This is a genomic window from Streptomyces marinisediminis, from assembly GCF_026262575.1.
In the GTDB taxonomy this organism is placed as follows: domain Bacteria; phylum Actinomycetota; class Actinomycetes; order Streptomycetales; family Streptomycetaceae; genus Streptomyces; species Streptomyces marinisediminis.
In genome coordinates, this window is record NZ_JAPKFL010000035.1 from 1 (window position 1) to 46,909 (window position 46,909).

The 46,909-nt window shown below is 76.0% G+C and carries 36 protein-coding genes and 1 pseudogene; 16 read left to right on the top strand and 21 right to left on the bottom strand.

Going from position 1 to position 46,909, the window contains the following annotated elements:
• Positions 1-433 precede the first annotated feature (433 nt).
• The 5 genes and pseudogenes from OSB71_RS21895 (at position 434) to OSB71_RS21915 (ending at position 4,957) form a co-directional block, all read left to right on the top strand.
• Positions 434-637: a DUF397 domain-containing protein gene (locus OSB71_RS21895; protein ID WP_265950513.1), complete on the top strand. Its 204-nt coding sequence runs from the start codon at positions 434-436 to the stop codon at positions 635-637.
• A gap of 355 nt (positions 638-992) precedes the next feature.
• Positions 993-1,223 (top strand): annotated as a pseudogene (locus OSB71_RS21900) (SCO4848 family membrane protein); the annotation flags it as partial.
• Positions 1,224-1,352: 129 nt separating this feature from the next.
• A complete protein-coding gene (locus tag OSB71_RS21905) occupies positions 1,353-2,630 on the top strand; it encodes a metallophosphoesterase (RefSeq protein WP_265950546.1) in 1,278 nt (425 codons plus the stop codon).
• A 247-nt stretch (positions 2,631-2,877) separates the two neighbouring features.
• Positions 2,878-4,167, top strand: coding sequence for a D-alanyl-D-alanine carboxypeptidase family protein (locus tag OSB71_RS21910; RefSeq protein ID WP_265950515.1), 1,290 nt, complete (start codon positions 2,878-2,880; stop codon positions 4,165-4,167).
• 118 nt (positions 4,168-4,285) lie between these two features.
• Complete coding sequence (locus OSB71_RS21915; RefSeq protein WP_265950516.1) at positions 4,286-4,957, top strand: TerD family protein; 672 nt, start codon at positions 4,286-4,288, stop codon at positions 4,955-4,957.
• 96 nt (positions 4,958-5,053) lie between these two features.
• Here the strand turns inward: OSB71_RS21915 and OSB71_RS21920 are convergent, their stop codons facing one another.
• The 4 genes from OSB71_RS21920 to trpS all read right to left on the bottom strand — a co-directional run bounded on the left by OSB71_RS21920 (position 5,054) and on the right by trpS (position 9,526).
• Positions 5,054-6,190, bottom strand: a complete 1,137-nt coding sequence (locus tag OSB71_RS21920) for a phospholipase D-like domain-containing protein (RefSeq protein WP_265950547.1) — start codon at positions 6,188-6,190, stop codon at positions 5,054-5,056.
• A gap of 258 nt (positions 6,191-6,448) precedes the next feature.
• On the bottom strand, positions 6,449-7,435 hold the full coding sequence (locus OSB71_RS21925; protein ID WP_265950517.1) for a YihY/virulence factor BrkB family protein: 987 nt from the start codon (positions 7,433-7,435) through the stop codon (positions 6,449-6,451).
• 428 nt (positions 7,436-7,863) lie between these two features.
• Positions 7,864-8,454 carry a 2'-5' RNA ligase family protein gene (locus tag OSB71_RS21930; protein WP_265950518.1) on the bottom strand — a complete coding sequence of 197 codons (591 nt, stop codon included), beginning with the start codon at positions 8,452-8,454 and terminating at the stop codon, positions 7,864-7,866.
• 58 nt (positions 8,455-8,512) lie between these two features.
• A complete protein-coding gene (gene trpS / locus OSB71_RS21935) occupies positions 8,513-9,526 on the bottom strand; it encodes a tryptophan--tRNA ligase (protein ID WP_265950519.1) in 1,014 nt (337 codons plus the stop codon).
• 357 nt (positions 9,527-9,883) lie between these two features.
• On the opposite strand from trpS, the gene rocD reads away from it, so the two are divergent.
• Complete coding sequence (rocD, locus tag OSB71_RS21940) at positions 9,884-11,104, top strand: ornithine--oxo-acid transaminase (RefSeq protein ID WP_265950520.1); 1,221 nt, start codon at positions 9,884-9,886, stop codon at positions 11,102-11,104.
• Positions 11,105-11,229: 125 nt separating this feature from the next.
• On the opposite strand, the gene OSB71_RS21945 is transcribed toward rocD, so the two are convergent.
• From OSB71_RS21945 to OSB71_RS21970, 6 genes are all read right to left on the bottom strand, one after another.
• A complete protein-coding gene (locus OSB71_RS21945; protein WP_265950521.1) occupies positions 11,230-12,771 on the bottom strand; it encodes a GMC family oxidoreductase in 1,542 nt (513 codons plus the stop codon).
• Between the two features lie 159 nt (positions 12,772-12,930).
• Positions 12,931-14,448 carry an aldehyde dehydrogenase family protein gene (locus OSB71_RS21950; protein WP_265950522.1) on the bottom strand — a complete coding sequence of 506 codons (1,518 nt, stop codon included), beginning with the start codon at positions 14,446-14,448 and terminating at the stop codon, positions 12,931-12,933.
• Positions 14,449-14,676: 228 nt separating this feature from the next.
• A complete protein-coding gene (locus OSB71_RS21955) occupies positions 14,677-15,666 on the bottom strand; it encodes a malate dehydrogenase (protein WP_265950523.1) in 990 nt (329 codons plus the stop codon).
• Between the two features lie 266 nt (positions 15,667-15,932).
• Positions 15,933-16,973 (bottom strand): helix-turn-helix domain-containing protein, encoded by a 1,041-nt coding sequence (locus OSB71_RS21960; RefSeq protein ID WP_265950524.1) that lies wholly within the window; start codon positions 16,971-16,973, stop codon positions 15,933-15,935.
• A 298-nt stretch (positions 16,974-17,271) separates the two neighbouring features.
• Complete coding sequence (locus OSB71_RS21965; protein ID WP_416237310.1) at positions 17,272-17,673, bottom strand: DUF3017 domain-containing protein; 402 nt, start codon at positions 17,671-17,673, stop codon at positions 17,272-17,274.
• Between the two features lie 5 nt (positions 17,674-17,678).
• A complete protein-coding gene (locus OSB71_RS21970; protein ID WP_265950525.1) occupies positions 17,679-18,533 on the bottom strand; it encodes a bifunctional methylenetetrahydrofolate dehydrogenase/methenyltetrahydrofolate cyclohydrolase in 855 nt (284 codons plus the stop codon).
• Positions 18,534-18,794: 261 nt separating this feature from the next.
• On the opposite strand from OSB71_RS21970, the gene OSB71_RS21975 reads away from it, so the two are divergent.
• Both OSB71_RS21975 and OSB71_RS21980 read left to right on the top strand, forming a co-directional pair.
• Positions 18,795-19,397 carry a hypothetical protein gene (locus OSB71_RS21975; protein WP_265950526.1) on the top strand — a complete coding sequence of 201 codons (603 nt, stop codon included), beginning with the start codon at positions 18,795-18,797 and terminating at the stop codon, positions 19,395-19,397.
• A gap of 13 nt (positions 19,398-19,410) precedes the next feature.
• Entirely contained in the window at positions 19,411-19,968 is a 558-nt protein-coding gene (locus OSB71_RS21980; RefSeq protein ID WP_265950527.1) for a hypothetical protein, read from the top strand.
• A 78-nt stretch (positions 19,969-20,046) separates the two neighbouring features.
• Here OSB71_RS21980 and purH read toward each other — a convergent pair whose 3' ends face one another.
• Entirely contained in the window at positions 20,047-21,651 is a 1,605-nt protein-coding gene (gene purH / locus OSB71_RS21985; RefSeq protein WP_265950528.1) for a bifunctional phosphoribosylaminoimidazolecarboxamide formyltransferase/IMP cyclohydrolase, read from the bottom strand.
• Positions 21,648-22,289 carry a phosphoribosylglycinamide formyltransferase gene (purN, locus tag OSB71_RS21990; RefSeq protein ID WP_265950529.1) on the bottom strand — a complete coding sequence of 214 codons (642 nt, stop codon included), beginning with the start codon at positions 22,287-22,289 and terminating at the stop codon, positions 21,648-21,650. The genes purH and purN overlap by 4 nt, the downstream gene beginning before the upstream one ends.
• A gap of 241 nt (positions 22,290-22,530) precedes the next feature.
• Here purN and OSB71_RS21995 point away from each other — a divergent pair, with 241 nt between their 5' ends.
• Positions 22,531-23,439, top strand: coding sequence for a hypothetical protein (locus tag OSB71_RS21995; RefSeq protein WP_265950530.1), 909 nt, complete (start codon positions 22,531-22,533; stop codon positions 23,437-23,439).
• A gap of 288 nt (positions 23,440-23,727) precedes the next feature.
• Here the strand turns inward: OSB71_RS21995 and OSB71_RS22000 are convergent, their stop codons facing one another.
• On the bottom strand, positions 23,728-25,254 hold the full coding sequence (locus OSB71_RS22000) for a cell division protein PerM (RefSeq protein ID WP_265950531.1): 1,527 nt from the start codon (positions 25,252-25,254) through the stop codon (positions 23,728-23,730).
• 128 nt (positions 25,255-25,382) lie between these two features.
• Here OSB71_RS22000 and OSB71_RS22005 point away from each other — a divergent pair, with 128 nt between their 5' ends.
• Positions 25,383-27,149 carry a hypothetical protein gene (locus tag OSB71_RS22005; RefSeq protein ID WP_265950532.1) on the top strand — a complete coding sequence of 589 codons (1,767 nt, stop codon included), beginning with the start codon at positions 25,383-25,385 and terminating at the stop codon, positions 27,147-27,149.
• A 96-nt stretch (positions 27,150-27,245) separates the two neighbouring features.
• On the opposite strand, the gene sucD is transcribed toward OSB71_RS22005, so the two are convergent.
• The 5 genes from sucD to OSB71_RS22030 form a co-directional block, all read right to left on the bottom strand.
• On the bottom strand, positions 27,246-28,130 hold the full coding sequence (gene sucD / locus OSB71_RS22010) for a succinate--CoA ligase subunit alpha (protein ID WP_265950533.1): 885 nt from the start codon (positions 28,128-28,130) through the stop codon (positions 27,246-27,248).
• Positions 28,131-28,170: 40 nt separating this feature from the next.
• Entirely contained in the window at positions 28,171-29,343 is a 1,173-nt protein-coding gene (gene sucC, locus OSB71_RS22015) for an ADP-forming succinate--CoA ligase subunit beta (protein WP_265950534.1), read from the bottom strand.
• A gap of 229 nt (positions 29,344-29,572) precedes the next feature.
• Positions 29,573-30,838: a VWA domain-containing protein gene (locus tag OSB71_RS22020; RefSeq protein WP_265950535.1), complete on the bottom strand. Its 1,266-nt coding sequence runs from the start codon at positions 30,836-30,838 to the stop codon at positions 29,573-29,575.
• A complete protein-coding gene (locus OSB71_RS22025) occupies positions 30,835-33,297 on the bottom strand; it encodes a DUF5682 family protein (RefSeq protein ID WP_265950536.1) in 2,463 nt (820 codons plus the stop codon). Before OSB71_RS22025 ends, OSB71_RS22020 begins: the two co-directional genes overlap by 4 nt.
• Entirely contained in the window at positions 33,294-34,397 is a 1,104-nt protein-coding gene (locus tag OSB71_RS22030) for an ATP-binding protein (RefSeq protein WP_265950537.1), read from the bottom strand. Before OSB71_RS22030 ends, OSB71_RS22025 begins: the two co-directional genes overlap by 4 nt.
• Before the next feature lie 200 nt (positions 34,398-34,597).
• Here OSB71_RS22030 and OSB71_RS22035 point away from each other — a divergent pair, with 200 nt between their 5' ends.
• On the top strand, positions 34,598-35,950 hold the full coding sequence (locus tag OSB71_RS22035) for an SWIM zinc finger family protein (protein ID WP_265950538.1): 1,353 nt from the start codon (positions 34,598-34,600) through the stop codon (positions 35,948-35,950).
• A 230-nt stretch (positions 35,951-36,180) separates the two neighbouring features.
• Complete coding sequence (locus OSB71_RS22040; RefSeq protein WP_416237312.1) at positions 36,181-37,815, top strand: DUF5691 domain-containing protein; 1,635 nt, start codon at positions 36,181-36,183, stop codon at positions 37,813-37,815.
• A 449-nt stretch (positions 37,816-38,264) separates the two neighbouring features.
• On the opposite strand, the gene icmB is transcribed toward OSB71_RS22040, so the two are convergent.
• Positions 38,265-38,675, bottom strand: coding sequence for a coenzyme B12-dependent isobutyryl CoA mutase small subunit (gene icmB / locus OSB71_RS22045; protein ID WP_265950539.1), 411 nt, complete (start codon positions 38,673-38,675; stop codon positions 38,265-38,267).
• Positions 38,676-38,870: 195 nt separating this feature from the next.
• Between icmB and OSB71_RS22050 the strand changes: the two genes are divergently transcribed.
• Positions 38,871-39,653, top strand: a complete 783-nt coding sequence (locus OSB71_RS22050) for an esterase/lipase family protein (protein WP_265950540.1) — start codon at positions 38,871-38,873, stop codon at positions 39,651-39,653.
• 224 nt (positions 39,654-39,877) lie between these two features.
• Complete coding sequence (locus OSB71_RS22055; protein ID WP_416237311.1) at positions 39,878-41,590, top strand: peptidoglycan DD-metalloendopeptidase family protein; 1,713 nt, start codon at positions 39,878-39,880, stop codon at positions 41,588-41,590.
• Positions 41,591-41,819: 229 nt separating this feature from the next.
• Here OSB71_RS22055 and pcrA read toward each other — a convergent pair whose 3' ends face one another.
• Positions 41,820-44,330, bottom strand: a complete 2,511-nt coding sequence (gene pcrA, locus OSB71_RS22060) for a DNA helicase PcrA (protein WP_265950542.1) — start codon at positions 44,328-44,330, stop codon at positions 41,820-41,822.
• 66 nt (positions 44,331-44,396) lie between these two features.
• Here pcrA and OSB71_RS22065 point away from each other — a divergent pair, with 66 nt between their 5' ends.
• Positions 44,397-45,008, top strand: coding sequence for a DUF1707 SHOCT-like domain-containing protein (locus tag OSB71_RS22065; RefSeq protein WP_265950543.1), 612 nt, complete (start codon positions 44,397-44,399; stop codon positions 45,006-45,008).
• A 117-nt stretch (positions 45,009-45,125) separates the two neighbouring features.
• Here the strand turns inward: OSB71_RS22065 and OSB71_RS22070 are convergent, their stop codons facing one another.
• Positions 45,126-45,479 carry a hypothetical protein gene (locus OSB71_RS22070; protein ID WP_265950544.1) on the bottom strand — a complete coding sequence of 118 codons (354 nt, stop codon included), beginning with the start codon at positions 45,477-45,479 and terminating at the stop codon, positions 45,126-45,128.
• A 196-nt stretch (positions 45,480-45,675) separates the two neighbouring features.
• Here OSB71_RS22070 and OSB71_RS22075 point away from each other — a divergent pair, with 196 nt between their 5' ends.
• Positions 45,676-46,731, top strand: a complete 1,056-nt coding sequence (locus tag OSB71_RS22075) for a C40 family peptidase (RefSeq protein WP_265950545.1) — start codon at positions 45,676-45,678, stop codon at positions 46,729-46,731.
• Positions 46,732-46,909: the final 178 nt, after the last annotated feature.

Genomic DNA, 46,909 nt, shown 5'->3' on the forward strand with positions numbered 1-46,909 from the left:
CCACACCAGCCCACCCGCAACTGACCCACACCAGGCCCACCCGCACAGCGCAACAGCCCCAGCCGCACAGCGCACCAGTCCCAGCCCCAGCTGGCGGCCACCACGCTCGCTGGGGCTTCGCGGCGTCCCCGCACACACGGGAACACCGAAAATCTCCTCCACTCCCACGGTCCCGGCTCCACCGCACCACCGTGTTGCAGGTCCTCCCCTACGCTTCGGGAGTCCACGCCCTTATGGGCGGGGATCGCTGTCCATCCTGTGGGACGCAAACGGGGATGCGTTGCCTACCTCCAAGGCCACAACTCTGGAGAGCTGATCGACGCTCTTGGGAAGACCGCGGTGGTGCGCGTCGCTACGATCGCATGCGAGACGACGCGCTCAGCCCTGCCGCTTCGGCGGACTTCATCAGCGAACTGCACAAGGAGTGGACACCATGAGCAAGGCCGAGCTGTCCGCCGCCACCTGGCGCAAGTCCAGCTACAGCAACGGCGGGGACGCGAACTGCGTCGAGGTTGCCGACGGCTTCGTCGGCGTCATGCCCGTCCGCGACAGCAAAGACACGGCAAAGCCCGCCATCGTCCACAGCGCCGCAGCCTGGCAGGCCTTCGTGACGGGAGTCGCCTCCGGCGCCCTCTGACCCACACCCGCCCCACCCGCGACCGCGCAGCGCGCCAGCCCCAGCCGACCGCCACGGTCGCTGGGGCTTCGCCGTGCCCCCACACGCACGGAATCACCGAGAGCCTCCACCACGCCGACGGACCCGGACCACCACACCACCGCGGCGCGGTGAGACCCCGGCGTGGACCAGGTGCGGGGCCGGGGCCGGTTCGTGCCGCTCCGCCGTGCCGGAAGCCGAGCGGTCGCGGGAGGTGCTCGGGAGGGGGCCTGGCGCGAGGACGGGGCGGGCGTACCCGCGCCCCCGGGGCGCCGACGCCCACGACGCCGCGGGGGCGGTCGCGAGCCGGGCCCGGGGCCGCCCGCATACTTGGGCCATGAAGCTCTCCCGCCCCGTCTCCTGGTTCCTGCTCGCGTTCGGGGTGTGGTCGTGGTTCGTGTGGATCACCTTCGTGCGCAATCTCCGGCAGGACGCGAGCGGCCTGGCCTTCGACGACGCGGGCGACCCCACGGGCTACTTCTGGGTGCACCTCACGCTGGCCGTGGTCTCCTTCGCGCTGGGCACGGCGATCGGCGTCATCGGGCTGCGCGGGCTGCGGGCCCTGCGCGCGGGCGGCGCCCCGGCGGAGCGGGGCACCGCGCCCGAGCCGGGCACCGCGCCCGGGCCGGGCGGCACGGGCGGCGGGCGTGGGAGCCGGCAAGAATCCGACGGGAAGTAGGGGCGGGAAGCGGCAGTGGTGGTCCTCGTGTTCGTGGTCGTGATCGTGGGCGTGCTGGGCGGCGCGCACTACTACCTGTGGCGGCGGCTGGTGCGCGACGTGTCGGCGCCGCGCGGCGTGTACCGGCGGGTGGGCACGGCGCTGGCCGTGCTGCTGCCGCTGACGGCCGTCGTGGGGCAGGTGATCGGCCGGTCCGACGCGCCCTTCAACGTCCAGCGCGTCTTCGCCTGGCCGGGCTTCCTGTGGTTCGCGGTGCTGCTCTACCTGCTGCTGGCCCTCGTCGCGCTGGAGCCGTTGCGCCCGCTGGCCCGGCGGCTGCTGGAGCGGCGCGCCGCGCGGGCTCGCGCGGCCGAGCCGGCGGCCGTGCCGGAGCCCGCGCCCGAGCTGGTCACCGTGCCGGAGGGGGCGGACGGGCCGGGCACCGGCGAGCCGGGGCCGCCCGCGGCCGTGCCCGGCCCGCCGGAGGCGCCCTCGCGCCGCCTGTTCGTGGCCCGGGCCGCCGCCGTCACGGCCGGTGTGGTCGCGGCGGGCACCGTGGGCTACGGGACCTACAGCGTCCTGGGCATCGGGCCGCGGCTGAAGCGGGTGACCGTGCCCCTGGCCAAGCTGCCGCGCAGCGCGCACGGCTACCGCATCGCCGTCGTCAGCGACATCCACCTCGGGCCCATCCTGGGGCGCGACCACAGCCAGCGCATCGTGGACATCATCAACCGGGCGGGCGTCGACGCGGTGGCCGTCGTCGGTGACCTGGTGGACGGCTCCGTGGACGACCTCGGCACGCACGCCGAACCGCTCGCCCGGCTCAGCTCGCGCGACGGCGCCTACTTCGTCACCGGGAACCACGAGTACTTCTCCGGACACCGGGAGTGGGTCGAGCACGTGCGCGAGCTGGGGCTGCGCCCGCTGGAGAACGAGCGCGTCGAGCTGCCCGGCTTCGACCTCGCCGGCGTCAACGACGTCGCGGGCGAGGAGTACGGCGACGGCCCCGACTACGACGCCGCGCTCGGCGACCGCGACCCCGCCCGCGCCTCGGTGCTGCTCGCCCACCAGCCGGTGCTGATCCACGACTCCGTGGCCCACGGCGTGGACCTCCAGCTCTCCGGGCACACCCACGGCGGCCAGCTCTGGCCCGGCAACTACCTCGCGGGCCTGGCCAACCCGACGCTCGCCGGGCTGGAGCGCTACGAGGACACCCAGTTGTACGTCACGCGCGGCGCGGGCGCCTGGGGGCCGCCGGTCCGGGTGGGGGCCGAGCCCGACATCACGGTCGTGGAACTGGCGTCCCGCTCGGCCTGACCGCTCCGCACCGGACGCGCGCACCGGGGCGCCTACGGCGGGGTCCGTACGGCGGGGCGCGGCGGGGCGCGCACGGCGGGACGCCGGGACCGCGCCGGGCGGGGCGGCCGCCCCGGCGCCACCCGAACGGCGGGACGGCGGTCGCCGGTTCCCCGGCTGGGACGCCTGCTCCGCGCGGCCGTCGCGGGCGGTTCCGATGCCCTCCCCCGGGCTCCCCACCGTCCGGGGGAGGCGGTACGTTGCGAGGGTGGTCACCCTTCTTCGTACATTCGGCCGTTCGGCCGTCGCCGCGTCGGTGCTGCTGCCCGCCCTCGTGCTCGGTTCCGCCGCTCCCGCACCCGCCGACGAGAAGGACGGGGGGCGCGCGGAGCCGAAGCCGCCCGCGTCGATGTCGACCGTGGGCGGGAAGCGGCTCGGGCTGCCGGGCACGCAGGTGGAGCCCCGGCCGGGCGCGCCGAAGGTGCCCGGGGACGTGACGGCCCGCTCGTGGATCGTGGCCGACGCCGAGACCGGTGACGTGCTGGCCGCGCACAACGCCCACTGGGAGCTGCCGCCCGCGTCCACCCTCAAGATGCTCTTCGCCGACACCCTGCTGCCGAAGTTCGACGGCGAGGCGACCTACACCGTGCTGCCGAAGGACCTGGAGCCGATGGGCCCGGGCAGCAGCGCCGTCGGGGTGAAGGAGAACCACGACTACTCCGTCCACGAGCTGTGGAACGGCGTCTTCCTCGCCTCGGGCAACGACGCGGTGCACGCGCTGGCCGCCATGAACGGCGGTCTGGACAAGACGGTGCGCGAGATGAACGAGCGCGCCGAGGAGCTGGGCGCCGCCGACACCCACGTGGTGAGCCCGGACGGCTACGACGCCCAGGGGCAGACCTCCTCGGCCTACGACCTCACCCTGATCGCCCGCTCCGGGATGCAGAAGCCCGACTTCCGCGCGTACGCGGCCACCGCGCGGGCCAAGTTCCCCGGCGGCTACGCGGACGGGGACGGCGGCGAGGGGGACGGCGGGTCCGGGGAGGACGCGGAGCGCGAGCGCGAGTTCTACGAGATCCAGTCCACCAACCGGCTGCTGGTCGGCTCCCACGGGCTGGAGCCGTACGAGGGGCTGGCCGGGATCAAGAACGGCTCCACCACCGAGGCGGGCAACACCTTCACCGGCATCGCCGAGCGGGACGACCGCGCGCTGCTGGTGACGGTCATGCACCCGGACGAGAAGAAGCGGGCCAACGGGGTGTACGAGGAGGCCGCGGCGCTGCTGGACTGGGGTTTCGCGGCCGCCGAGCACGTCGAGCCGGTCGGCGAGCTGGTGCCGCCCGAGGGCGCCGTGCAGCCCGTGGGGCAGGCCCGGGACACCGCCACGGCCGGTCAGGCGGGCGGGCCCACGGCCGAGGACGTCGCCGTCGGCGGCGTCCCGTCGGCCGAGGGCGGCGACTCGGGCCTGCGCACGGCGGTCGGCCTGGCCGCCGGCACGGCCCTGCTGCTCGGCGCCGCGACGTGGCTGGCCCACCGCCGGTGGCCGAGCCGGCGGTGACGCGGCACTCGCCGGGCCCGGCGGTGACGCGGCACCGGGTGCCGGTTCGGTCACGGCGGCACTTTCCGGCGCGGCCAGCCGTTACCGTCATGGCGTACGCACGGCAAAGGAGGTCGACGTGACCGATGGCGGCACCACACCCGGTGACAAGGTGAGGCTGACCAAGGAATCCCCCCGGGTGTCCCTGGACAAGTCCGGCTCCGGTGGCCTGCTCACGGTGAACCTGAACTGGAACGCCCGCCCCGAGGGCGCGCCGGGCGGCGGCTCCGGCAAGCGCGGCTTCCTGGCCAAGATCCAGTCGGCGCTGCAACCGCAGAGCGGCATCGATCTGGACCTGGGCTGCCTGTGGGAGTTCACCGACGGCTCCAAGGGCGTCGTCCAGGCCCTGGGCAACGCCTTCACCGCCCGGGACGCCTCGGGCGCGACGGTGCTGTCGCTGGACGGGGACGACCGCTCCGGCGCCGCCGTCGCCGGGGAGAACCTCCGCATCGACCTGGACCGCGCCGACTCCCTGCGCCGCGTCCTGGTGTTCGCGCTGATCTACGAGGGCGTGCCCAACTGGGAGCAGGCGGACGCCGTGGTGACGCTCACCAACCCCGGCCAGCCCCCCATCGAGGTGCGGCTCGACGAGTCCGACCAGCAGGCGCGCATCTGCGCGATCGCGCTGATCGAGAACACCGGCCAGGGCATCTCCGTGCAGCGCGAGGTCCGGCACGTGCGCGGCGGCGCGCAGCGGGCGCTCGACGAGGCCTACCAGTGGGGCCTGGACTGGACGCCGGGCCGCAAGTAGCACCGGGCCCGTCGCCCGGGCGCCGGGGCCGCCACCCCGGCGGGCCCGGCGCCCGGGCGGGGGCGGCCCGCGTGGGTCGTCCCCGGGGGCGGCGGGCTACAGGAACCGGCGGATGGGGGCGACGAGGAGCTCGGCCAGGCGCTGCAGCCCCGGCCGGGAGCGCCACCGGCGCGGGGAGATGGCGACGGAGCGGGTCAGGTCCTCGTCGAAGTCGGCGTCCAGCCGCTCGGTGAACTCTTCGTCCAGGACGGCGAGCATGACCTCCTCGTCGTGGTCCAGCGAGCGGCGGTTGACGTTGGTGGAGCCGACGAGCGAGGCGATGCCGTCCACGGTGAGCACCTTGGCGTGCATCATCGTCGGCTGGTACTGGTAGATCCGCACCCCGCACGCCAGCAGCTCGTGGTAGTGCTGCTGGCCGGCGAGCTGGCACACCCGCTTGTCGGTGTGCTCGCCGGGCAGCAGGATCTCCACCGCGACCCCGCGCCGCGCCGCCGCGCACAGCAGCTCGACGAAGTAGGGGTCGGGGGCGAAGTAGGCCGTGGCCAGGCGCAGCCGCCGCTCCGCCGTCTGGATGACGATGCGCAGCAGGGTCTGCATGTCCTGCCAGCCGATGCTGGCCGAGCCGCGCACCACCTGGACGACGGCGTCGCCGTGCGGCTCCTGCCGGACGAAGCGGTCGCGGTCGTCGAAGAGGTCGGGGCGGCACTCCGCCCAGTTCTGCGCGAAGGCGGCGGCGATCCCGTCCACGGCCGGTCCGCGCACCTCCACGTGGGTGTCGCGCCACTCCCGCTCGTCGCGCGCGTCCCCGCACCACTCCTCGGCTATCCCCACGCCCCCGGTGAAGGCCACCTGCTCGTCCACCACGAGCACCTTGCGGTGGCAGCGGTGGTTCTGCTTGAACGGGGAGAGCCACAGCGGCCGGCGGAACCAGGCCACCCGCACCCCGGCGTCGTCCATCTCGTCCAGCAGGTGCTGCTCGATCAGGCGGCTGCCGAAGCCGTCCAGCAGCACCCGCACCCGCACCCCCGACCGGGCGCGCTCGCACAGCGCCTCGGCGAACTCCCGGGCGATGTCACCGCGCCAGTAGACGAACGTCATCATGTCGACGGTGTGCTGGGCGGCGCGGACGCGGTCGAGCATGGCCGGGAAGATCTGGTCGCCGTTGCGCAGCCGCACGAGCGCGTTGCCCTCGGTGGCCGGGGTGCCGATCAGACACTCCAGGCGACGGCGCAGGCGGTGCTTGGGCGAGGTCTGCGACGGGGCGGCCGTGGGGGCCGGGGTCCCGGGGGCCGTGCGGGCCGACTGGGGCGCCTGGGAGGTCGTCGTCGCGGTCTCGCGCGGGGTCCGGGGCTCCGGCACCGCGCCGCTCGCCGTCTCGCTCACGCGCCCTCCTTCGTCTCCGGCGCCTGCCGCACGCGCCCGACCGACGACCGTACACCGAACTGGCGTGCGGTTCACACGGCCCACCGCGTTCTCGCGCCACGCCGTCGTCTACCCCGTTGGCCGCGCCGTCTCACCCGGGTGCGCGTCGGCCCGCTCCCGCGCCCGGGCCGCCTGCCGCTCCGGGCTCGCGGCCTCCTCCCCGGCCTCCTCCGGCGCCTCGTCGGCCTCCGCCCCGTGCTCGTCCCCTTCCCCGCGCGCGGTGGCCGTCCAGGCCGCGCAGAACAGCAGCAGCTTGGCCATCAGGTTCATCCAGAGCAGCAGGGCGATGGGCACGCCGAACGCGCCGTACACGCTCTTGGCCGCGACGCCCTTGAGGTAGCTGCCGAGCAGCAGTTTCAGCAGTTCGAACCCGACGGCGCCGATGAGCCCGGCGTGCACCAGGGCCCGCCGGGGCGGACGCACGCCGGGCACCCGGGTGAGCAGGTAGCCCAGCAGCAGGAAGTCGACGCCCACCGCCGCCAGCACGGGCACCGCCTGCAACAGCCAGCCCCCGGGGCCGCCGCGCGGCACGCCCAGGAGGTCGGCCGTCCAGTCCACGGCGCCCACGGCGAAGGCCGACCCGGCGAGCGAGACGACGACCACGGCGCCCAGCCCGGCCAGCATCGCCAGGTCCTTCAGCTTGGTGACGACCGGGTTGTCCTCGTCCACCGGCAGCAGCCACAGCTCGCGCAGGCACTCGCGCAGCGCCTCGACCCACCTCAGCCCGGTGAACAGCAGCAGCGCACCGGCGATCACGCCGACGGTGCCGGCGTTGTCGACGAAGGACCGGACGCCCACCTGGCCGGCGATGCCCGGAAGCTGGCCCGCGAGCCAGTCCTGCGCGGTGTCGACCTGCGCTTCGGTGAGGTACGCGGCACCGACGGACGCACCGAGCGCGAGCATCGGGAAGAACGCGAGGAAGCTCATGAAGGTGATCGCGGCGGACAGCCGCGTCCAGTGCCGCGCCTCCAACCGCTCGTAGGCCCGCCACAGGTGCGTGCGCAGCAGCCGCACGACGAGCGGGCCGAGGTACGGCAACCGGGTCAGCCAGTCCATGCCGCCGCTCCTACCCGCCGACCAGCGCCGCAAGGGTCCCCCGAACGGCTCACCGCGGCCGCGCACACGCCCCGGCACGGGCCCTCCGGCGCGGCGGCGAGGACCGCCCGGAGGCGCGGCGGGACCGAACCGTGCCGGCGCGCGGGCACCCCGGCACGGCAGCACGGCACGGGGACCACCGCAGCGCGGCACGCGGGACCAGACGCCTCGGCGTGACGCCCCGGGAGACCCGGCGCGCCACAGCGCCACAGCACGGCTCAGCACCCCGACGCTCGACGCAACGGCACGGGCCCCGACGCCGGACGGCGGGCGGTACGCCGACACGGGACGGCGACGGCGCCCCACGAGGGCCCGGTGCGGCGCGACGCGGCGCGACGCGGCCCGGCGGGCGGGGTGGGAGGGGGCCCACAAGGCGGCGGCCCCAGCGGTCAGGACGCTGGGGCCGCCGGGCGCGACATGCCCGTCTGCTGGGGTACCGACGGCAACGGTGGTCTCCCGGTGAACCGGAACTCCCGCGCCAGCCGCCACACCCCGTCCGTCGTGCCCTGCTCGTACAGCGCGAAGCCGGTGATCAGCCAGGCCGCCTCGAAGTCGGCGAGCTCGCGCTGGGCGCGGTTCATCGCCTCCTCGTCGATGCCGTGGGCGATGGTGACGTGCGGGTGGTAGGGGAAGTTCAGCTCCCGGGCGAGCGGCCCCTCCGGCGCGCGGACCCGCTCCTGGAGGCCGTGGCAGGACGCCGCGCCCTCCGCCACGCGCACGAACACCACGGGCGAGAGCGGGCGGAAGGTGTCGGTGCCGGACAGCCGCATGGGGAAGGGCTGCCCCGCGGCGGCCACGGCCGCGAGGTGCTCCTCGATCGCCGGGCGGTCGGCCGCCGTCACCTCGGTCGGGGGGAGCAGGGTGACGTGGGTGGGGATGCTGTGGGCCGCGGTGTCCCCGAAGCCCGCGCGGCACTGCTGGAGCATGCTGCCGTACGGCTCCGGGACGGCGATCGACACGCCGACCGTGACGGTGCCCACGTCCTCTCCCTCCTGTCCCTGTGCCGGCCCGCCGGCCCGCGTCCGCCGTCCGGGGCCGTCAGTGCTTGGCGGGCAGGAAGCCCACCTTGTCATAGGCGCGGGCCAGCGTCTCGGCGGCGACGGTGCGGGCCTTCTCCGCGCCCTTGGCCAGCAGTGAGTCCAACGTCTCCGGGTCGCCCAGGTACTCCTGCGTCCGCTCGCGGAACGGCGTGACCCAGTCGGTCACGACGTCGGCGAGCTCCACCTTCAGCGCGCCGTAGCCCTTGCCCTCGTAGCGCCGCTCCAGCTCCGCGACGGGCGTGCCGGTGAGCGTGGCGTGGATGCTGAGCAGGTTGCTGACGCCCGGCTTGTTCACCGGGTCGTAGCGGATCTCGGTGCCGGTGTCCGTCACCGCGCTGCGGATCTTCTTGGCCGTCGCCTTCGGCTCGTCCAGCAGCGAGATCAGCCCCTTGGCCGAGGACGCCGACTTGCTCATCTTGACGGTCGGGTCCTGGAGGTCGTAGATCTTCGCCGTCTCCTTGAGGATGTACGGCTCGGGCACGGTGAACGTCTGCCCGTAGCGGCCGTTGAAGCGCTCGGCCAGGTCCCGGGTGAGTTCGATGTGCTGGCGCTGGTCCTCCCCGACGGGGACCTGGTTCGCGTGGTAGAGCAGGATGTCGGCGACCTGGAGCACCGGGTAGGTGAACAGGCCGACGGTGGTGCCCTCGGCGCCCTGCTTGGCCGACTTGTCCTTGAACTGGGTCATGCGCGACGCCTCGCCGAACCCCGTCAGGCAGTTCATCACCCAGCCGAGCTGCGCGTGCTCGGGCACGTGGCTCTGGACGAACAGGGTGCAGCGCTCCGGGTCGAGGCCGGCGGCCAGCAACTGGGCGGCGGCCAGGCGCGTGGCGGCGCGGAGCTGCACCGGGTCCTGCGAGATCGTGATGGCGTGCAGGTCGACGACCATGTAGAAGGCGTCGTGGCTCTCCTGGAGTTCCACCCACTGGCGGACCGCGCCCAGGTAGTTGCCGAGGTGGAAGGACCCGGCGGTGGGCTGGATACCGGAGAGCACACGGGGGCGATCGTTAGCCATGTCCGCCATTCTCGCAGAGCCCGCGGCTCGCGTGGTCCCACCCGCGTGCCCCCGCCCCACGGGCCCGGGGACGGATCGGCGGCAGCTCGAAGACGGCCCGGCGGCGGACCCGCGGCGGACCCCTGACCGGCCCGGCGGCGGCGGGGCGGGCTCCGGTGACGGCGGCCCGGCACCGGCGCGCGGCGCGGCGGCGCGGCGGCGCACGGATGCGGCGCGCGGGCGGCCGGGGGCGGAAGTCCTCGCGTCGGAACGGGGCGAATCGGTGAATCCTCCGCGCGAGCGGCCCGCGCGGCGGTACAAAGGGGGCACCGCTTGTCACAAGCCTGTGAGCGTTGACTCGACGAAACGGAGCGTGTGATGTCCCAGCCTTCCCCCTCCCCCACCGCCGACCTGATCGCCACCGCCGACGCGCACAGCGCGCACAACTACCACCCGCTGCCCGTCGTCGTCAGCTCCGGCGAGGGCGCGTGGGTGACCGATGTCGAGGGCCGCCGCTACCTGGACCTGCTCGCCGGGTACTCGGCGCTGAACTTCGGCCACGGCAACCCCCGGCTGCTCGCCGCCGCCCGGGCCCAGCTCGACCGCCTCACCCTCACCTCCCGCGCCTTCCACCACGACCGCTTCGCCGACTTCTGCGCCCAGCTCGCCGAGGTGTGCGGCATGGAGGCGGTGCTGCCGATGAACACCGGCGCCGAGGCCATCGAGACGGCGGTCAAGACGGCGCGCAAGTGGGGCTACCGGGTCAAGGGCGTGCCGGACGGGCAGGCCAGGATCGTCGTCGCGGCGGACAACTTCCACGGCCGGACGACGACCATCGTCAGCTTCTCCAGCGACCCCGAGGCCCGCGCCGACTTCGGCCCGTACACGCCGGGCTTCGAGATCGTCCCCTACGGGGACCTGGCGGCGCTGGAGGCGGCGGTCGACGAGCACACCGTCGCCGTCCTGCTGGAGCCCATCCAGGGCGAGGCGGGCGTGCTGGTGCCGCCGCCCGACTACCTCCGGGGCGTGCGGGAGCTGACCCGGGCGCGGAACGTGCTGTTCGTGGCCGACGAGATCCAGTCGGGCCTGGGGCGCACCGGGCGCACGTTCGCCTGCGAGCACGAGGGTGTCGTGCCGGACGTGTACGTGCTGGGCAAGGCGCTGGGCGGCGGCATCGTGCCGGTCTCCGCCGTCGTCTCCTCCCGCGAGGTGCTGGGGGTGTTCCGGCCCGGCGAGCACGGCTCGACGTTCGGCGGGAACCCGCTGGGCTGCGCGGTGGCGCTGGAGGTGCTGGCCATGCTGCGCACCGGGGAGTTCCAGCAGCGGGCGACGGAGCTGGGCGAGCACCTGCACCGGGAACTCGCGCCGCTGGTCGCCGACGGGCGGATCGGCGCGGTGCGCGGCCGGGGCCTGTGGGCCGGGGTGGACGTCGACCCGGCGTTCGGCACCGGCCGCGAGCTCTCCGAGCGGCTGATGGCCGAGGGCGTGCTGGTCAAGGACACCCACGGCTCCACGATCCGCATCGCCCCGCCCCTGGTGATCTCCAAGGACGACCTCGACTGGGCCCTCGCCCGACTCCGCGACGTCCTGACCCGCTGACCCCGGCGCGCCCCGGGCGACGGGGACCCGCGGCGGCCCGCCCGCCGCGCTCCCCGTGCCCGCACGGCCTCCCCCGGGCGCCCGGCCGCGTGCGGCCACCGCGCGGCGGACAACAGCGCGGCCGACTACCGCGCGGCGTCGGCCAGCAGGTCGGCCGCGCGTTCGCCGAGCATGAGGACGCCGATCATGGGGTTGACGGCGGGCATGGTCGGGAACACGGAGGCGTCCGCGACGCGCAGGCGGCGCAGGCCGCGCACGCGCAGCGCGGGGTCGACGACGGCGAGCGGGTCGTCGGCGGCGCCCATGCGGCAGGTGCCCGCGGGGTGGTAGACGGTGTGGGCGACGTGCCGGGCGTAGGCGCTCAGCTCCTCGTCGTCGGTCACCTCGGGCCCCGGGCACACCTCGCGGCGCAGCCACCCGGCGAAGGGCTCCGTCCTGGCGATCTCGCGGGCGAGCTTGATGCCGTCGACCAGGGTGCGCCCGTCGTAGTCGTCCTCGTCGGTGAAGTAGCCGAAGTCCAGCGCCGGCTTGACCTCGGGGTCGGCGCTGGTGAGGTAGAGGCGGCCGCGGCTGCGCGGCTTGGGGATGTTCGGCGTCATCGACACGCCGTGCGGGGGCCGTCGGTAGCCGATGCGCTCGGGGTTGTCGGTGAACGGGATCTGGTAGAAGTGGAACATCAGGTCCGGCGTGGCGGACTCCGGGTCGCGGCGCACGAACAGGCCGGCGTCGGAGTCCATCGCGGAGTTGTCCGGGATCGGCCCGTCGGTCTCCCAGACGATCACCGACTCGGGGTGGTCCAGCAGGTTCTCCCCCACGCCGGGCAGGTCGTGCGTGACGCCGATGCCCAGCGCCGCGAGGTCGGCGGCCGGGCCGATGCCGGAGTGCAGCAGCAGCCGGGGGGTGTCCACGGCGCCCGCGCAGACGACGACCTCGCGCCGGGCCGTCAACAGCGACTCGGTGCCGTCCGCGGCCCGCACGTGCACGCCGCGCGCGGTGTCGCCGTCCAGCTCCAGGCGGAACGCCCAGGTCTCCAGCAGCAGTTCGAGGTTGGGCCGGTCACCGGCCGCCAGGTGCGGGTGCAGGTAGGCGACGGAGGCGGAGGAGCGCTTGTTGTCCTCCGGGTGGTAGGCGAGGTCGAAGAAGCCGGCGCCCTCGGTGAACGGCGCCCGGTTGAAGCCCTCGACGCGCGGCACGCCGGTGGCCGTGACGGCGGCCTCCACCCAGTCGCGGGCGATGGCGTTCCGGTCCTTCTCGTGCACCGGGACGATGTTGTTGCGCAGGCGGCCGAAGTAGGGCTCCATCACCGCCGCGTTCCAGCCCGCGGCCCCGGCCCGCTCCCACTCGTCCCAGTCGGCGGGCAGCGGCTTGAAGGAGATCAGCGTGTTGTGCGAGGAGCAGCCGCCCAGGACCCGGGCGCGGCTGTGCCGGATGTGGCTGTTGCCGCGCGGCTGCTCGGTGGTGGGGTAGTCGTAGTCCAGCTCCCCGCCCAGCAGGCCGAGCCAGCGGCGCAGCGTGAGCACCTCGGGGCGGTCGACGTCGGAGGGGCCGCCCTCGATGACGGCGACGGTGACGCCGGGGTCCTCGGAGATCCGGGAGGCGATGACGGAACCGGCCGTTCCGCCGCCGACGATCACGTAGTCGTACTCACGGGGCGCGTGCGCTGACATGAGGGGGTGCTGGCTCCTTGCGACGAGCGCGCCGGACACGGAGGCGGCGCGGCGGGGACGGGAGGGGGAAGGGCCGCGGGCCGGCCGCGGCCGGCCCGCGGGAGGGCACGGGCCGCCGGCCCGCGGGCGCGGGACGCGCGGCGGGAGGGCGCGGGGTGCTCAGCCGGCGAACCAGCGCACGGGCGCCGGGCGCAGGTTCTCGTAGACGTGCTTGGTCTCGCGGTACTCGGCCAGGCCGGTGGGGCCCAGCTCGCGGCCGACGCCGGACCTGCCGAAGCCGCCCCACTCCGCCTGCGGCACGTAGGGGTGGTAGTCGTTGATCCACACCGTGCCGTGCCGCAGCCGGGCGGCGACCCGGCGGGCCCGGGCGGTGTCGGCTGAGAACACGCCGCCGGCCAGCCCGTACTCGGTGTCGTTGGCGAGCGCCACCGCCTCGTCCTCGGTGTGGAAGGTCTCCACGGTGAGGATCGGCCCGAAGGTCTCCTCACGCACCACGCGCATGGCGCCGTGGCAGTGGTCGAGCACGGTGGGCAGGTAGAAGTAGCCCTCGGCCGGGCGGTCGGCGGCGGGCTCGGGGCGGGCCCCGCCGCAGCGCAGAGTGGCGCCGTCGGCCAGCGCGTCGGCGACGTGGCGCTCGGTCTTCTCCCGCTGCTGCCGCGAGATCAGCGGGCCGCACTCTACGCCGGGTTCGGTGCCGCGGCCGAGGCGTATGCGCTCGGCGCGGCGGGCCAGCTCGGTGACGAACCGGTCGCGCACCGGCTCCTCGATGATCAGCCGCGCCCCGGCCGAGCACACCTGGCCGCTGTGGGTGAACGCGGCGTTGAGCGCCTGGTCGACCGCCGTGTCGAACCCCGCCTCGGTGGCGCAGGCGTCGGCGAAGACCACGTTCGGGTTCTTGCCGCCCAGTTCCAGGGCGACCTTCTTGACCGTCGGCGCGGCCGCCTGGGCCACCTTGACGCCGCTGACCAGGCCGCCGGTGAAGGAGACCAGGTCCACGTGCGGGTGCTCGGACAGCCGGGCGCCGACGGGGTCGCCCGCGCCGGTGACCAGGTTGCCCACGCCCTCCGGCAGCCCGGCCTCCGCCAGCAGCGCCATCAGCCGGGCCGTGGACAGCGGGGTGAGCTCGCTGGGCTTGAGGACGAAGGTGTTGCCCGCCGCGAGCGCCGGGGCCACCTTCCAGCTCGCCTGGAGGAGCGGGTAGTTCCACGGCGTGATCATGGCGCAGACGCCGACCGGCTCGTGCACGACGACGCTGTGCACGTCCGGGCTGCCCGCGTCGACCACCCGGCCGCCGGACTCGTTCACCACCAGGTCCGCGAAGTAGCGGAAGGCGGCGGTGACGTCGTCGACGTCCACCCGGCCCTCGGCCACCGTCTTCCCGGCGTCCCGCGACTCGGTGAGCGCCAGTTCCTCGCGGTCGCGCTGGAGGAGGTCGGCGACGCGGCGCAGCAGCGCGGCGCGCTCGGCCACCGGGGTGCGCGGCCAGGGTCCCTCGTCGAAGGCGCGGCGCGCGGCGGCCACCGCCGCGTCCGCGTCCTCGGCGCCGCCTTCGGCGACCCGGGCGAGCACCGTGGCGTCGGCCGGGTCCAGAACGTCGCGCGTGCCGCCGTCGGCGGCGGTGCGCCACTGCCCCGCCACGAAGAGGGTTGCGAGGCCGGACGGGTCTTCGTGCTGCATGTTGCTGCTTTCTGGCCGTGGTGCGGTGCGCCAGTGACGCTGGCACCGGCCACCCCTGCCCCGAACCGGCGTGCCGCATGCCGTGTACCGGGCGGAAGTGGCCTTCCTCACCAACGGGTCAGCGGTATGCCCGGAAACCGAAACCGCCGGGTCCCGGGCGGGTGGCCAGGACGCGCGCGGGGCGGGGCACCCGTGACCCGGGCGCCGCGCCCCGGGCGCGATGCGGGGTCAGAGCAGGCCGAGGCCGCGCACCGCCTCGCGCTCGTCCGCCAGCTCCTGCACGGAGGCGTCGATGCGGGCGCGCGAGAACGCGTTGACGTCCAGGCCCTGGACGATCTCGTACGCGCCGTTCGCGCAGGTCACCGGGAAGGAGGAGATCAGGCCCTCCGGGACGCCGTAGGAGCCGTCCGAGGGGATGCCCATCGACGTCCAGTCCCCGGCCGGGGTGCCGTTGACCCAGGTGTGGACGTGGTCGATCGCCGCGTTGGCCGCCGAGGCCGCGGAGGAGGCGCCGCGCGCCTCGATGATGGCCGCACCGCGCTTGGCGACGGTCGGGATGAACTCCTCCGCCAGCCACTTCTCGTCGTTCACCGTCTCGGCCGCGTTCTTCCCCGCGATCTCCGCGTGGAAGATGTCCGGGTACTGGGTGGCGGAGTGGTTGCCCCAGATCGTCAGCTTGGTGATGTCGTTGACCGAGCTGCCGGTCTTCTTCGCGAGCTGGGTCAGGGCGCGGTTGTGGTCCAGGCGCGTCATCGCCGTGAAGCGCTCGGCCGGCACGTCGGGGGCCGCCGCCTGCGCGATCAGGGCGTTGGTGTTGGCCGGGTTGCCCACGACGAGCACCTTGACGTCGTCGGCGGCGTGGTCGTTGATGGCCTTGCCCTGCGGCTTGAAGATGCCGCCGTTGGCCTCCAGCAGATCACCGCGCTCCATGCCCTTGGTGCGCGGGCGGGCGCCGACGAGCAGGGCCACGTTCGCGCCGTCGAAGGCCACGTTCGGGTCGTCGGTGATCTCGATGCCGCGCAGGAGCGGGAACGCGCAGTCGTCCAGCTCCATGGCGGTGCCCTCGGCCGCGCCCAGCGCGGGGGTGATCTCCAGCAGGCGCAGCTTGACGGGGACGTCCGGGCCCAGCAGGTGCCCGGAGGCGATGCGGAAGAGCAGCGCGTAGCCGATCTGGCCGGCGGCTCCCGTGACGGTGACATTGACGGCGTTGCGGGTCATGGCGGTCTCCGTTGAACCTGACGATGGCGGCTGGACCCCGGGACGCGAGGGACACGTCAAGTCTCTCTACGTCAAGAGATCCGCCGTCAGGCTATCGCGCCGGGGCGGCACGACACACGCTGGGCAGCCGCCCGCTCAAGGAGGGGGGGACGGGCGGCTGCCGGGGCGCGGTCCCGCACCCGTGGGGGGGTGTCCCTGCTTGTGCCCCGTCATGCCGCCGTCACACACACCGGTTTCGGGGAACGCAAGAATTCGGACACCCGCCGTCACAGGGTGCACCCCTGCCGCTGGCCGGCCCGCTCGACGCACGCCCGGATCGCCTCGGCGTCGCGCGCCGGGATCATCATCGTGTAGCCCTCGGTCTTGTCGCCCAGGTCCTCGGCGGCGGAGGCGTCGCTGTCGGCGGTGACCCGCAGGGTGTCGCCCGGCTGCGCGGCGGCGACGCGCGCCCACCCCGCCCCGCAGACCTCGCTGTAGCGCAGCTCCACGTAGGCCGCCCCGATCAGCGCGTCGCCGACCGTCTGCGCGTACCGGCCGCCGCAGCCCATGAGTTCCGGGTCCTCCCCGGTGCAGTCCTCGCCGGTGCACCGGACGCCTTCGGGCAGGTCGGGCCCCGTGTCGGTGGACGGCGCCGCGGTGGGTTCGGCCGCGGCCTTCCCGCCGCCACCGGAGAGGTCCATGACGAAGAACGCGGCGGCCAGCACGGCCAGCGCCGTCGCCCCGCCGGCCAGCAGCATCACGGCCCGGCGGGCACCGGAGGGGCGCGCGGCGGCGGCACGGCCCGGCGCTCCGGCCGGACGCCGCGCGCGCGCCGCCCGTCCCGCGCCCGCCGCCGCGTGCCCGGTGCCCGCCGGCTGGGCCGGGTGATCCGCGCGCGCCGGTGCGGGGCGGGCGCCGGGCGCCGGACGGGCCCGGCCACCGGACCGCTCCCCCGCCCTGCGGTGGCCGGCCGGCGGCCCCTGCTCCTCGGCCGCCCGCAGCGCCTCCCGGGCCTGTGAGATGCGGATGGCCTCCATGGTCATGTCGTGCCGCATCTCCGAGCGGCTCCACGCCCGTTCGGCCAGCTCCCACAGGGTGGCCAGGTGCCGCACGTCGGTCCCGGTGACCTCCGCGAGCGCGGAGATGGCGCCCTGCGGCGGGAGCAGCCGTCCGCTCAGGTACCGCTCCCAGGAGGTCTTGCTGTACCCGGTGCGGTCCGCGAGCGCGGCGAGGCCCAGCCCGGAGCGGTCCACGAGACGCCGCATCTGCTCGGCGAACTCCCGTATCTGCGGGTCCAGCTCCTCCGGCAGCGGCTTCCAACGAGGCATGGCCCTCCCTCACCCCCGCAGATCCTGTGCCCGCCCAGGGTAGGGCGCCGGCGTCCTTCACCCGCACCCACGCCCTAGACGGTTACGCGGTCGCGAGGGTTGCACGGTGCGCCGGACTTTCCCCGGCCCCCGCGCACCCCCGCGAGCGCGCGCGTTCGCCCACGGCCGCCGGACGCCGCCACCGTCCGTCCACGGCCGCCGCTGCGCCGCGGGGCGGGCGGCCGGGTGCCGGGGCGGCGGTGTCCGCGGTCGGGTCCGCCGCCCGACGCGGCCGGGGCGGCGTGCCCCGGCGCGGCGGTCAGCGGACGAGGAAGCGCATGAGGTCCTGGAGGAAGGGGAGCTGCAACCACGGCTCGGGCTGGACCATGAGCGCCAGCACCACCACCGTGCCGCCCAGCAGGCCGTAGGTGAGCACGTCGGTGAAGCGCGAGCGCACCGCCAGCATGCCGACCTCCGGCACGAGCCAGCGCAGCACCGCACCGGCCAGCAGGGACGCGCCGACGACGAGCAGACCGATCCGCATCTCGCCGAGCACCACGAGCAGGCCGGTGACCGTGCCCGCCAGGACCGCGAGCAGCGGCCACTGCCGGGCGGGCGCCGGCGCGCCGCCCGGGGCCGCCCGACCGCCGCCCTCCGGGCGGGCGGTGTCCCGGGTGAACATCGGGAACCGCCGCGAGCGGCGCTCAGGGTGAGCAGCCATCTCGCTCAGCCCGCGTTCCGCTCGGCCGCGTCGACGACGTTGGCCAGCAGCATCGCCCGCGTCATCGGCCCGACCCCGCCCGGGTTGGGGGCGACCCAGGCGGCCGTCTCGGCCACGCCCGGGTGCACGTCCCCGACGATCTTGCCGGTCTCGTCGCGGCTGACGCCGACGTCGAGCACGGCGGCGCCCGGCCGTACGTCCTCGGGCTTGATCAGGTGCGGCACGCCCGCCGCGGCCACCACGATGTCGGCCCGGCGCAGGTGGGCGGCGAGGTCCCGGGTGCCGGTGTGGCACTGCGTCACGGTGGCGTTCTCCGAGCGGCGCGTCAGCAGCAGCGGCAGCGAGCGTCCGACGGTGATGCCCCGGCCGACGACGACGACCTCGGCACCGGCGATCCCCACCTCGTGCCGGCGCAGCAGTTCGATGATGCCGTTCGGCGTGCAGGGCAGCGGCGCGGGCACCCCGAGCACGAGCCGGCCGAGGTTGGCCGGGTGCAGCCCGTCGGCGTCCTTGTCCGGGTCCACCAGCTCCAGCACCCGGTTGGTGTCGACGCCGCGGGGCAGCGGGAGCTGCACGATGTACCCGGTGCACGCCGGGTCCTCGTTGAGCTCGCGCACGACGGCCTCGACCTCCTCCTGGGTGGCCGTCGCGGGCAGTTCCCGCTGGATGGAGGCGATGCCCACCTGGGCGCAGTCGCGGTGCTTGCCGGCCACGTACTTGTGGCTGGCCGGGTCGTCGCCCACCAGCACCGTGGCGAGGCCGGGCCGCACGCCCCGGTCGGCCAGGGCTGCCACCCGGGTGGTCAGTTCGGATTTGATCGCGGCCGCGGTGGCCTTGCCGTCGAGAATCTGCGCGCTCATGCGTCCATCCTCCCGGATGCCGGGCCGCCGGTACCAATCCGGCCCGCGGTAACGGCGCGGGGCGGTGCTTCGTCACAGTATGCGAACGCAACTGGACAGCGATCGACGGTAAACCGGATGATAAGCCCGTGCTGCGGCCGACGGGGACGGTCGCGGGGGCGGCACGGGGGGACGCAGGACTTCCGCTGGCGGCTTCCGCGGGGCTCGCCCCGGGAGGGCGGCACCACCGTCACGTCCCTACCGCGTCAGAGGAAGTCCGCAGTGAGCAACCCCAGTCAGCACAACCCGTACGGCCAGCCGCCGCCGCAGGGCCAGCCCGCGGGCCAGCAGCAGTACGGCTATCCCCAGCAGCCCCCGGCGCAGCCGGGCTACGGCTACCCGCAGCAGGCCGCCTACCCGCAGCCGGGCATGGCTCCGGCCCAGCCGCAGGGCATGCCGGGCCAGGTGGTCACCGCTCGCGTACTGCTGTTCATCGCCGGGTCGGTGTGGACCCTGCTCGGCCTGCTGATGCTCATCCTCGGCGTCGCGGCCGAGGGCGCCACCGACGACATCCCGGGCCTCGGCGACGCGGGCGACTTCCTCGCGGGCGCCGCGATCATCATGTTCCTGCTCTTCCTCGGCTTCGGCGCGCTGCACATCGTGCCCGCGTCGATGTTCGGCAAGGGCGGCACCGGCACCCGGGTCACGGCGATCATCGCGGCCAGCCTCAACGCCCTGATCGCGCTGCTGGCCCTGCTCTCCGCCTTCTCCTCCGAGGGCGGCAACCCGATCCTGGCCCTGCTGTGGGTGGCGACCGCCGTCCTGACGATCGTCTTCTGCGCCATGGGGCAGGCCAGCGCCTGGTTCAACCGGCCGCGCTACTGACCGGGAGGCCGCGATGAGCACCGACGACCCGTACGGCCGCGCGCCCGGGAGCCCGCCCCCCGGGGGCCCCGCGCCCGGAGGCCCCGCGCCCGGGAGCCCGCCGCCCGCCTACCCCTATCCCGGCCAGGCGACGCCGTTCGGGCCGCCCGCGCCGACGGAGCCGCCCGGCAAGCTGAAGACGCTGCGCGTGCTGTTCCTTGTGGCCGGAGCGCTCCAGGCCGCACTGTCCCTCCTGGTGCTCGTCACCGTCGCGGCCGGGGGTCAGGAGGCCACCGACGAGTTCCGCCGGCAGCTCGGCTTCGACGTCACCGCCGGGCTGATCTACACCGTCTTCGGCGCCTACCTCCTGCACGCCGTGCTGGGCATCGTGCTGGCCGCCCGCTTCTCCGGGGGCGGCAACGGCGTCCGCGTCGCCGCGATCGTGTGGGCGTCGTTCCTCACGCTGTTCGGGGTCATGGCGCTCCCGCTCGGCGTGCTGTGGATGGCGCTGGGCGTCACCGGCATCGTCTTCCTGTCCCAGTCGGCCTCGGCCGCCTGGTTCCGGCGCGGACGGCAGCCGGGCGCCCGCTGAGCCCGCCGCCCACCGGACCACCGCGCGAGGGCCGCGCACGGACGTTCCCGTGCGCGGCCCTCGCGCGTGCCTTGGACCTCAGTGGAAGAAGTGGCGGGTGCCGGTGAGGTACATGGTGACCCCGGCCTTCCGCGCCGCCTCGACCACGGCCTCGTCGCGCACCGAACCGCCCGGCTGCACGACGGCCCGGACACCGGCCGCCGTCAGCACCTCCAGGCCGTCGGGGAAGGGGAAGAAGGCGTCGGACGCCGCGTAGGAACCGGCCGCCCGCTCCTCGCCGGCGCGCTGGACGGCCAGCTTGGCCGAGTCCACCCGGTTGACCTGCCCCATGCCGACGCCGACGGTGGCCCCGTCCTTGGCGAGCAGGATGGCGTTGGACTTCACCGCGCGGCAGGCCCGCCAGGCGAAGGCCAGCTCCGCGAGCCCGGCCTCGTCCAGCGCCTCGCCGGTGGCCAGGGTCCAGTGCGCCGGGTCGTCGCCGTCGGCCTGGAGGCGGTCCCTGACCTGGAGCAGCGCGCCGCCGTCCACCGGCCGCAGCTCCGTGGTCGCGCCCGGGGCGGCGGGGCAGCGCAACACGCGGATGTTCTTCTTCCGCGTCAGCACCTCCACCGCGCCGTCCTCGTAGTCCGGGGCGACGACGACCTCGGTGAAGATCTCCGCCACCTGCTCGGCCAGCGCCACCGACACCGGCCGGTTGACGGCGATGACGCCCCCGAACGCGGAGAGCGGGTCGCAGGCGTGCGCCTTGCGGTGCGCCTCGGCGACGTCGGCGCCCACCGCGATGCCGCACGGGTTCGCGTGCTTGATGATCGCCACGCAGGGCTCGGCGTGGTCGTGTGCGGCACGCCGGGCGGCCTCGGTGTCGACGTAGTTGTTGTACGACATCTCCTTGCCGTGGAGCTGCTCGGCGGCCGCGAGCCCGCCGGTGCCGTCGGTGTAGAGCGCCGCCCCCTGGTGCGGGTTCTCGCCGTAGCGCAGGACGCGCCGGCGCGTGAGGGCCGAGCCGAGGAACGCGGGGAAGCGCGCGTCGGCGGGGGTGCCGGCGTCCGCGCCGCCTTCCGTGGCGGTCTCCGTGTCCACGGCGTAGCCGTCGGCGAACCAGCTCGCCACCGCCACGTCGTAGGCGGCGGTGTGGGCGAACGCCTCGGCGGCCAGCCGCTTGCGGGCGGACAGGTCGAAGCCGCCCCCGGCCGCGGCCTCCAGCACGTCCGCGTAGCGCTCGGGGTTGACCACCACCGCCACGGACGGGTGGTTCTTCGCCGCCGCGCGCACCATGGACGGGCCGCCGATGTCGATCTGCTCGACACAGGCGTCCGGGGACGCCCCGGAGGCCACCGTCTCGCGGAAGGGGTAGAGGTTCACCACCACCAGCTCGAACGGCTCCACGCCCAGCTCGGCCAGTTGCTCGCGGTGCGCGGGCAGGCGCTGGTCGGCCAGAATGCCGGCGTGGACCTTGGGGTGCAGCGTCTTCACCCGGCCGTCCAGGCACTCGGGGAAGCCGGTCAGCTCCTCGACCTTCGTCACCGGCACCCCGGCCCCGGCGATCCGGGCGGCCGTCGAGCCGGTGGAGACCACCTGCACGCCGGCCGCGTGCAGGCCCCGGGCCAGCTCCTCCAGACCCGTCTTGTCGTAGACGCTGACCAGCGCGCGGCGGATCGGCCGCTTCGTACCTTCGGCGGTCATGCCGGAATCCGTACCTTTCGTCCCTCAATGCGGTAGCCGTCGCGCGCCAGGCGGCCCACGACGTCGACGAGCAGGCGTCGCTCGACTTCCTTGATCCGCTCGTGCAGAGCGGTTCCGTCGTCCAGGTGGTCCTCGTCGCGGACCTCCACCACCCCCTGAGCGATGATCGGACCTGTGTCGACGCCGTCGTCGACGAAGTGCACGGTGCACCCGGTCACCTTCACGCCGTACGCGAGCGCGTCGCGCACCCCGTGGGCGCCGGGGAAGCTCGGCAGCAGCGCCGGGTGGGTGTTGACGAACCGGCCGCCGAAGCGGGCCAGGAACCGTGGGCCCACGATGCGCATGAACCCGGCGGAGACCACCAGGTCGGGCCGGTGGGCGGCCGTCGCCTCGGTCAGCGCGGCGTCCCAGTCGGCGCGCCGGGCGTGGTCCCGCACCCGGCACACGAACGTCGGCAGCCCGGCGCGCTCGGCGCGGGCCAGCCCCTCGATGCCGTCCCGGTCGGCACCGACGGCCACGATCCGCGCGCCGTACGCCTGCGGCCCGGCGGCCTCGACCGCGTCCAGGAGCGCCTGCAGGTTCGTACCCGATCCGGATACGAGCACGACGAGGCGGGCAGGAGTGGAGGCAGCAGCCACGACGAGGCTCTTTCTCAGGTTCGGGTGCGGTGATCGCTTGGTGTGATCGGACGAACGGCGGGGGAGGGTGAATCCGGGGAACCCTACGAAGCGGCCGACCGTCAGCAACGATACCGGCCCCGCCGAACCGCCCCCCACGGGACGGTGCGGGGGACAGCGGGTAGCGTCTGGCACACGGTTCCGTAACCCCGCGCACCCGCGCCGGGGCGCACGGACGGACGAAGGGGAAGACACACATCACATGACGGAGCGACGCCGCGTCTTCGGCAAGCCCGGCCGGTCCCAGGCGCCGGGGCGGAGCGGCCAGGACGACAACCCCTTCGCGCCCCCGCCGGAAGGCAGCCCCGACCAGCCCTGGCGGCCCCGCCCGGGGCGGGCCGACGGCTCCGCCCACGCCGGGGGCCCGGGCGGCTCGGGCGACTCCGGCGGCTCGGGCGACTCCGGTGGCTCGGACGACTCCGGTGGCTCGGACGGCACCGGCGGCTCGAACGGCACCGGCCGCGACGGGGGGCAGGGCGACGGCGGTGAGGGCTCGCGCGGCACCTGGGGCAGCCAGTGGAGCAGCCGCCAGCCGGGGCGGCAGAGCGGCGGCTTCGGCGGGGCCGCCGGCCCCGGCGGGACCGGCGGCGACGACTCGGGAGCCGGGCGCGGCCCGGGCAAGGGCGGCCCGCGCGGCATGCGCTGGGACCCCAGGGACCCGGCCCAGCGCCACGCCCGCTTCGCCATGCTCGTCGGCATGTGGGGCTTCTTCTTCGCGCTCTTCAACATCGCGCCGCTCGCCCTGCTGCTCGGGGCGCTCGCCCTCTACTGGGGCATCAGCGCGCTGCGCGGCGCGCCGGGCGTCGAGCGCAAGGACACCGGTGGCCGCGACGGCGCGGGCGTCGCCGCCCTCAGCGGCACGTCCGACACCGCCCGGTCCCCCGCCCCGGGCGGGTCCCGCCCGCGGAACCCGCGTCCGGTGACCTCGGCGGCGGTCGGCGGGCTCGTCGGCGGCAGCCTCGCGCTGCTCCTCGTCGCCGCGACGTTCGCGCTCCAACTCCTCTACAGCGACTACTACACCTGCGTCGACGACGCGCTCACCACCGCGAGCCGCGAGAGCTGCGAGGAGCTGCTCCCGGAGCGGCTCCGCCCGGTGATCGGCGAGGAGTAACCCCGCCGCGACCCGCCCCGGCTGCCACCCGGCCCCGCGCTCCCGCCCCGCGCCCCGGCCGCCGCGCCCGGGTACCGGAGCCGCGTGCGCGTCGGCCTCACGCCCCCGGTGTCCTGAAGCGCGGTGCGCGCTCGCGCCGCGCCCGTCCTCCGGGGCCACGTCGTGCCCGAGCGCCCCGGGGCACGCACGGGCTCGCGTCGCGCCCGGCGCGCTCGGCGGCGCCCGGCGCGCTCGGCGGCGTGCGGTGGTCCGCGGCGTCCGGTGTCCTCGGTGGCGGGCGGGCCGCCGTCACGCGCGGTGGGCGTTGCGGGGGTTCGGGGTGCGGGGCCGGCGGGGGGCTCGGCGGTGACGGCCGCGGCGGCGGTCGGCGGCGGTCGGCTCCTCGGTGTCACCACCCCAGCGGGGCTCGAAGTCCGGGACCAGTCCGCCCGACGCCTCCTTCAGCGCCGCCCACCGGGCCAGCCGGGCCCCCGTGGCGTGCCACTCCCCCGCCGGCTCCGCACCCGCCGGGCCCCGCAGCGAGCCGCACCACGCGGCGAACCGCCGCCAGACCAGCGCGGTGGCCAGCAGCGGGTGCGGGTCCCGCAGCCGCCACAGCCGGACGGTCAGCGCCCCGGGAGCCGACACCAGCACCGTCCAGCCCAGCGCGGCCGCGCCCGTCTGCCACCACACGGGACCGAGGTGCGCGAGCGTTCCCGTGCCCAGCGGTCCGCCCGCCAGCGCGCCCAGCGCCCCCATGGCCAGCCCACACCCCAGCGCGCCGAGCAGCGCCGTGCCGAGCGTGCCGCCCCAGCTCGTCGCACCGTGCCGGGTGCCCGGCACCGGTACCGCGGACCGCGCCGCGGACCAGCCGGCCGCCCACCCGGCGGCCAGCGGCACCGCGCCGGCCGCCACCCACAGCACCGGCCCGCCCGCGCCCTCGCCGGGGACGGCGGCCAGCAGCGGGAAGTGCGGCAGCGCCGGGTGCGCCGTGGTCGCCAACGGCCCCACCACGCTGCCCGCCCCCAGGGTGAAGCCGGGGCCGAGCCCGTAAGCCGCGCCCCACACGGCGACGTTGGGCAGCAGCGCCACGCACAGCAGCAGCACGGCCAGTTGCCCCGACCACGCGGAGGTGAGCTGGGGGAAGGCGTCCCGCGCCGCACTCCAGCGCCACAGGAGACCCGCCGCGGCGAGCAGCGCGCCCCCGCCGCAGAGCACCGCCACCGCCACGCCCGCCGCGCGCGACGCGGCTCCGGCGCGCACCCGGCGCGCCCACCGGGACAGGCGCGGCCGCTCGGACTCCCGGTCCCCCACGCCGTCGGTCGGCCGCGCCCCCCACCGCCCGCCGGTCAGCCAGGCGCCGACGGCGAGCGTGCCGAGGGTGAGCAGCGGCAGGTGCAGGGCGGCGCTGAGCGGGTCCACCGCCGGCGACCCCCCGACGGAGTAGCCGACCACGGCTCCGGCCACCGCGAGGTAGCCCGCCCCGAGGGACCACACGGCGCGTCCACCACCCCCCTGGGCCCGGACCGCCCGGTACAGCAGCCACACCGGCAGGGCGGTGAGCAGCAGCGGGGTGACCCCCAGGGGCGCGGGGACGCCGCTGAGCGTGTCCGCGCGCACCAGGTCGGCCCCGTGGGCGAGCAGCCACAGGCCGGCGGCGACACGCAGGGCGCCGCCCGGCCCGCTGTCCGGGTAGGGCGAGGTGGTCCACAGCAGCAGGGACACGATGGCGACGACCGCCAGTCCCAGGCAGGCGGTGAACGCGCCTTCCATGACTCCGCCCAGGGCCGGTGCGGCGTCACGTCGGCGTGCGCTGTGCTGCGTCGTTCGGCTCACAGCGCCATGCTGCCAATAACACCCGTTTCGCCCGGGTACCGGGCGAAAGCTCGTGGTGTCGCACAATATGAAGCTATGCACCTTTTCACACCGTTGCCCGGGTGGGCGCGCCGCGGCGGTGGCCAGGCATGAGCGAAGTCGGCACCCAGCGGACGAAGCAGACGCCACGTCAGCGCCGACGCGCCGTCAAGCGCGCGCGCCGCAACGGTTCCGCGCTGCCTCCGCCGGAGTCCGCCGGGACCGCCACGGCGACGCGACGCACGCCGGAGCCCGACGCCGGACCCGGTACCGAGGCCGAACCCCGCACCGAGGCCGGACCCGGTACCGGCGCCGAGCGCGCCCCCACTCCGCCGCCCCCTCCCGAACCGGAACCCTCCCCGCTGCTCCTCGGCCCGACGATCCCCGGCGAGCCGGTCACCCACTCCCTGCTCGTCCCGCCCCCGGTCGGCGGATGGCCGCCCCTCCGCCCCGCGCTGCTCCCTCCGGACGCCGCGGGCCTGCGCCTCGTCCGCCGCGCCCCGTCCCCGTCCGGCCCCGGGGCGCCGCCGCCCGCCCCACCGCCGCCCGCCCCACCGGCGCCCTCCCCGGGCGCGCCCGGCGGCGCCCGGCCCGCCGCCGCCCAGGCGGAGCCCCCCGTGCCGGAGGCCCGCACGGCGAACGAGTCGCCGGATGGGGCCGCACCGAAAGTGCAGGCACCCACGGAGCCGAAGACCCGGGAGCTCTCCCCGCCGGGGGCGCCGGAGCCCTCCGCCACGGAACCCGCCCGGAGCCCGGAGCCCACCACCGCGCCCGAGGCGTCTGGACTCGCCGCAGTGGCCCCGGACACCTCCGCACCGGAAGCGGCCGCCACCGCACCCCGGCCGGAAGCGGACGCCCCCACGCCCGAGCCCGCGGCGGACGCCGGCCCCGCGGACACCACCGCACCCCCGCCCGCGGCGGCGAGCCGCGGCGCGGGCGCCGGCCGCCCCGCGGCCCCCGCGGCCGGGCCCGCACCCCGTCCCGCCGCACCGCGGGCGGAGGCCGCGGAACCGGAGCCGGAGGCGAGCGCCGCGCGGCCCGGTGCCGGGGCGGAGCCCGACGCGGGAGCGGGCGGACGGCCGGGATGGGCGCTGGGGGCCGAGGAGGCGGAGGCGTTCGCGGAGCGGGCGGGAGCGGGCGCACGGGAGCGCGAGCGCGCGGCGGCGCCCCCGGCCGCGGCCTTCGACGCGCTCTACGACCGCACCGTGCGGGCGCTCACCCGGCAGACCTACCTCCTCACCGGGCACGGGAAGCTCGCGGAGTGGGCGGTGCGGCGGGCCTTCCACGCCGCCTGGGAGCAGTGGCCGAAGGTCGCCGTGGACCGGGACCCGGCCGGCTGGGTGCGGGCCGCGGCGCACGAGCACGCGCTCTCCCCCTGGCACCAGTTCCGTCCGGCGCACCGCACGCCCGACGCCTACGCCGGTGTGCCGGAGGACAAGGCGCTGCTGGAGGCGCTCCTCGCGCTGCCGCCGGTGCACCGCCGGGCGGTGCTGCTGCACGACGGCATGGGGATCGGGCTCGCGGAGACGGCGGCCGAGACCGAGGCCAGCACTCCGGCCACCGCGAACCGGCTGCGCAACGCGCGGGAGACGCTGGCCGCGTACGTGCCGGAGATCGCCGCCGCGCCGCCGGACCGGCGGGCCGCCCGCGTCTCGGCGCTGCTGCGGCGCCTCGCCGCCGCCCAGGTGGTGGAGCCGCCCACGGCCCGGGAGGTGCGGGCGGGCAGCGACCGGCTGACGTACGGCCGGACGGCCGCCGCCTGCGGTCTGACCGCCGCCGTCGTGGCGGCCACCTCGTTCGCCGTGGTGACCACCGAGCACGGCAGCCTGCTCCCGCAGACGACGCTGACCACCGCCGTCCAGCGGCTCGCCGAGTAGGCGGGTGCGCGAACGGGTCCGGGCCCGCCCCTCGCAGGGGGCGGGCCCGGACCCGTTTCCGGTGGTGCCGCCGGCCCTGGGCCGGCGACGGCGGGGTCAGCCGCCGAGGAGCTCGCGGGCGAGCCGCGCGGTCTCCGACGGGGTCTTGCCGACCTTCACACCGGCGGCCTCCAGGGCCTCCTTCTTCGCCTGGGCGGTGCCCGAGGAGCCGGAGACGATGGCGCCGGCGTGGCCCATGGTCTTGCCCTCGGGCGCGGTGAAGCCCGCGACGTAGCCGACGACCGGCTTGGAGACGTTGGCCTTGACGAAGTCGGCGGCCCGCTCCTCGGCGTCGCCGCCGATCTCACCGATCATCACGATCAGGTCGGTGTCGGGGTCGGCCTCGAACGCCTTGAGCGCGTCGATGTGGGTGGTGCCGATGACCGGGTCACCGCCGATGCCGACGCAGGTGGAGAAGCCGATGTCGCGCAGCTCGTACATCATCTGGTAGGTCAGCGTGCCGGACTTCGACACCAGGCCGATGCGGCCCGGCTTGGTGATGTCGGCCGGGATGATGCCCGCGTTGGACTGGCCGGGGGTGATCAGGCCGGGGCAGTTCGGACCGATGATGCGGGTCTTGTTGCCCTTGGCGCCCGCGTGGGCCCAGAAGGAGGCGGTGTCGTGCACCGCGATGCCCTCGGTGATCACCACGGCGAGCGGGATCTCGGCGTCGATGGCCTCGATGACGGCGCTCTTGGTGAACTTCTCCGGGACGAAGATGACGGTCACGTCGGCGCCGGTGGCCTCGATGGCCTCCTTGACGCCGCCGAAGACCGGGACCTCGGTGCCGTCGAAGTCGACCGTGGTGCCGGCCTTGCGGGGGTTGACACCACCGACGATGTTGGTGCCCGAGGCCAGCATGCGCCGGGTGTGCTTCTGGCCCTCGGAACCGGTCATCCCCTGGACGATGACCTTGCTTTCCTTGGTGAGGAAGATAGCCATGGTTGCGGTTGTCCTCGTGTCCTTTGAGTTCCGGGGCCGGTTACTTGGCGGCCAGCTCGGCGGCGCGGTCGGCGGCACCGTCCATCGTGTCCACCTGCTCGACGAGCGGGTGGTTGGCGTCGGTCAGGATCTTGCGGCCGACCTCGGCGTTGTTGCCGTCGAGACGGACGACCAGCGGCTTGCTGACGTCCTCGCCCTTGGACTTCAGCAGCTCCAGGGCCTGGACGATGCCGTTCGCCACGGCGTCGCAGGCGGTGATGCCGCCGAAGACGTTGACGAAGACGGACTTGACGTCCGGGTCGCCCAGGATGATCTCCAGGCCGTTGGCCATGACCTCGGCGGAGGCGCCGCCGCCGATGTCCAGGAAGTTGGCGGGCTTGACGCCGGAGTGCTTCTCGCCCGCGTAGGCGACGACGTCCAGGGTGCTCATGACGAGGCCCGCGCCGTTGCCGATGATGCCGACCTGGCCGTCGAGCTTGACGTAGTTCAGGCCCTTGGCCTTGGCAGCGGCTTCGAGCGGGTCAGCCGCGGCCTTGTCCTCCAGCGCGCCGTGGTCCGGCTGCCGGAACTCGGCGTTGGCGTCCAGCGACACCTTGCCGTCCAGCGCGATGACCTTGCCCTCGGCCGTCTTGACCAGCGGGTTGACCTCCACGAGCAGGGCGTCCTCCTTGACGAAGACGTCCCACAGCCGCTGGAGGGCGACGACGATCTGGTCGGCCAGCTCGGCCGGGAACCTCGCGGCCTCGACGATCTCGCGGGCCTTGGCCTCGGTCACGCCCTCGATCGCGTCGACCGGAACCTTGGCCAGCGCCTCGGGCTTGGTGGCGGCGACCTCCTCGATGTCCACGCCGCCCTCCACGGACGCCATGGCCAGGAAGGTCCGGTTGGTGCGGTCCAGCAGGAAGGAGACGTAGTACTCCTCGGCGATGTCCGCCGTCTGGGCCAGCATGACCTTGTGGACCACGTGGCCCTTGATGTCCATGCCCAGGATCTGCCCGGCCTTCTCGACCGCGTCCGCCGGGTCGGCGGCGAGCTTCACACCGCCGGCCTTGCCGCGGCCGCCGGTCTTGACCTGCGCCTTGACGACCGCGCGACCGCCGAGTCGCTCGGCCACCTCGCGCGCCGCCTCAGGCGTGTCGATGACTTCACCGGCCAGCACCGGTACGTCATGCTTGGCGAAGAGGTCCCTCGCCTGGTACTCGAACAGGTCCACGCGCGTCCGTCCCTAATCCGTTTTCGCGGTTCGTTGTCAGCGTGGGCGTGCCGCGTGGCCGCGTGTGTGACGGGACGCGGCATGTCCGCCTTGCAGGGTAGCCCTGCGGTCAGGCCGTGCATAAATCGCACGTCACACCAGCGCGGTGACCCCGCTCACATGTGAGCCGCCCGGGGCTCACCCGTTCGCCGGCTCACCCCCGCACCGCCGCGGCGGGGTGGGGCGGCGCTCACGTCGGCATCGGCAGCTCCCGCTTCTCGATGGCCGCCGCCATCACCTCGGGGAACAGGTCCGGCGTGCAGGCGAACGCGGGGACGCCCAGCTCCGCCAGCGCCGCGGCGTGGGCCCGGTCGTAGGCGGGCGCGCCGTCGTCGGAGAGCGCCAGCAGGGCCACGCACCGCACCCCGGCGGCCTGCATCGCCGCCACCCGGCGCAGCATCTCGTCCCGGATGCCGCCCTCGTAGAGATCACTGATGAGGACGAGGATCGTCTCCGCCGGCCGGGTGACGTGGCGCTGGCAGTAGGCCAGCGCGCGGTTGATGTCGGTGCCGCCGCCGAGCTGGGTGCCGAACAGGACGTCCACCGGGTCGTCCAGCTCCTCGGTGAGATCGGTCACCGAGGTGTCGAAGACGACCAGCCGGGTGTTGAGCGAGCGCATGGAGGCCAGCACCGCGCCGAACACGGAGGCGTAGACGACGGAGGAGGCCATGGAGCCCGACTGGTCGATCGCGAGGATCACGTCCTTCTTCACCGCCTGCGCGGCCCGCCCGTACCCGACCAGCCGCTCGGGCACCACCGTCCGGTGCTCGGGCAGGTAGTTCTTCAGGTTGGCGCGGATCGTGCGGTCCCAGTCGATGTCGCGGTGGCGGGGCCTGCGGACGCGGGCCGAGCGGTCCAGCGCGCCGCCGAGCGTGGCCCGGGTCCGCGTCGCCAGGCGGCGCTCCAGCTCGCGGACGACCGCGCGCACCACCGTGCGGGCGGTCTCGCGGCTGGTCTCGGGCAGGGCGCGGCCCAGCGACAGCAGCGTGCCGACCAGGTGCACGTCGGGTTCGACGGCCTCCAGCATCTCCGGCTCGGCCAGCAGGGTGGCCAGCCCCAGCCGCTCGATCGCGTCCCGCTGCACGACCCGCACGACGGAGCTGGGGAAGTAGGTGCGGATGTCCCCCAGCCAGCGCGCGACGTGCGGCGCGGACCCGCCGAGCCCGGCCCCGCGCGGCCCGTCACCGCCCCGGCCGGGACCGTTCGTCCCGTAGACGGCGGCGAGCGTACGGTCCATCGCGGCGTCCCGGCCGGTGAGCACGTGGCCGGTGCCCTCACCGTCCGCGGCGCCGCCCAGGACCAGCCGCCAGCGGCGCAGCCGCTCGTCCGCGGCCGGGGCCCCGGCGCCCGCCCGCGAGGGCTCCCGCACCCGCGTCGACGGTGGCCCGGGCGCCCCCGCCGCCCCGTCCGGCCCGGAGGGCTCCGGTGCGGGTGCGGGCGTCGGTGTGGTGTTCATCGGGCTCCCCCCGCCGGTTGGGTGACGGCCCCGCCGAGCAGCAGGGCCAGGGTCGGCAGCACGGCGTCGGCGCACTCGGCGTCCAGGCCGTCCCCGAAGCCCGGGGGCCCGTCGGCCCCCGGGCCCCGCGGCCCGCCGCGCACCCCCGTGCCGCGGCGGACCAGTTCGCCCAGGGTGCGGCGCACACCGGGCTCGTACGCGGCGAACGTCCGGCGCAGGAGCGGCAGCACGTCGGTGAACTCCCGCTCTCCGACGCCCGCGAGCCACCCGTCGACCAGGTGGAGCAGACGTTCGTCGTGGACCAGGAGCAACCCGCCGCCGCCGAGGAAGCCCTCCAGCCAGGCGGCCGCGTCCGTCGGCGCGGCGCCCGGGGAGAGGGCCAGGCCCATCAGGCGCTCCGCCTCGCCCGGGGCGAGTGCCCCCTCGTCCAGCAGCAGCCGGACGCAGCGGCCGCGCAGCAGGCCGGCGACGCGCTCCCGCCCGGCCAGCCGCCGCAGCACCGCACGCCAGCGCTCCCGCAGCGCCGCCGCCCCGAGCAGGCCGATGGCGCGGTGCGCGGCGTCGAGGTGGTCGCGCACCGCGGCGGCGCCGTCGGCGTCCAGGCCGGCGCACGCGGGGGGCAGGCCCACGCACACGCGCTCGGCCATCCCCTCGGCGACGCGCTCGAGTTCCCCGGTGTCGGTGCCGCGCACGTCGCCGTAGCGGGCGGCGCGCACGAGGGCGGGCAGCGCCCGGGCGAGGCGGCCGACGTCGGCGTCGAGTGCCGCGCGGTCGGCCAGGACCCGCATGACGGTCGGCAGCGCGTCGCCCAGTCCGGCCAGCAGGCACTGCTCGGCCAGCGCCGTCACCTCGGGCAGCCCGGGTGCCTCCAGGGCCCGCGTCTCGGCCTTGGCGGTGGCCGCCGAGGCCACGGTGGTCCCCCACACCCCGGCCTCGGCGACGCGGACGGACAGCTCCGGCTCCCAGCACAGGCGCCAGCTCTCCTTGAACGTGCCGGTGCCCCCGCGCCCGCGGACGGGCTCGCCCCAGCCGACGCCGAGCAGCCGGAGCCGGTGCAGCAGGCGGCTGCGGGCGGCGCCGTTGTCCTCCCGGAGATCCAGTTCGACGTCGCGCTCGTGCGCCTCGGGCCTCAGGCGCAGGGAGCGCTGGAGCCGGGCGAGGTCGCGCTGGAGCGGCACGGCCGGGGCGTTCGGCGGCACCTCGCCCAGCTCCCGGCCCACCACGAGCCGGTCCTCGACGAGCGCCAGCGGCACGTCCGACCCCTCGCACATCACCGACCGGGCGGCGTCGAGCGTCTCGGTGAGCCCGGCCAGCGGCCGCCCGCGCATGACGGCCAGCGTCTGCGCGAGCCGGACGGCCTCGATGACGTGGGCGGACGACACGCTCACGTCCTCCTCCCGCAGCAGCCGGGCGACCTTGGTGAGCCAGCGCTCGACCGGACGGTCCACAGCGGTGAACAGGTGGCTGTACCAGCCCGGTGAGGTGATCCCGGCGCCGTAGCCGCCGGCGCGGGCGAGCCGGCGGTGCGTCCAGGGCACCCAGGTGGCCTCCGTGCGCACCTTGGGCAGTCCCTTCAGCAGCGCGCGGTCGGCCGCGACGGGCCGGGGGCCGAAGAGGGCGGGCACGTGCCAGGCGCCGCACACCACGGCGACCCGGTCGGCGCCGAACTCCCGGGCGGCCTCGCGCAGCCGCAGCCGCATGTGGGCCTCCCGCACGGCGTCCCGCCCGTGCCCGCCGTCGCCGTGTGCCGCGCGCAGGGCGGCCATGGCGCCGGCGACCGCGGAGAACGCGGAGAACGGATCGGGGGGCGCCCCGGGAGCGGGCGCGCCCCGGTGCTCGACGACGTCCTCCCACCAGCGCTCGGGGTCGTCGTATCCGGCCGTCTCGGCGAGGACGGCGAGCGGGTCGAGCCGGGGGGCGAGCCGCTTGGTGGTGTGCCCGTCGTCCCCCGGGCGCGGCCCGTGGGCCTCGGCGTGGTCGCCGTGCGGGGCGTCGGGGCCGGTGTGGGGCCCGGCGCCCGGTGCGGCGCCCGGTGCGGCGTCCGGCCGCGCGTCCGCGTCGGGTCCGGCGTCAGGGTCCGCGTCCGGGCCGGTCTCCGGCAACCGGGCCGGCTTCGCGTCGGGCAGGGCCAGGGTGTGCGCCGCGGGCAGGTCGATGAAGCGCACGGGGACCTCCCGTTCCAGGGCCCACCGCATCGCCACCCACTCCGGCGAGAAGGCGGCCACCGGCCAGAACGCGGCCTTGCCGGGCTCGTCGACCGCGTGGGCGAGCAGGGCCACGGGCGGGCGCATGGCCGGGTGGGCCGCGAGGTGCACGACGGCGTCGGCCTCGGGCGGGCCCTCGATGAGCACGACGGCCGGACGGTGCGCGTCCAGCGCGGCGGCCACGGAGCGGGCGGAGCCGGGGCCGTGGTGGCGGACCCCGAGCAGCAGGGGCGTGGCGGCGTCGGCGCGGGTCATGCGCTCACCTCCCGGCAGGCGCGGTAGAAGTCCTTCCAGCCCTCGCGCTCGCGCACGACCGCCTCCAGGTACTCCTGCCACACCACGCGGTCCGAGGCCGGGTCCCGTACGACGGCGCCGATTATGCCCGCGGCCACGTCACCCGGGCGCAGCACGCCGTCCCCGAAGTGGGCGGCGAGGGCCAGGCCGCCGGTGACGACCGAGATCGCCTCGGCCGTGGAGAGGGTCCCGGAGGGCGACTTCACCTTCGTGCGCCCGTCGTCGGTGACCCCGTCGCGCAGTTCGCGGAAGACGGTGACGACGCGGCGGATCTCGTCCGCGCCGTCGGGTGCGGCGGGCAGGTCCAGCGCGCGGCCGAGCTGCTCCACGCGGCGCGCGACGATGTCCACCTCCGCCTCGGCCGTCGCGGGCAGCGGCAGCACCACGGTGTTGAACCGGCGCCGCAGGGCGCTGGAGAGCTCGTTGACGCCGCGGTCGCGGTCGTTGGCGGTGGCGATGAGGTTGAAGCCGCGGACCGCCTGCACCTCCTCGCCCAACTCCGGTACGGGCAGCGTCTTCTCCGACAGGATGGTGATGAGGGTGTCCTGCACGTCGGCCGGAATGCGCGTCAGCTCCTCCACGCGGGCCGTCTTGCCGTCGGCCATGGCCCGCATCACGGGGCTGGGCACGAGCGCGTCCCGGCTCGGGCCGTGCGCGAGGAGCTGCGCGTAGTTCCACCCGTAGCGCACGGCCTCCTCCGCGGTGCCGGCCGTGCCCTGCACCAGCAGCGTGGAGTCGCCGCTGACGGCGGCGGCCAGGTGCTCGGAGACCCACGTCTTGGCGGTGCCGGGCACGCCGAGCAGGAGCAGCGCCCGGTCCGTCGCCAGCGTCGTCACGGCCACTTCGACCAGGCGCCGGGGGCCGACGTACTTGGGCGAGATGACGGTGCCGCAGGGCAGCGTCCCGCCCAGCAGGTAGGTGGCGACCGCCCACGGGGACAGGCGCCAGCGGGTGGGGCGGGGGCGGTCGTCCGCGGCGGCCAGAGCGGTGAGTTCGGCGGCGAACGCCTCTTCGGCGTGGGGCCGCAGGACGGCTGGTGAGGTGGTGTCGGTGGCGGTCACGAATCCCCCTAGGTGCGGTGACTCTCCGTCGTGCCGACCACTCTGCACGGCACCACTGACAATCACGCTGACCTGCGAATTCACCCTTCACCTCGCCCAGTTGCCACCTGCCCCGCGGGCCGCGCCGGGGTGGCGTCCCGCCGCTTCCACGCGCCGCCACGCGGCGGGCACTGTCAGTGCCCGGCCGTACGGTCGTTCGCATGGGTACGAGCACGCGCTGGAGCGCGGAAGAGGTGCTCACGCTGGCGCCTGACGCGGCGTCACGGAAAGCGGGGAGCAAGCTGGCCGCTCCCGCCCCCTGGTCCGAGACGGGCACGGGGCGGGACGCGGTGTGGGGGCTGTGCCGGGGCAGCGGCAGCACGCCCTACCGCACGGTGGTCGACCTGACGGGCCCGGCCTCCCAATGCAGTTGTCCGAGCCGCAAGTTCCCGTGCAAGCACGCGCTGGGGCTGTTGCTGCTGTGGGCGCAGGGCCCGGCCGGTCCGGACGCCGTGCCGCGGGCCGAGCCACCGCGGTGGGCGGACGACTGGCTGGCCGGGCGCCGCGCCAAGGCGGAGTCCCGGGGCCGCGCCACGGCGGAGGCGGCGGGGCGGGCGGCGGACCCGGAGGCGGCCCGCCGCCGCGCCGAACGCCGCGCGCGGCGCGTCGCGGCGGGAGCCACGGAGCTGGAGCAGCGGCTCGCCGACCTCCTGCGCGGCGGCCTCGCCGGGGCGGACCAGGCGGGCTACACCGTCTGGGACGAGACGGCCGCCCGCATGGTGGACGCCCAGGCGCCCGGCCTGGCCTCCCGCGTGCGCGAGCTGGCGGGGGCAGCGGCCTCCGGGCCCGGCTGGCCGGGCCGCCTGCTGGCCGAGTGCGCCCTGCTGCACCTGCTGTGCCGGGGCGCGCTGCGGCTGGCCCAGCTCCCCGCGCCGCTGGCCGCCACCGTGCGCGGCCACCTGGGGCTGACGACGGAGGCGGCGGCGCTGCTGGCCGACCCGGAGGCCGTCGTCCGGGACCGCTGGCTGGTCCTGGGCCGCGCGGAGGCCGAGGACGGCCGCCTGACCGTACGCCGGTTCTGGCTGCGCGGCGAACGCACCGGGCGGGAGGCGCTGCTCCTCTCCTTCGGCGCGGCCGGGCGGGCACCCGAGCTCGCCCTGCCGGTCGGCCGCGTGCTGGACGCCGAGCTGGCCTACCATCCCGCCGCCCTGCCCCTGCGGGCCGCGCTGGGCCACCGGCACGCGGAGCCGGACGGCGGCGGCACCCCGCGCGGCGTCCCCGTGGCCGAGGCACTCGCCGCGTACGGGCGGGGGCTGGCCGCCGACCCCTGGCTGGAGGGATGGCCGGCCGTGCTCCGCGACGCCGTACCGCTGCCCGGCGCGGACGGCGGGCCGTGGCACCTGGCCGACGCCGCCGGGCCCGACGCGCTGCCGCTGGCCGCCACCGGCCGGTCGGCGCTGTGGCGGCTCGCCGCGGTGTCGGGGGGCGGCCCGGTCACCGTGTTCGGCGAGTGCGGCCACCGGGGGTTCACCCCGCACACCGTCTGGTCCGAGGGGGAGGCGATCGCACTGTGACGAGGACGAACGAGGAGTCGCGCCCGGCGCGACCGATCAGGGGAGCGAGTCCGCCGCCGACCGGCACGGCAGGCACGGCAGGCACGGGGACGGTGGCGGGCGCGGGGTCCGGCACGACCCGACCAGACACGTCGGCAGGCACGGCGCGACCGGGCCCGGCGGCAGGCACGGAGGCGGACACGGTGGATACGGACGTGACGGAGCCGGGCGCGACGAAGACGGGCGCGGACGTGACGGAGACGGGCGCGGACGCGAACGCGACGGAGACGGGCGCCGAGGCGGACGCGACGGACGCGGACGGGGGCTGGGAGGAGCTGGTCACGGCGGCGCTGCTGGGCGCCGAGCGGCGGACACCGCCGGGCGGGTCACCGGCCGCGGTGCTGGACCGCGCGGCCGTGGCGACGGTGCGCCGCCGCGCCGGCGCCCGTCCGGCCTCGCCCGCCGAGCGCCCGGCGCCCGCGGCAGCCGACCCGCGGCCGGCGCTCCCCGCCCCCGCCGCACGGCGGCTGGCCCTGCTGCTGGCCGGACGGGCCGGTGCGGGGCAGGGCGGCCGCCGGGGCACCGCGCCCGACCTGGCGGAGCTGCTCCCCCAGTGGCTGGCCGCCGCCAACGCGCACGGCTACCGGGCTCCGGCCGGTCAGCTCCCGGCCCTGCTGGACGCCGCCCGCGCCCGGACGGACCTGCGGGCCGAGGCGCTGGCCTTCGCCGGCCCCCGGGCGCTGTGGCTGGCCGGGCTCAACCCGGAGTGGCGGTTCGCCCTGCGCGGCACGGCCGGGGTCGCCGCGGTGCCGCCGGACGACGCGCGGGCGGTGCGGGAGCTGTGGGAGGAGGGCCTGTTCGCCGAGCGGGTGGCGCTGCTCACGGCCCTGCGGCGGCAGGACGCGGACGCCGCCCGGGCGCTGCTGGAGACCACCTGGTCGAGCGAGCGCGCCGAGGACCGGCTGCTGTTCCTGGACACCCTGCGCGAGCGGCCGACCGCCCGGGACGAGCCGTTTCTCGAACGAGCGCTCGCCGACCGCAGCCGCACCGTGCGGGCCACGGCCGCCGAGCTGCTGTCCGCGCTGCCGGGCTCGGCGCTGGCGGCGCGGATGTCGGCCCGGGCCCGGGCCTGCGTCCACCCCGACCGCACGGGGGCGGCCGCGGGCGTCGGCCTCGTCGTCGAGGCCCCGTACGAGTGCGACGCGGCGATGCAGCGCGACGGGGTGGTGGCGGCGCCGCCGTCCGGCCGTGGGGAGCGCTCCTGGTGGTTCGGCCAGGTCGTGGAGTCCGCGCCGCTGGAGGACTGGCCCGCGCACCTGGGCGCGCGGGACGCCGCGCGGATCGTCGCCCTGCCGGTCTCCGACGGCTGGCGGGCGGACCTGCACGCGGCCTGGGCCCGGGCGGCCGTGCGCCAGCAGGACGCCGCGTGGGCCCGCGCGCTGCTGGGCAGCCCGCGCCTGCCGCTGGCGGAGGGCGCGGCGGACCCGGCCCGGTTGCTGACGGTCCTGCCCGCCGGGGAGCGCGCGGCGTGGGCGGCGGAGTTCGTGGCGGCGCACGGGCTGGCGGAGGCGTTCCGCCTCCTCGGCACGTGCGCGGTGCCGTGGTCGGGTGCGCTGGGTGACGCGGTGATCGACGCGCTGGAGATAGCCCGGGAGGCGGGCAGCTACCCGTGGAGCTTCAGCGGCGTCATGGGGCTGGCCGAGCGGTGCCTCGACCCGGCGCAGGCCGAGCGCCTGCGGCCGCTGGCCGCCCAGGCGGACGAGCCGGCGTCCGGCGCCCCCGGGTCCGGCGGCTACTGGGCGGAGGCCTTCCAGCGCCTGGCCTCGACGCTGCACGTCCGCGCCGCGATGCTCACCGAGCTGGCCGACGCCGCCCCCGCCCCCTGACGCGGCCCCCGCTCCTTGAGCGACCGGTCCCCGCGCCGCCGTCGGCGAGGCTCCGGCGCGCGCGGAGCCCCCGGCGCCCGGTGCGCTACCGCGCACGCCCCGGTCGCGGCGCCACACCCACCGGGCAGGCCGACTCCGCCGGCGCCCGCGCGGACCCCGCTCGACGCCCGGCCCCTGACCGGCCCCGTCGGCCGACGAGGGCCGGACCGAGCCGGCTCCCGGACCCACCGGCACCGGGGCGGGAGCCCCGGCCCGAGGGCGGGAACGGGCTGGGGGACGGCGGCCCTGCGCGGGGCGCCCAGCGGCGCCCGCGGGGCAGGGCTTCCCGCCGGTACCCGGTAGGCGGGCGCCGGACGCGAGGCCCCGGAAGCGCGGCCGGGGAGCGGAGCCGGGGCGCGGGGTGGCGCGGGCCCGGCCCGAGCGCGGCGCGCGGGTGCGTGGCCGGGGCGTTACGCGGCGAGGGAGCGGACGTGGGTGCGGACCCAGTCGACGATCTCGGTGGTCGTCGCGCCCGGGGTGAACAGCGCGGCGACGCCCTTCTCGCGCAGCGGCGGGATGTCCTCCTCGGGGATGATGCCGCCCCCGAAGACCTGGATGTCCTCCGCTTCGCGCTCCTTCAGCAGCTCCAGCACGCGCGTGAAGAGCGTGTTGTGCGCGCCCGAGAGCACCGAGAGGCCGATGGCGTCGGCGTCCTCCTGGATCGCGGTGTCCACGATCTGCTCGGGCGTCTGGTGCAGGCCGGTGTAGATGACCTCCATACCGGCGTCCCGCAGAGCGCGGGCGATGACCTTGGCACCCCGGTCATGGCCGTCCAGGCCCGGTTTGGCGACCACCACGCGGATCGGACCCGACACACCCATCACTGCCTCCATCGTCATCGACCGCGGCCCGGCAACCGCCGCAGGGGTACCGGTGTGAACGAACGTTATCGTCCCAGCATCGCCCACCCGCTCGTTTCATGGTGCGGGGGGAGGGGGAAATCACACAATGGGAAAAAGGCTTCGCCGCCCCGGGCTGTCCGACCGTACGGGGCCCAGCTCACGGGGGTGAGCCCGATGCAGGTGCCACCGATACTCGGGGCCGCGCGGACGGCGGCGCTGGAGGCGGCGGCGCTCACCGGCCGCCTGGCGCTGTACTCCACCGGGCTGCTGGCCGAGCGCCCCGCCGAACCGGCGCCGGCCGACGCCGCCGGCGCGGGGCCGCGCCCGGCCCTGCTGGTCCACGGGTTCGTGGACAACCGGTCCGTCTTCGCCCTGGCCCGGCGCTCCCTGGGGCGGCACGGCTGGACCCGGCTGGCCTGCGTCAACTACTCCCCGCTGACCCGGGACATCCGCGCGGCGGCCGCGGCGTTCGGCGAGCAGGCCGAGGAGTTCCGCGCGCGCACGGGAGGGGGCCGGGTGGATGTGGTGGCGCACAGCCTGGGCGGGTTGATCGCGCGCTACTTCGTGCAGCGGCTCGGCGGCGACGCGCACGTGCACACGCTGGTGACGCTGGGGACGCCGCACGCGGGGACGCGGGCCGCCCCGGCGCTGTCGGTGCACCCGGTGGTGCGGCAGATGCGCCCGGGGTCCGCGGTGCTGACGGAGCTGGCCGAGCCCGCGCCGGGCTGCCGCACCCGCTTCGTCAGCTTCTGGAGCGAGTGCGACCAGGTGGTCGACCCGGTGCACAGCGCCCGCCTCGCCCATCCGGACCTGCGCCACCGCAGCGTGCGGGTGCGCGGCGTCGGGCACCTGGCCCTTCCGTTGCACGGGGCCGTCATCGCCCAACTCCGCCGCGAACTGCGCGCGGACGGCGCGGACGGCGCGGACCAGACCGCCACCTCGCCGGACGCGGCCTGAGCCGTTCCGGAGGCGGCCGCTCCGCCCGCACGCCTCGCCACGCCCGGACGCGGGACTCGAACGACCGTCGGCCTACTGGCCCGTAGTACGCCGAAAGGGCGCTCTTGTGCCCGGTCTTCGCCTGCTCAAAACCTGCGGACGATTGTCGACCTCACGAAGCGACGGGTACAGTCGCCGACACTGCTCTGGCAGCCCCTGTCTCCGAGGCGAAAGAGAAGTTGGTGGTGAACGACCGTCCCCCGTCGGGTCCTACGGCCACGACAGGCACCGGGGTCTCCGGTTACGCCGGATACGAGGACCCCTACGGGCAGGCCGCCGCCTACGGCTACGCCACCGGTACGCACGCCGGGTACCCGGCCGACGAGCCGCTCCTCGACCCCTGGGCCGCCGACTCCGGCCAGCCGGGTCAGCATCACCCCTTCGAGGGGCCCGGGCATCCTTTCGCCGAGGCGTCCTACGCCCCGGCCGACGACCTCACCACCGCGCGGCTCGGTGCCGCCTACCCCGGCGCCGCGTACGACGGCGTGCCCTACGGCGGTTCCGCCTACGGCGGTTCGCCCTACGGCTCGGCCTACGACGACGCCGTCCACCCTCTCGGCGGCTACCTCGTCGGCGCCGACGAGGCGGCCGGTCACGTGGCCGACGACCCCGCCGCGGAGGGCTACGGCACGGGGCACGGCGCCGTCGCCGGAGACGGCTGGGGCGCGGACGGCTGGTCCACCGACGGCCACCCGCTCGTCGGCGGCATCCCCGCCCAGCCCGGCTACCACTGGGCGACCGCAGCGGGCCCGGACTCGGACGGGGCCGCGGGCGCCTTCCCGGCCGAGTCAGAGCCGGCGCACACCGACCCCGCGCACACCGACCCCGCGCACGCCGACCCCGCGCACTCCTACGCGGCCGACGCGCCCTACGCGACGGGCGAGCACCACATGGCGGTCGAGCGGCTCGCCGCCGCGCAGCCCGAGTCCCACGGGGACCCCTACCCCCGCCCCGGCACCGAGTCCGACACCGAGGCGGACGCCACCGGGTCGGACGGCACCGGGTCAGACGGCACCGGGTCGGACGCCGACGTCCCCGCGTACTCCGCCGTGGACGCCGACGACGTGCCGCCCTCCCCCGGCTCCCTGTCCCCCGTGGAGCCCGCGGCCGCCACCGTCGCCGCGACGGCGGCCACCGCGGGGCTGCCGGTCGGGCGGGCCGGGCGGCGCCGGGCGGCCAAACCCAAGCGGTCGGCCCTGCTGACCGTGGCCGTGCCCTCCGTGTGCGTGATGGGCGTGGCCGGGATCGCCGCGGCGTCCGTCGGCGGCGACGTCGCCGAGAGCGCCGAGGACGCCCCGGCGCAGGCCGCCGAGGACGCGGACACCGCCGCGCCGGTCGCCGTCAACAGCAAGCTCGACACGCAGCTCGCCGGACTCACCGACGACGCCCGCGACTTCGGTGAGCGCGCCAGCCGCACCCAGGAGCGCATCGACCTCAAGGCCCGGCAGGAGGCCGAGCGCAAGCGCAAGGCCGCGGAGGCGGCGCGCCGGGAGGCGCTGCGGCCCAAGTTCGCCCTCCCGGTGGACCAGCGCGGCCTGAGCGCCTACTACGGCCAGGCGGGCATCAACTGGATGTCCGTGCACACCGGCATCGACTTCCCCGTCAGTTACGGCACCCCCGTCAAGGCGGCCACCGACGGCACGATCACCACCAAGTGGGACATCGCCTACGGCAACATGGCCATCGTGACGGCGGCGGACGGCACGCAGACCTGGTACTGCCACCTGAGCAGCACCAAGATCCGCTCCGGCCAGGTCAAGGCGGGCGACACCATCGGGTACGCGGGCAGCTCCGGCAACTCCACCGGCCCGCACCTGCACTTCGAGGTCCGCCCCGGCGGCGGGACCGCGACGGACCCGGTCGCCTGGTTCCGTTCCAAGGGCCTCGACCCGACGTAGGCGCGCCGGGCCCCGCGGGCCCCGGCCACCCGTGCCCGCCGCGCGCCCGCACCGGCGGCGTCCGCACCGCCGCCGCGAGCCGCGACCGGCCGCCGACGGAACCCACTTCGGCCGCGACCGGCCCGTTCAGGGGTGCGCCCCGACCCGGCTCGACCCGGGCGGAGCCGGCGCCGTCCCGGGGCACGGCACCCGGCTCCGCCCGGAGCCCGGCCGCCGCCGGGCCCCGGGCCTACAGCTTCTCCACCGGCGCGTACCGCAGGAGCAGACGCTTGGGCTTGGCGTCGCCGAAGTCGATCGTGGCCTGTGCCTTGTCACCGCTGTCCTGCACCGCGACGACGGTGCCGAGGCCGAACTGGTCGTGCGTGACGCGGTCGCCCACCGCGAGCGAGACCACGGGACGCTCCTGCACCCGGCGGGTGGCGAACCCGCCCGCGCCACCGCCGCGCCGGGGCGCGGACACCGGCGGGGAGGCGGCCCCGGTGCCCAGTCGGCGCCAGTCCACGTACTCGGCCGGGATCTCCTCCAGGAAGCGGGAGGGCGGGTTGTGCGCGGGCTGGCCCCACGCGCTGCGCAGCGTCGCCCGGCTGAGGTAGAGCCGCTCGCGGGCGCGGGTGATGCCGACGTAGGCCAGCCGCCGCTCCTCCTCCAGCTCCTTGGCCTGGCCGAGCGCCCGCTGGTGCGGGAACACGCCGTCCTCCATGCCGGTGAGGAAGACGACGGGGAACTCCAGGCCCTTGGCGGTGTGCAGCGTCATCAGCGTGACCACGCCGGTGCCGGGGTCGCCCGCGTCCTCGTCGGGGATCTGGTCGGAGTCGGCGACGAGGGCCACCTGCTCCAGGAAGTCCGCGAGCGTGCCGGGGTCGTCCTCGCCCCGCTCCTGTTCGAATTCCAGGGCGACGGCGGCCAGTTCCTGGAGGTTCTCCACCCGCGTCTCGTCCTGCGGGTCGTTGGACGCCTGGAGCTCGGCGAGGTAGCCGGTGCGCTCCAGCACCGCCTCCAGCACGGTGGCCGGGCCCGCGCCCGACTCCGCGACCGTGCGCAGCTCCTCCATCATCGTGTTGAACCGCTTGACGGCGTTGGCCGAGCGCGCCGCCATGCCGTACGCCTCGTCCACCCGGCGCAGCGCCTGCGGGAAGCCGATCCGCTCCCGGGCGGCCAGGGCGTCGATCATCGCCTCCGCGCGGTCCCCGATGCCGCGCTTGGGCACGTTGAGGATGCGGCGCAGCGGCACCGAGTCCTCGGGGTTGGCGAGCACGCGCAGGTAGGCCAGGACGTCCCGGACCTCCTTGCGCTCGTAGAACCGCACGCCGCCGACGACCTTGTAGGGCAGGCCGACGCGGATGAAGATCTCCTCGAACACGCGGGACTGCGCGTTGGTGCGGTAGAACACCGCGACGTCGCCCGGGGTGGCGTCCCCGGCGTCGGTGAGCCGGTCGATCTCCTCGGCGACGAACTGGGCCTCGTCGTGCTCGCTGTCCGCGACGTAACCGGTGATGCGCGAGCCGGCCCCCGCCTGCGTCCACAGGTTCTTCGGACGGCGGTTCTCGTTGCGCTCGATGACGGCGTTGGCGGCGGACAGGATGGTCTGCGTGGAGCGGTAGTTCTGCTCCAGCAGGATCGTCGTGGCGTCCGGGTAGTCCTCCTCGAACTGGAGGATGTTGCGGATGGTGGCGCCGCGGAAGGCGTAGATCGACTGGTCCGCGTCGCCCACGACGCACAGCTCGCCGCGCTCCACCCCCGGCCCGGGGCCCGCGCCGTCGGCCCCGGTGGCGAACCCGCCGTCGGCGGCGCCGTGCGGGCCGCCGACCCCGACGAGCTCGCGGACCAGGGTGTACTGGGCGTGGTTGGTGTCCTGGTACTCGTCGACGAGCACGTGCCGGAAGCGCCTGCGGTAGTGCTCGGCGACGTCGGGGAACGCCTGGAGCAGATGCACGGTGGTCATGATGATGTCGTCGAAGTCCAGCGCGTTCGCCTCGCGCAGCCGCGCCTGGTACGTGCGGTAGGCCTCGGCGAGCGTCTTCTCGAAGCCGTCGGTGGCCTGCTGCGCGAAGTCCTCGTCGTCGATCAGCTCGTTCTTGAGGTTGGAGACCTTCGCGCTGAAGGACTTGGGCGGGTACCGCTTCGGGTCCAGGTCCAGGTCGCGGCAGACCAGGGCCATCAGGCGCCTGGCGTCGGCGGCGTCGTAGATCGAGAACGACGACGTGAAGCCCAGCTTCCTGCTCTCCCGGCGCAGGATGCGCACACACGCGCTGTGGAAGGTGGACACCCACATCGACTGCGCGCGCGGGCCCACCAGCTCCGCCACGCGCTCCTTCATCTCGCCCGCCGCCTTGTTGGTGAACGTGATGGCGAGCACGGCCCCCGGGTGCACCTTGCGGGCGCCCAGCAGATAGGCGATGCGGTGGGTGAGGACGCGCGTCTTGCCCGAACCGGCGCCCGCGACGATCAGCAGCGGGGAGCCGCTGTGGACGACGGCGGCGCGCTGCTGCTCGTTCAGCCCCGACAGCAGCGCTTCCGGGTCCGTCACCGGGCGCGGGGCGCCGTCGCGGTAGTGGCCGTCCCGCCCGGGCCCGGCGCCCGGCCCGGCGAAGGAGCCGGTGAACAGGCCCTCCGGCACCTCCTCCGCCGGCTCGCCCGGCTGCCCGGGTACGCCGAGGGACCCCTCGGGCGGGGGCGGCGGCTCCTCGTCCCCGGGGGGCTCGAGGTGGGCCAGGAAGCTGTCGTCGAAGAGGCTGCTCATCGCCTACCGAGTCTAGAGTCTGCCGCGGACACCGGGCCGGGGGCCACCGCTCCTAGACTTGCTCGCATGACTGACGCCTCGCGAGCGCCCGTGCCCGGCCCCGACCACGACCCCGCGCTGCGGGCGTCCCACGCGGACCGCGAGGCCGTGGCCGACCGACTGCGCGAGGCGGCGGGCGACGGACGGCTCGACCTGGAGGAGCTGGAGGAGCGGCTGGAGCGGGCGTTCTCGGCGAAGACGTACGGCGAGCTGGCCCCGCTGACGGCCGACCTGCCCGGCGCGCCGCCACCCGGCGCGCCGGGCCTGCGCGCCGAGGAGCCGCTCGTCCTGCACGCGGGCGCGGGGGACGTCACGCAGACCGGGCACTGGCACGTGCCGCGGCACATCTCGGCGACGTCGCTGATGGGCAACGTCAAGATCGACTTCAGCCAGGCGGAGTGCCACGTGCGCGAGGTGCTGCTGGAGGTCCGGGTGCCCATCGGCGACGTGACGATCGTCGTACCGGAGGGCTGGACGGTGCGGGCGCACGGGGTGCGCGCCTACGTCGGGTCCGTGCGGAACAAGGTGATCGACCCGCCGGCGGACGGGGCGCCGACGCTGGAGGTGACCGGGTCCGCCGGGATGGGGAACGTGCGCATCCGCTACCCGAACCGGTGGGAGCTGCGCCGCCGCAAGTAGTCGCGCCCCGCACCGGCGCGCGGCCACCCGACCCGGGCCGGCCCCGGGTGCGCGGCGCCGACGCGGGGTGGCGCGCCGGACGGCGTCCGCCCGCGGCGTCAGGCCCGGAGCGTGGCGTCAGGTCCAGAGCGTGGCGATGAGGATGTTGACGATGGTCAGCAGTCCGACGGTGCCCATGACCGGTGCCGGGACCGCGCGGTCGTCGCGCTTGACGTAGACCAGTGCGAGGATCACCACGAGCACGGCGAGCTTGATGCCGATCTTGACGTGGTTCACCTCGGCCCCGTCCGCCTCGTTCAGCCCGACGAGCGCCACCCCCGTGACCAGCATCGTGAGCGCGCCGTGCAGCATGCCCGGGAGCATCCGGGCCTCACCGGCGCCCAGGGCCTTCGTCTGGAACAGGAAGCCGCCCAGGAGCGCGGCGATGCCGATGATGTGGAGCGCGACGACGGCGTTGATCAGTATCTCCATGAACCGGAGCGTAACCGGCGGCTAGCAGGCCGGGCCGCCCGGGGCCAGCGGCTCGCGCGGCCCGGTCGCAAACGGTGCGCGAACGGTCGGTGAGCGGCACCGCGAGCCGTACCGGACAGGGCACGGACGATCGCCTGCGGTCAGTGGCGGTCATCGCCCGGCAGGTGGGCGGTGCGGCGGCCTAGCGTCGCCGTCCATGGCAGCGCATCGCAGACCCCGACGCCCCCGTCTTCGCGCCCGCTCCGGCCCGCGGGCCTGGGTGAGCCTGGCCCTGGCCGGGGCCGCCACCGCGACCGCGGCCGCCTCGGGCACCGCCCACGGGGAGCCCCAGACGGACCCCGGCGCCGGGCAGGTACGCGCCGACGTGGACGGGCTGCGCCACGCCGCCGGGGCGGCCACCGAGCGGCACCACGCCGCGCGGGACGCCGCCGACCGCGCCGAGCGGCGGCCGGACACCCTCGCCGACCAGGCCGCCCGCACGGCGGACGCGGCCGACACCGCGCGCAACGCCCTCGGCTCCCTGGCCACCGCCCGGTACCGGCAGGGCGCGGTGGGCCCGACCGTGCGCCTGGCCCTGTCCACCGCGCCGCGTGACGCCCTGCGCCGCGCGGCCACCGAGGAGCGGGCCGGGGCGCGGCAGGCCGGCACGCTGCGGCAGTTGCGCGACCGGCTGCGCGAGGGCGACCTGCCGCGGGCGGAGGCGCGGGACGAGGCCGCCGAGGTGCGCGAGGCCCGGCGGGCGGCGAGCCGGCACAAGCGCGCGGCGCTGGAGAAGCTCTCGGCGGCCCGGCGGTTGCTGGCTGGGCCGGGGAACGCGGGGCCGGAGAACACGGAGCACCCGGCACCGCCGCGCACCGCGGGGGCGCCGGCGGCCCCGGGCACCGCGCCGGGACCCGCCCCAGGCACCCGCGCCGCGCAGGCGGTCGCGTACGCGCGCCAGGCGCTGGGCCGTCCGTACGCCTGGGGCGCCACGGGGCCGGACGCCTTCGACTGCTCGGGGCTCACCCAGGCGGCCTGGCGCGCCGCGGGCGTCTTCCTGCCGCGCACGACGTACACGCAGGTCGACGCGGGCCGCCGGGTGGCCCGCGACGCGCTGGCCCCCGGCGACCTGGTCTTCTTCCACGAGAACCTCAGCCACGTGGGCCTCTACGTCGGCGGCGGCCGGATGATCCACGCCCCTCGGCCGGGCGCCACGGTGCGCGTCGCCCCCGTCGACCAGATGCCGTTCGCGGCGGCCACCCGCCCGGCCTGACGACGCCCCCGCCCGGCCGGCGACGGGCTCGGCCCGGGTCGGCGGCGCACGTCTCCTTCGCCCGCCGGCCGCGGGTGGACGCCGTCCGGGTGCGCGCGGGGCGCCCCGGGGCGCCGTGGGTCCGCCCGGGGCGGGTGGGTCCGCCCGGGGCGGGGCGCGGTCTCAGTCGGTCCGCAGC

Bases quoted from the DNA above. Each gene is read 5' to 3' on its own strand.
- purH (WP_265950528.1), bottom strand. From the start codon at position 21,651: ATGACCGCCGAAGGTACGAAGCGGCCGATCCGCCGCGCGCTGGTCAGC.
- OSB71_RS21980 (WP_265950527.1), top strand. From the start codon at position 19,411: ATGAGCACCGACGACCCGTACGGCCGCGCGCCCGGGAGCCCGCCCCCC.
- rocD (WP_265950520.1), top strand. From the start codon at position 9,884: ATGTCCCAGCCTTCCCCCTCCCCCACCGCCGACCTGATCGCCACCGCC.
- icmB (WP_265950539.1), bottom strand. From the start codon at position 38,675: ATGGGTGTGTCGGGTCCGATCCGCGTGGTGGTCGCCAAACCGGGCCTG.
- OSB71_RS22050 (WP_265950540.1), top strand. From the start codon at position 38,871: ATGCAGGTGCCACCGATACTCGGGGCCGCGCGGACGGCGGCGCTGGAG.
- OSB71_RS22025 (WP_265950536.1), bottom strand. From the start codon at position 33,297: ATGACCCGCGCCGACGCCGCCACGCCCCTGCTGCTCGGGGTCCGCCAC.
- OSB71_RS21925 (WP_265950517.1), bottom strand. From the start codon at position 7,435: ATGGACTGGCTGACCCGGTTGCCGTACCTCGGCCCGCTCGTCGTGCGG.
- OSB71_RS22020 (WP_265950535.1), bottom strand. From the start codon at position 30,838: ATGAACACCACACCGACGCCCGCACCCGCACCGGAGCCCTCCGGGCCG.
- OSB71_RS22035 (WP_265950538.1), top strand. From the start codon at position 34,598: ATGGGTACGAGCACGCGCTGGAGCGCGGAAGAGGTGCTCACGCTGGCG.
- OSB71_RS21965 (WP_416237310.1), bottom strand. From the start codon at position 17,673: ATGGCTGCTCACCCTGAGCGCCGCTCGCGGCGGTTCCCGATGTTCACC.
- OSB71_RS22065 (WP_265950543.1), top strand. From the start codon at position 44,397: ATGACTGACGCCTCGCGAGCGCCCGTGCCCGGCCCCGACCACGACCCC.
- OSB71_RS21960 (WP_265950524.1), bottom strand. From the start codon at position 16,973: ATGCCTCGTTGGAAGCCGCTGCCGGAGGAGCTGGACCCGCAGATACGG.
- OSB71_RS21995 (WP_265950530.1), top strand. From the start codon at position 22,531: ATGACGGAGCGACGCCGCGTCTTCGGCAAGCCCGGCCGGTCCCAGGCG.
- trpS (WP_265950519.1), bottom strand. From the start codon at position 9,526: ATGGCTAACGATCGCCCCCGTGTGCTCTCCGGTATCCAGCCCACCGCC.
- OSB71_RS21950 (WP_265950522.1), bottom strand. From the start codon at position 14,448: ATGCAGCACGAAGACCCGTCCGGCCTCGCAACCCTCTTCGTGGCGGGG.
- OSB71_RS21970 (WP_265950525.1), bottom strand. From the start codon at position 18,533: ATGAGCGCGCAGATTCTCGACGGCAAGGCCACCGCGGCCGCGATCAAA.
- OSB71_RS22005 (WP_265950532.1), top strand. From the start codon at position 25,383: ATGAGCGAAGTCGGCACCCAGCGGACGAAGCAGACGCCACGTCAGCGC.
- OSB71_RS21955 (WP_265950523.1), bottom strand. From the start codon at position 15,666: ATGACCCGCAACGCCGTCAATGTCACCGTCACGGGAGCCGCCGGCCAG.
- pcrA (WP_265950542.1), bottom strand. From the start codon at position 44,330: ATGAGCAGCCTCTTCGACGACAGCTTCCTGGCCCACCTCGAGCCCCCC.
- OSB71_RS22075 (WP_265950545.1), top strand. From the start codon at position 45,676: ATGGCAGCGCATCGCAGACCCCGACGCCCCCGTCTTCGCGCCCGCTCC.
- sucD (WP_265950533.1), bottom strand. From the start codon at position 28,130: ATGGCTATCTTCCTCACCAAGGAAAGCAAGGTCATCGTCCAGGGGATG.
- OSB71_RS22070 (WP_265950544.1), bottom strand. From the start codon at position 45,479: ATGGAGATACTGATCAACGCCGTCGTCGCGCTCCACATCATCGGCATC.
- OSB71_RS21945 (WP_265950521.1), bottom strand. From the start codon at position 12,771: ATGTCAGCGCACGCGCCCCGTGAGTACGACTACGTGATCGTCGGCGGC.
- OSB71_RS21895 (WP_265950513.1), top strand. From the start codon at position 434: ATGAGCAAGGCCGAGCTGTCCGCCGCCACCTGGCGCAAGTCCAGCTAC.